Source organism: Pseudomonas sp. S2_F07, assembly GCF_054668325.1.
The window spans coordinates 5642798-5698025 of the sequence record NZ_CP162758.1; the positions used below are offsets into that span (position 1 = coordinate 5642798).

A 55228-nucleotide genomic window follows, 5' to 3' on the forward strand; every position below is an offset into this window, starting at 1 on the left:
AGGGGGAGCGGTCAGCAGTTAATCGAGCAACGAAATCGCAGTCGGTGCGTCGTCGCCGACCAGCGCCAGGTCTTCGAATTCGTTGACGGCGTTGATCTCGGTACCCATGGAAATGTTGGTCACGCGCTCCAGGATGATCTCGACGATCACCGGAACCTTGAACTCTTCGATCAGCTCCTGGGCCTTGCGCAGGGCAGGCTGGATCTGGGACGGTTCGAATACGCGCAGGGCCTTGCAGCCGAGGCCTTCGGCAACTGCGACGTGGTCGACACCGTAGCCGTTGAGTTCCGGCGCGTTCAGGTTGTCGAAGGACAGCTGCACGCAGTAGTCCATGTCGAAACCGCGCTGCGCCTGACGGATCAGGCCCAGGTACGAGTTGTTCACCACAACATGGATGTACGGCAGCTTGAACTGCGCGCCCACCGCCAATTCCTCGATCATGAACTGGAAGTCATAGTCCCCCGACAGGGCCACGACTTTACGGTTCGGATCGGCCTTGACCACGCCCAGCGCTGCCGGAATGGTCCAGCCCAACGGGCCTGCCTGGCCGCAGTTGATCCAGTGGCGCGGCTTGTAGACGTGCAGGAACTGCGCGCCGGCAATCTGCGACAGACCGATGGTGCTGACGTAGCAGGTGTCTTTGCCGAACACCTGGTTCATTTCTTCGTAGACGCGTTGCGGCTTGACCGGAACGTTGTCGAAGTGAGTCTTGCGCTGCAGGCTGGCTTTACGCTGCTGGCAGTCTTGCAGCCAGGCGCTGCGGTTCTTCAGCTTGCCGGCGGCTTGCCATTCGCGAGCGACTTCGATGAACACGGTCAGCGCGGCAGCGGCGTCGGAAACGATGCCCAGGTCCGGGGTGAACACGCGGCCGATCTGGGTCGGTTCGATATCAACGTGAATGAACTTGCGGCCTTCGGTGTAGACGTCGACGGAACCGGTGTGACGGTTGGCCCAACGGTTACCCACGCCCAGAACCACGTCGGATTTCAGCATGGTTGCGTTGCCGTAGCGGTGCGAGGTCTGCAGACCCACCATGCCCACCATCAGCGGGTGATCGTCCGGGATGGCGCCCCAGCCCATCAAGGTCGGGATAACCGGAATACCGGTCAGCTCGGCGAACTCCACCAGCAGGTCGGCGGCGTCGGCGTTGATGATACCGCCACCGGCCACCAGCAATGGACGCTCGGCCTGATCCAGCATCGCCAAGGCTTTTTCCACCTGAACGCGGGTAGCGCTCGGCTTGGCCAATGGCAGTGGCTGGTAGGCGTCGATGTCGAATTCGATTTCGGCCATCTGCACGTCGAACGGCAGGTCGATCAGCACTGGGCCAGGACGGCCGGAGCGCATTTCATAGAAAGCCTTCTGGAACGCATAAGGCACCTGGCCCGGTTCCATGACGGTGGTCGACCACTTGGTGACTGGCTTGACGATGGTGGTGATATCGACAGCCTGGAAGTCTTCCTTGTGCATACGGGCGCGGGGTGCCTGGCCGGTAATGCAGAGGATTGGAATCGAGTCGGCCGAGGCGCTGTAGAGCCCGGTGACCATGTCGGTGCCGGCAGGGCCGGAAGTACCGATGCACACGCCGATGTTGCCGGCCTTGGTGCGGGTGTAGCCCTCGGCCATGTGCGAGGCGCCTTCAACGTGGCGAGCGAGTACGTGATCGATGCCGCCGACCTTTTGCAGGGCGGAGTACAGCGGGTTGATGGCGGCACCCGGGATGCCAAAAGCGGTATCGACCCCTTCACGGCGCATCACCAGAACGGCGGCTTCGATTGCTCTCATTTTGCTCATGGTTTTGTGCCTCTTTACGTTTTGTAATTGTATACAAGTGGCTTTGCGCAGAGTGTATTCACGGCGGACGGCGCAGGTCAATCCATTTTCTCAAGCGCTTGTTTCATTCGTCGGAAGCCCGTTCTACTGTGGCTTTTCGTCGCATGTGGCGCCTTTCGAGAATTATTGTATACAAAAAAATAATTCATTGTGTTCTATTTGTTGCATCGGGCTGCGACGCAAGCGCGCGCACTTGTGCCGCAGCCCACCGACTTTCCGAAAAACAAAATGAGGACGGCACCATGAGCGCTTTAACCTTGAAAGTCGCAGTCAACCTGGTCAACGAGGCCATCACTGCAGGGCGTGCAATCGCTGCGGCACCCTTGACCATTGCGGTACTGGATGCCGGCGGGCATCTGATCGCCCTGCAACGCGAAGACGGCGCCAGCCTGCTGCGCCCGCACGTCGCCATCGGCAAGGCCTGGGGCGCCATCGCGCTGGGCAAGGGTTCGCGCCTGCTGGCGCTGGACGCCCAGCAACGCCCGGCGTTTATCGCCGCGTTGAACAGCCTGGGGCAGGGCAGCGTCGTGCCGGCACCGGGTGGTGTGCTGGTTCGCGATCAGGACGGGAACGTGCTGGGGGCGGTGGGGATCAGCGGCGATCTGTCGGATGTCGACGAGCAGTGCGCGATCAATGCCATCGAGGCGTTGGGGTTGGTGGCGGATGCGGGGGTGGCGGCTTGATCTTCGCTGACTGAACTACCGCTTTCGCGAGCAAGCCCGCTCCTACCATGATCGAAGGTGCTCACATATTTTATGTACACCATCAGACCCTGTGGGAGCGGGCTTGCCCGCGATGGCTATCGACAGGACACATCCAGCTAAAAGTCTGCACGACCATCCAGTATTTCCGGGGCTAGCCTTCTCATGACTTCATCATGAGAGTGGCAAAGGAATGTCCGATTCACCTGCTTCACATCGCCTGCGTACGGGTCGCTATGCCGAACCCAATCGAATCTATTTACTGACGACCAATACGCTTGGCCGTGAGCCGGTTTTTGCCGATTACGCTTTGGGCAGATTGGTGGTGCATCAGTTTCGGCAGGCACAAAGCCTGGGATTGGCAAATTCATTGGCTTGGGTTGTCATGCCTGACCATTTCCACTGGTTGGTGGAATTGGAGAAATGCTCACTCAGTAGTTTGATGCGGCAAACCAAGTCACTGACAACGCGGGAGGTGAACCTTTCCAGTGCCAGGCACGGGCCACTCTGGCAACAGGGATATCACGACCGAGCACTGAGGCGAGATGAGGATTTGGTGAAGATGGCGCGATATGTTGTGGCCAACCCGTTGCGGGCTGGGCTTGTAGAGCGTCTTGGCAACTATCCGTTGTGGGATGCGATTTGGGTCTGATCCACTCCCGAGTTGCCGCCATCGCGGGCAAGCCCGCTCCCACAGGGATATGTGTCGTTCACAGAATTTGAATTCAACACTGAAAATTGTTGGAGCGAGCCTGCTCGCGAATGGCCTTGATACGGTCTACCGCTCAGGCTCACATCCCTTCAACACCAACCGGATAATCGTCTGCGCCGCCGCTTCATAATCTTCTTCATCCAGCCGTGCCTTGCCGGTGATGGCGGTGATTTGCCAGTCGAAGTCGGCGTAGGTCTGGGTCGCGGCCCAGATGCTGAACATCAGGTGGTTGGGGTCGATGGGGGCGATTTGCCCGCGGTCGATCCAGGTCTGGATGCACTCGATGTTGTGTTTGGCCTGGCCATTGAGCTGTTCGACCAGATCGCTGCTCAGGTGGGGGGCGCCGTGCATGATTTCGCTGGCGAACACCTTGGAGGCGAATGGCAGGTCACGAGAGATGCGGATCTTCGAGCGAATGTAGCCGCTGAGCACTTCACCGGGCTCGCCGTCCGGATTGAATGGTGTCGAGGCCTGCAGGATGGGCTCGATGATGCTTTCCAGAACCTCACGGTAGAGGTTTTCCTTGGACTTGAAGTAGTAATAGACGTTGGGCTTGGGCAATCCCGCCTTGGCTGCGATGTCGCTGGTTTTGGTCGCAGCGAAGCCTTTGTCGGCGAATTCCTCACTGGCGGCACGCAGGATCAGTTGTTTGTTGCGCTCGCGGATAGTGCTCATAAACCGGGTGATTCCTTGCCTGTTCTGGCGGTTGCGCATGGTATCACCGGCCTCGCGCGGCGCTCAAGAATGCACCGTAGGCTCTTATGTCGCGCTATGCTGCTGCGCATTCATTGCAGAAGGAAACCCGATTCATGGCAGGAAGCAGTTTGCTGGTGCTGATTGACGACATCGCGACCGTGCTGGACGACGTGTCTTTGATGACCCAAATGGCCGCCAAGAAAACGGCCGGTGTACTCGGTGACGATCTGGCACTCAATGCCCAGCAAGTCAGTGGCGTGCGTGCCGAGCGGGAAATCCCGGTGGTCTGGGCGGTCGCCAAGGGGTCGTTCATCAATAAACTGATCCTGGTGCCATCGGCGCTGGCCATCAGTGCGTTCATTCCGTGGCTGGTCACACCGCTGTTGATGGTCGGTGGCGCCTATCTGTGCTTCGAAGGTTTCGAAAAACTTGCCCACAAGTTCCTGCACAGCAAGGCTGAAGATGTCGCCGAGCATGCGCAGTTGGTCGAGGCGGTGGCCGATCCTGCCATCGACCTGGTGGCGTTCGAGAAGGACAAGATCAAAGGCGCGATCCGCACCGATTTCATTCTTTCGGCGGAAATCATCGCCATCACCCTCGGCACCGTGGCCGGCGCGCCATTGACCCAGCAAATCATCGTGCTGTCGGGCATTGCCATTGTCATGACTGTCGGCGTGTACGGATTGGTGGCGGGTATCGTCAAGCTTGACGACCTCGGCCTGTGGTTGACTCAGAAACCCGGACAGGTGGCGAAAAGCATCGGCGGCGGGATTTTGCGTGCGGCACCGTACATGATGAAGAGCCTGTCGGTGATCGGCACGGCGGCGATGTTTCTGGTGGGCGGCGGGATCCTCACGCACGGTGTGCCGGTGGTGCATCACTGGATCGAAAGTGTCGGTGCGGCGGCGGGTGGCGGCGGATTTATCGTGCCGGTGTTGCTCAATGGCGTGGCGGGGATTGTCGCAGGGGCGGTGGTGTTGGTTGGCGTGATGGCCGTCAGCAGGATCTGGAAAGCCCTGAAAGGCTGAAGACAGCACATAACAAATGTGGGAGCGGCGGTGCGGCGATCCGACTTGCTCGCGAAGAGGTCGTGTCAGTCACCAAATAGGTTGTCTGACACACCGCTTTCGTCGGAACGCCGCCCGGAGCAAGCCCGCTCCCACAGTGTTTTTCGGCTGCCTTGTTTACTCGGCGATCTGCAACTTGCGCGCTTCGGTGTACACGTAACGCACTTTATCGTACTCGAATGGCGAGTTCATCTGGCCATAGCGGAAGCTGGTCTGGTGGCGCTTGTCGATGCCGCGCAGGATCCAGACTTCCGGATGATTGGAGCTGACTTCGGCGACGTTGAGGAAGTTGATCGCATTCTCGGCCGAGTAATCCACCAGCAGGCCGCCGGTATCACGCAGGTTCGACGGACCGAGGATCGGCAGGACGAAATAAGCGCCGCCCGGCACGCCGTAGAAGCCTAAAGTCTGGCCGAAGTCTTCGCTCTGGCGGGGCAGGCCCATTGCGGTGGCCGGGTCCCACAGGCCGGCGATGCCGATGGTGGTGTTGAGCAGCAGTCTCCCGGTAATTTCCAGCGAACGCTGGCCCTTGAGTTGCAGCAGGCTGTTCATCAGGTTCGGCACGTCGCCGAGGTTGTTGAAGAAGTTGCTGACGCCGGTACGCAGGAAGCTCGGGGTGACGTAGCGGTAACCATTGACCACCGGCAGGAACACCCATTGGTCGAAGCGGTAGTTGAAGTGATAGACGCGCCGATTCCACTCTTCCAACGGATCGTAGACGGCCAGCGCGTTGAGCGTCGAACGTTCGAACTCGCGCTGATCCAGGCCCGGGTTGAATTTGAGTTTGCTCAGCGGCTCCTTGAAGCCGTCGCTGTCGACGACCAGGGGGGCGTTGGCTTTGCTGTTGTCGGCATTGGCGACGCTTGCACAGAGTAACGCTGCGAAAAGCAGGAGATATTTAGCCACGGAAAAACTCCAGCATGGCGTCGCTGTTGACGCGGTAGTTAATGTTGCCGCAGTGGCCGCCATACGGGTAAACGGTCAGGCGATCACCGAAAGTCTTGCGCAGGAAGCCCAGGTCGCCAGGGCCGAGGATCACGTCATCGGCGTTGTGCATCACTGCGATTTTCGGGCTTTCGTGCAGATAGTCCTTCAGCGCATACAGGCTCACCTGGTCAATCAGTTGCAGCAGGCTGCCGCCGTCGGTGCGGGCGCGCCACATCGGGATCACCTGTTCGGTGATGTAGCAGTCGAAGTCGCATTGCAGCGCTCGCTTGAGGAATGGCGTGAGGCTGGTGCCCTCGGTGATCGGGAACTTGGGTGGGGTGATCAGGCCGCGACGGTTGACCAGGTCCGAAGTGAAGGCAATGTCGGCCGCCGAAAAGCGGAACGAGGTGCCGATCAGCATGGCCATCTGCTCATTGGACAGGTGCTGCTTGGACTGCTGGAAGTCGTAGAGCAGGGCGTCATTGAGGTCGATGTAGCCCTTCTGCTGGAAGTAGCGGGTCAGCTTGTCCAGTACCAGTTCATAGAACGTGGTGCTGGTGTTGATGCCCTTGACCTCGGTCTGGACCAGCTTGTCGAGGTTGGTGATCGAGGTGTAGAGGTTGACCGGCGGGTTGAGCAGCAGGACTTTCTTGAAGTTGAAGCTGCGGCGGGTTTCGTCCAGGTGCGCGACGAAAGCGGCATCCAGGGCACCCAGGCTGTACCCGGTCAGGTAGTAATCGGTAACCGGCATTTTCGGGTTCTGTGCCCGCACGGCCTGCATCACCCGGTACAGATCTTCGGCGTCTTCCTTGGAAACGCCCGGGGTGGCGAAGCGTGATGCCGCGCTCATGAAGTCATAGCTGGTGGGCGACGACAACTGAACCACGTGGTAGCCGGCTTTGTAATAGAGCTTCTTCAGGTATTCGTTCAGGGTGCTGTCATAGCGCGCGCCGGTGCCGGCGATCAGGAAAATCAGCGGCGCGGCGTGATCCTGCGTGGCAATGCGGTAGTCGAGTTTCTTGACCGCCCAGAAATTGTCCGGCAACTCGAATGCCCGTTCCGGACGCAAGGTAACGCTGCGCACTTCCTGATCGATATCGTCGTCCAGGGGTAACTCCGGACGCAGGTCCGGCGGCGTGGTCGCGATGGTCGCCTCGAACGGGTTGGTCAGGGGGTAGCCGTAACTGGCGGCGTCAATGTCGACCGCCAGTGCGGACGCACTCAATATAAGGCCGCCAAACAGGGCAGCGAAGCGCAAGGAACGGAGCATGACTAAATCCCTTAGAAGAAGGTGCCGAATGAATTTCGCAGGCTATGACCACCGGATTTGCGCCAAAGTGCCAAGCCTCGGCACCAAACAGGCTTAATTTCGAAGTAATAGTAGCTGGACGATACACTTTGCAGCGATTGAATGACCAGTTATCAGTTGTTATCGCTTGCGAAACCCTTGGGGGCGATTAAGCTGGCCGCCGTTTTTCGCCAATTGGAGTGTTTCATGTCCCGCCGCCTGCCCGTTATTCTGCTGCTAGTTTTGCTGCCTGTCTGGCTGGCCGCCAGTTATGGCGCGCGTTATGGCTTCATGGAGGATGCGCAGTGGGTCGGCATTTGCGTGGATGAAGCGAGTCGTTGGGAATGCCAGGTGCGTTCAAACCTGGGGCTGATGATTCACTTCGGGGTGCTGGGGTGGGGCGCCTTGGCTGCTGCGATCGTCGGCTTCGTTGTGCCGGGGCGGGCAGGGTGGTGGCTGGCGGTGCTGGCGCTGGTGTTCGGGTTGCCGGCACTGGCGTTGTACAACACGACGCTGGCGGTGTTTGCGGTGGTGATTGCGGGGTTGCGGTTGGTCAGGGCTTCTCGTAGCGCCTGATAGTCCGTCATCGCGAGCAAGCTCGCTCCCACAGTAGATCTTCAGTGAACACAAAATTTGTGTGCGACAAAGATCAATTGTGGGAGCGAGCTTGCTCGCGATGAGGTCAGTCAGGTCGCTAAAGAGTTAAACCTTGCGAACCCGCAAACAGCGCCACAACGCCGCCACCATCAACACACTCACCAGCGCCCAGCCCCAGGCCTGCTGGTTCTGCAAGCCTTCGCGGAACAGCTGCGGCGCAATGCAGGCACCGATGATGAAGGTCAGCAACGCAATTTCGCGGCGCGGCACGTTCACCGGGCGGCACAGATATACCAACGCCGGCACGATGAACGCGACGCTCGGGAAGCTGCGATAACGGGGGTCGAGCACCAGTTCCAGCATCATCACGGCTGCCGCGAAACCTGTTGTTGCAACCAGCCAGCCAGCACGACGCTCGAACAAGTCGAAAGCCCGCCCGCGCCATCCGCTGCGAGGGCTCAATGCCAGCGCGGCATGGGCCAGCACCAGCAGATTCAGAGCGGTCAGCAATCCGACCCATAGCCATTCACTGGTAAAGCGCGTGGTCACCCGTGCCAGGTCACCCCAGGCGCCGATCGAACACGCCGCCAAGGCACCAAGCAGCGGCAGCACCAGTGCCGAGCGGGTCGTGCGGACCCGACCACCAAGCAGCAACGTGCCGATGAAGATCAAGCCACCCACCGCCAGCCACTGCGTCCAGTACGGGACGTTTGTCACTGGCCCGGCCAGCACGCCCTTGTCCTGGCGATCGGCATCGAATAGCCCCCAGTAACCGCCGACCGCACCTTCACTGGCGCGTTTCCAGGGCTGGTCGAAGGCTTCGATCAGGTTGTAATGCCAACCCTGTTGCTCGGCCATGGCAACAAAACCGCGAATGAATTTTGCTTCGTTGACGCGGCTCGGCAGGGCCGTTTCGCGCTGGCGACCTTCGCTAGGCCAGCCAGTTTCGCCGATCAGCACATCCTTGGGCGCGAACTTGTTGCCGAATACCTGGCGTATGTCGGCCACATGTTGCAGGGCAGCGTCGATGTTCGACGGATCGTCTTCCCAGTACGGCAGCAAGTGAATGGTCAGGAAGTCCACGGCGGGGGCGATTTCCGGATGCTTGAGCCAGAACTCCCAGACGTCGGCGTAGGTGACCGGCTGTTTGACCTGGCTCTTGACCTTGTTGATCAGCTTCGCCAGTTGCGCGCCGGTGACTTCCTTGCGCAGCAGGGTTTCGTTACCGACGATTACCGCACTGACCACATCCGGGTTGGCGTTGGCCGAGGCGATCAGCAGGTCGACTTCTTTCTCGGTGTCCACCGGGTTGCTGTTGACCCAGGCGCCGATCATCAGCTTCAAGCCATGCTTGCGTGCCAGGTCCGGCAGGGCTTCCAGGCCGGTCATGGAATAGGTGCGGATGCATTCGAAGCTTTTGGACAGTAGCGCGAGGTCGGCATCCATGCGCTCGGGGCGCAAGTTGAATGGCACGTCGAACGGCGATTGATCCTTGTCGAACGGGGTGTAGGAGGCGCATTGCAGCTTGTGCGTCGCGCTGGCCACGTCCGGCAAAATTACCGGTTTGCCGAGGCCGTACCAGAAGCCGCCCAGGGCAAACAGCCCGAGCAGGCAAGCGAATAGATAAGCAGCAAAAGGGAAGCGGGAGGTCTCGGACATGGTCAGGCCGTGTGGGAACAAAGCGGCGCATGTTACCTGCATTTAAAGCGTGTCTGGTGGGCCTGCATGATTTTGACATGCAAAGTCCGGGCGGATTGGCGGGGGGGGGGGGGCTGTCGCGCAGAGGGTTAATGGCTTTCTGATGTCGTTTCTCGATGCCTTGAGGTCGCTGGCAGAGCAGGTCGCCATGAGCGTCAGGTTGATTATCGCAAGTGTCAGTACTCCGCTGATGTTCGAACGAGTTTGCGGTGGGCGTGATGGGGGCGCTGTGCACCATAACAATACGTTTAAGCGACTCGGCAACCGTCGAGCGCAGCACTTTCGGGGAAGTAACGATGAAGATGCGACGACTCTTGGGCGCAGGTGCGGCTTTGGTGCTGGCGATCAGTTCGACCGTGGCAAGCGCCGCTGGCAAGGACGTGACGCTTGGTTATGTCGATGGCTGGTCGGACAGTGTCGCCACGACCAACGTGGCGGCTGAAGTGATCAGGCAGAAACTCGGTTATGACGTGAAGCTGCAAGCCGTCGCTACCGGGATCATGTGGCAGGGCGTGGCCACCGGAAAACTCGACGCCATGTTGTCGGCCTGGCTGCCGGTGACCCACGGTGAGTACTGGGCGAAGAACAAGGATCAGGTCGTCGACTACGGCCCGAACTTCAAGGACGCGAAAATCGGCCTGATCGTGCCGGAGTACGTCAAGGCCAAGTCCATTGAGGACCTCAAGACCGACGACACCTTCAAGAACCGCATCGTCGGCATCGACGCCGGTTCAGGCGTGATGCTCAAGACCGACCAGGCGATCAAGGACTACGACCTGACCGGCTATCAACTCAAGGCCAGTTCCGGCGCCGGCATGATCGCCGAGCTGACCCGTGCCGAGAAGAAGAACGAATCCATCGCAGTGACCGGTTGGGTGCCGCACTGGATGTTTGCCAAGTGGAAACTGCGCTTCCTCGAAGACCCGAAAGGCGTGTACGGCGCGGCTGAAACCGTGAACAGCATCGGCAGCAAGGGCCTGGAAGCCAAGGCGCCGGAAGTGGCCAAGTTCCTGAAGAACTTCCAGTGGGCCTCCAAGGACGAAATCGGTCAGGTCATGCTGGCGATTCAGGACGGTGCCAAGCCTGAAGCCGCGGCGAAGGATTGGATCGCCAAGCACCCTGAGCGTGTGGCTGACTGGGTCAAGTAACAGTCGCCTCGCTTTTACCCGTGGGAGCGGGCTTGCTCGCGAATGCTGTCTGTCAGTTGACTGACATGACGCCTTCGCGAGCAAGCCCGCTCCCACATTTATTTTGTTCATGCTTGAAATTGGCGAATCCGTCATGGGGTTCTAAGACTAAGGTCGTCTGGAACCTGCCCCGCAGCCGCATAGAGTGGAGACCGTTCCAACTAAATCTGTGCTGCGAGGATAAAAACAATGAACGACAGCATTTACCTCTCGATTCAAAACAGCCCGCGCTTCAAGGAGCTGGTTAGCAAGAGGGAACGATTCGCCTGGATCCTTTCGGCGATCATGCTAGGGCTTTACTCCGGATTCATCCTTTTGATTGCTTATGGGCCGCATGTACTGGGGGCGAAAATCAGCCCTGAGTCATCGATCACCTGGGGCATTCCGATCGGTGTCGGTCTGATTCTCTCGGCCTTCATCCTGACCGGTATCTACGTACGGCGCGCCAACGGCGAGTTCGACGACCTGAACAATGCGATTCTCAAGGAGGCTCAGCAATGATCCGGCGTCTAATGGCTCTGTTGAGCATCGCAGCGTTCGCACCTGGCGCTTGGGCCGCTGATGCCCTGACCGGCGCGGTGCAGAAACAACCCCTTAACGTGTCCGCGATTCTGATGTTCATCGCATTCGTTGGCGCGACCCTGTGCATCACCTATTGGGCGTCCAAGAAAAACAAGTCGGCTTCCGACTACTACGCGGCGGGCGGCAAGATCACCGGTTTCCAGAACGGCCTGGCGATTGCCGGTGACTACATGTCGGCGGCGTCCTTCCTGGGTATTTCCGCGCTGGTGTTCACTTCCGGCTACGACGGCCTGATCTACTCGATCGGGTTCCTGGTGGGCTGGCCGATCATCCTGTTCCTGATCGCTGAGCGCCTGCGTAACCTGGGTAAATACACCTTTGCCGACGTGGCGTCCTATCGCCTTGGGCAAACCCAGATCCGCTCGCTGTCCGCTTGCGGTTCGCTGGTGGTGGTTGCGTTCTACCTGATCGCGCAAATGGTCGGCGCCGGCAAGCTGATCCAGCTGCTGTTCGGTCTCGATTATCACGTTGCGGTGATCCTGGTTGGTATCCTGATGTGCATGTACGTGCTGTTCGGCGGCATGCTGGCGACCACCTGGGTGCAGATCATCAAGGCAGTTTTGCTGCTGTCCGGCGCCTCCTTCATGGCGCTGATGGTGATGAAGCACGTCAACTTCGACTTCAACATGCTGTTCTCCGAGGCAATCAAGGTTCACCCGAAAGCTGAAGCGATCATGAGCCCGGGCGGCCTTGTGAAAGATCCGATCTCGGCGTTCTCCCTCGGTCTGGCGCTGATGTTCGGTACTGCTGGTCTGCCACACATCCTGATGCGCTTCTTCACCGTGAGTGACGCAAAAGAAGCTCGCAAGAGCGTGTTGTACGCAACCGGCTTCATTGGCTACTTCTACATCCTGACCTTCATCATCGGCTTCGGCGCGATCCTGCTGGTCAGTACCAACCCTGCCTTCAAAGACGCTGCTGGCGCCTTGCTGGGTGGTAACAACATGGCGGCGGTGCACCTGGCCAACGCGGTGGGTGGCAGCATTTTCCTGGGCTTCATCTCGGCGGTGGCGTTCGCGACCATTCTGGCAGTGGTTGCCGGTCTGACCCTGGCCGGTGCTTCGGCGGTGTCCCACGACCTGTATGCCAGCGTGATCAAGAAGGGCAAGGCCAACGAGAAGGACGAGATTCGCGTTTCGAAAATCACCACCATCGCCTTGGCGGTGCTGGCCATTGGTCTGGGTATCCTGTTCGAGAGCCAGAACATTGCGTTCATGGTGGGCCTGGCGTTCTCCATCGCGGCGAGCTGCAACTTCCCGGTGCTGCTGCTTTCCATGTACTGGAAAAAGCTGACCACTCGCGGTGCGATGATCGGCGGCTGGATGGGCCTGATCAGTGCCGTGGGCCTGATGGTGCTTGGTCCGACCATCTGGGTGCAGATCCTGCATCACGAGAAGGCCATCTTCCCGTATGAGTACCCGGCGCTGTTCTCGATGATGATTGCCTTTGTCGGGATCTGGTTCTTCTCGGTTACCGACAAGTCCACTGCGGCTGACAATGAGCGGGCGCTGTTCTTCCCGCAGTTTGTTCGTTCGCAGACTGGCCTGGGTGCAAGTGGTGCTGTTTCGCACTAAGGCATTAAAGCTTTATATATAAATTGCACTAACGCGTAATGCCCCGGTCGAGAGATCGGGGTTTTTTTTATTGGGCGGTAATCGACCCGAATTTCGTGGATGTACCCGATTTACTGTGGGAGCGGGCTTGCTCGCGAAGGCTTTGTGTCAGGCGGAGTGCTTTTTGATGGTGTACATATCCATTCCTTCGGTAGCGGCGACTTATGGTTTCGCCCTTACGGCGAGTCACTTTTTTTACAAGCGCCTAAAAAAAGTAACCAAAAAAACGCTCGCCCCGAACGTACGGCCCCTCGCTAAGGCTCGGGGTTCCTTCGCTGCGGTATTCATCCGGGGGCATTACCCTCCGGTCGGCTTCGCTTCGACCTACATGCAATGAGTTCGACTGCGTCGAACGGCGCTGCGCGCCAATCCCCGGATGAACACCTCCACTCAGCCTGCCGAGGGGGCGGGTGGATCAAGATCAAAAGCTGCAGGCGAGCTAACGCTCGGCCTGTTGAGTGGTGAAGCGCAGAGGGTGTACGCCGCTTTTGCTTTTGCTTTTGCTTTTGCTTTTGCTTTTGATCTTCTTGCCCCCTCGAGAGGCCGAGTGGAGGTTCTGCGCAGTGGGCAACCCGGCATGGATGCCGGGTTAGCCGCCGCCGGCCATGGATGGCCGATGGCGGCGGGCCCACGGAGCAGGACCGGAGCGAGGGAATGCCGAGCCTTGGCGAGGCACCGAACGTAAGGGGCAAGAGCCCTTTGGTTACTTTGGGGCTTTTCCAAAGTAACCCGCTGTAAAAGCGGAACCGTAAGTCGCCGCTACCTAAATAACGGAAATGTACACAATTAAAAGAGGCAAACAAAAACGGCCCCTATATAAATAGAGGCCGTCTCCGGTACAACTCAACACGCTACAGCATGAATCTTACTTGCGGTCTTCCAGCTTGGTGATATCACGCGACTCGTAGCCGGTGTACAACTGGCGCGGACGGCCGATCTTGTACGGGCTGGAGAGCATTTCCTTCCAGTGGGAGATCCAGCCGACGGTCCGCGCCAGGGCGAAGATCACGGTGAACATGCTGGTTGGAATGCCGATCGCCTTGAGGATGATCCCCGAGTAGAAGTCGACGTTCGGGTACAGCGAGCGCTCGATGAAGTACGGGTCGGTCAGGGCGATCTCTTCCAGGCGCATGGCCAGTTCGAGTTGCGGATCGTTCTGGATGCCCAGTTCCTTCAACACTTCGTCGCAGGTCTGCTTCATTACCGTGGCGCGCGGGTCGCGGTTTTTGTAAACGCGGTGACCGAAGCCCATCAGTTTGAACGGATCGTTCTTGTCCTTGGCCTTGGCGATGTACTTGTCGATGTTCGAGACATCGCCAATTTCATCGAGCATGGTCAGAACGGCTTCGTTCGCACCGCCATGGGCAGGGCCCCACAGTGCGGCGATACCGGCGGCGATACAGGCGAACGGGTTGGCACCCGAAGAGCCGGCCAGGCGCACGGTGGAAGTCGATGCGTTCTGCTCGTGGTCGGCGTGGAGGATGAAGATCCGGTCCATGGCCTTGGCGAGTACCGGGCTGATCGGTTTGATCTCGCACGGGGTGTTGAACATCATGTGCAGGAAGTTTTCCGCGTACGACAGGTCGTTGCGCGGGTACATCATGGGTTGGCCCATGGAGTACTTGTAAACCATCGCTGCCAGGGTCGGCATCTTGGCAACCAGGCGGATCGCGGAGATTTCGCGATGCTGCGGGTTATTGATGTCCAGGGAGTCGTGGTAGAACGCCGAGAGGGCGCCGACTACGCCGCACATGACGGCCATTGGGTGGGCGTCGCGACGGAAGCCGTTGAAGAAGGTCTTCAGCTGCTCGTGAACCATGGTGTGGTTCTTCACGGTGCTGACGAACTGGGCCTTCTGTTCTGCGGTCGGCAGTTCGCCGTTGAGCAGCAGATAGCAGGTTTCCAGGTAGTCCGACTTTTCAGCCAGCTGTTCGATCGGGTAGCCGCGGTGCAGCAGAATGCCGTTGTCGCCGTCGATATAGGTGATCTTCGACTCGCACGAGGCGGTCGACATGAAGCCTGGGTCAAAGGTGAAACGGCCCGTGGCCGTCAGGCCCCGAACATCGATAACATCGGGACCAACGGTGCCGGTTAAAATGGGCAGCTCGACGGGGGCTGCGCCCTCGATGATCAACTGCGCTTTTTTGTCAGCCATGTGGCCTCCTATTTATGCTTGAAATCATCAGACAGACCCCCCACGCAGGGCCCGCACCACTATAGTGAGATAAATTCGAATGTCAATTTGCCTAAAGTCTTGCTCCAGAAGGCTTTAACCGGACTTTTTTCTCGAAATTGGCTGCCATTTACGCCTTTTATGCCGGTTGCGCAATCAGCTGTTTGGGTTAGGTGTTTGCGTTGTCATTAGTAGCCTAACTGTCTATACTCGGCCACCGACCGCCAAGGGCTTTTGGGCTTGCTTTCATTGGGGGTCGCATCCCTGGGTGGTGGTTACCTGACCAGTGCACTCCCCAACAACTTTGCCCTGATTGTTAGGGGCTCTTCAGTGTGAAAAAAAAGCCGTGAAAAGCCAACGACCTGTAAACCTAGACCTAAGGACCATCAAACTCCCAGTCACTGCTTACACGTCCATCCTTCACCGAATTTCCGGTGTCATCCTCTTCGTGTGCCTTGCCATCATGCTTTACGCATTGGACAAGTCGCTGAGTTCCGAGGAAGGCTTCGGTCAGGTGAAAGCGTGTCTGACCAGTCCGCTAGCCAAGCTAGTGACATGGGGCATCCTGTCCGCTCTGCTTTATCACCTGGTAGCCGGTGTGCGCCATTTGATCATGGACATGGGCATCGGTGAGACGCTGGAAGGCGGCAAGCTGGGCTCGAAAATCGTTATCGCCGTTTCCGTGGTGGTAATCGTTCTGGCAGGAGTTTGGATATGGTAACTAACGTCACGAACCTGTCGCGTTCGGGCCTCTATGACTGGATGGCGCAACGTGTGTCTGCGGTCGTTCTCGCGGCTTACTTCATCTTCCTGATCGGATACATCGTGGCCAACCCTGGCCTCGATTACGCCCAGTGGCATGAACTGTTCGCCCACAACGGAATGCGTATCTTCAGCCTCCTGGCCCTCGTTGCCCTCGGCGCTCACGCCTGGGTCGGCATGTGGACCATCGCGACCGACTACCTGACGCCAATGGCGTTCGGCAAGTCCGCGACGGCTATACGTTTCCTTTTCCAGGCAGTCTGCGGCGTTGCGATGTTCGCTTACTTCGTCTGGGGCGTGCAGATTCTCTGGGGTATCTGAGTCATGGCTAACATTCCAACGATTTCTTTCGACGCCATCATTATTGGTGGTGGCGGTGCCGGCATGCGCGCAGCGCTGCAACTGGCACAGGGCGGTCACAAGACTGCCGTGATCACCAAGGTTTTCCCGACCCGTTCGCACACTGTATCCGCCCAGGGCGGCATCACCTGCGCCATCGCGTCCGCTGACCCGAACGATGACTGGCGCTGGCACATGTACGATACCGTCAAGGGTTCCGACTACATCGGTGACCAGGACGCTATCGAGTACATGTGTCAGGAAGGCCCGGCTGCCGTTTACGAGCTGGACCACATGGGTATGCCGTTCTCGCGTACCGAGCAAGGTCGTATCTACCAGCGCCCATTCGGCGGTCAGTCCAAGGACTACGGTAAAGGCGGCCAGGCTGCGCGTACTTGCGCTGCGTCCGACCGTACCGGTCACGCACTGCTGCACACCCTTTATCAGGGCAACCTGAAAGCCGGTACCGTGTTCCTGAACGAGTACTACGCTGTCGATCTGGTGAAGAACGGCGAAGGCGAGTTCGTCGGCGTGATTGCCATCTGCATCGAAACCGGCGAAACCACCTACATCCGTGCCAAGGCCACCGTACTGGCTACCGGCGGTGCAGGTCGTATCTACGCTTCGACCACCAACGCCCTGATCAACACCGGTGACGGCGTTGGCATGGCGCTGCGTGCCGGTGTACCGGTACAAGACATCGAAATGTGGCAGTTCCACCCGACCGGCATCGCCGGCGCCGGTGTACTGGTTACCGAAGGTTGCCGTGGTGAAGGTGGATACCTGATCAACAAGCACGGCGAGCGTTTCATGGAGCGTTATGCTCCGAACGCCAAAGACCTTGCCGGTCGTGACGTGGTTGCCCGTTCGATGGTTAAAGAGATCATCGCCGGCAATGGTTGCGGTCCGAATGGCGACCACGTGATGCTCAAGCTCGACCACCTGGGCGAGGAAGTGCTGCACAGTCGTCTGCCAGGTATCTGTGAACTGTCGAAGACTTTTGCCCACGTTGACCCGGTTGTTGCTCCGGTTCCGGTTGTTCCGACCTGCCACTATATGATGGGCGGCGTTGCCACCAACATTCATGGCCAGGCGATCACCCAGAACGGCGAAGGCGTCGACGAAATCATCCCTGGCCTGTTCGCAGTGGGTGAAGTGGCTTGCGTATCGGTTCACGGTGCCAACCGTCTGGGCGGCAACTCGCTGCTCGACCTGGTGGTATTCGGTCGCGCTGCCGGCCTGCACCTGGAAAAAGCACTGACCGACGGCATCGAATACGACGACGCTACCGAAGCCGATATCGAAGCTGCCCTGTCGCGCCTGAACGCTCTGAACAGCCGTACCGAAGGCGAAGACGTGGCTACCCTGCGTCGCGAGCTGCAGAACTGCATGCAGAACTACTTCGGTGTATTCCGTACCGGCGAATACATGCAGAAGGGTATTGCCCAGCTGGCTGACCTGCGCAAGCGCATCGCCAACGTGAAGATCAACGATAAGTCGCAGGCGTTCAACACTGCACGTATCGAAGCTCTGGAGCTGCAGAACCTGCTGGAAGTGGCCGAAGCCACCGCCATCGCCGCAGAAGTACGTAAGGAGTCCCGTGGTGCTCACGCCCGTGAAGACTTCGAAGATCGTGACGACGAAAACTGGCTGTGCCACACCCTGTACTTCCCGGGTGACAAGCGCGTGACCAAGCGTGCCGTGAACTTCTCGCCGAAGACTGTTCCGACTTTTGAACCTAAGATTCGGACTTATTAAGGGTGGCCGCCATGTTGCAAGTCAGCGTTTATCGTTACAACCCTGATCAGGACGCCGCGCCGTTCATGCAGGAATTCCAGGTTGATACCGGTGGTAAAGACCTGATGGTGCTGGACGTGCTGGCCCTGATCAAAGAGCAGGACGAGGGTTTCTCCTATCGTCGCTCTTGCCGTGAAGGTGTTTGCGGTTCCGACGGCATGAACATCAACGGCAAAAACGGCCTGGCATGCGTCACGCCGCTGTCCGCTGTCGTAAAAGGTAACAAGTTGATCGTTCGTCCTCTGCCAGGTTTGCCGGTTATCCGTGACCTGGTCGTCGATATGAGCATCTTCTACAAGCAATACGAAAAGGTTAAGCCATACCTGCAGAACGACACGCCGGCTCCGGCCATCGAGCGTCTGCAGTCCCCTGAAGAGCGTGAAAAGCTGGACGGTCTGTACGAGTGCATCCTGTGCGCTTGCTGCTCGACTTCCTGCCCGTCCTTCTGGTGGAACCCGGACAAGTTCCTGGGTCCGGCTGCCCTGCTGCAAGCGTACCGCTTCCTGGCAGACAGCCGTGATACCAAGACGTCCGAGCGTCTGGCTTCGCTGGATGACCCGTTCAGCGTATTCCGCTGCCGCGGGATCATGAACTGCGTCAACGTATGTCCGAAAGGCCTGAACCCGACTAAGGCCATCGGTCACATCCGTAACATGTTGCTCTCAAGCGGCGTGTGATTCAGCTGCTGTACCCGTTGTACCCGTAGATGCTGCGGCGCAGGCTTCAACCGGCGCCGTAGTTTTAACCTGAGCAGCAGCCTAAAAGGCTGCGGCTCTTATTTTGAAGAAATGAGACAAGCAGGGGCATCCGGGCTGGTACCCGGACTATCAGTGTGATCCTAGTGGCTTGTTTTGGTCGCTGCATTCGGACTTCTGCAAGTTTGCTCGGTGTCGACACCGATGGTGTTCCCCTAACCGAGGGTGACCAAGCATGCAAGAAAGCGTGATGCAGCGCATGTGGAACAGTGCCTACCTATCCGGTAGTAACGCTGCCTATGTGGAAGAGCTTTACGAGCTCTACCTGCACGACCCTAACGCTGTGCCAGAAGAGTGGCGCACCTACTTCCAGAAGTTGCCTGCTGACGGCAACTCTGCCACCGATGTTTCGCACTCCACAATTCGCGATCATTTCGTCTTGCTGGCAAAGAACCAGCGCCGCGCCCAACCGGTTTCCGCCGGCAGCGTGAGCAGTGAGCACGAGAAGAAGCAAGTTGAAGTGCTGCGATTGATCCAGGCCTACCGTATGCGTGGCCACCAGGCAGCCCAGCTTGACCCGCTGGGACTGTGGCAGCGTCCTGCACCTGCAGACCTGTCGATCAATCATTACGGCTTGACCAATGCCGATCTTGATACGACCTTCCGTGCCGGCGACCTGTTCATCGGCAAAGAGGAAGCGAGCCTACGCGAAATTCACGAAGCGTTGCAGCAGACATATTGCCGCACCATCGGCGCTGAGTTCACGCACATCACCGATTCCGAGCAGCGCCAGTGGTTCCAGCAGCGTCTGGAAAGCGTGCGCGGTCGTCCGACGTACTCCGCCGACATCAAGAGCCACCTGCTTGAGCGCGTGACCGCCGGTGAAGGCCTGGAAAAATACCTGGGCACCAAATACCCGGGTACCAAGCGTTTCGGTCTGGAAGGCGGCGAAAGCCTGATTCCGATGCTCGACGAGCTGATCCAGCGTTCCGGTTCCTACGGCACCAAGGAAATCGTCATCGGCATGGCCCACCGTGGCCGTCTGAACGTGCTGGTCAACACCTTCGGCAAGAACCCGCGTGAGCTGTTCGACGAGTTCGAAGGCAAGAAGAAGGTCGAGCTGGGTTCCGGTGACGTGAAATACCACCAGGGCTTCTCGTCCAACGTAATGACCTCCGGCGGTGAAGTTCACCTGGCCATGGCGTTCAACCCGTCCCACCTGGAAATTGTTTCCCCGGTGGTCGAGGGTTCGGTTCGCGCCCGTCAGGATCGTCGTAACGACCCGACCGGTGAGAAGGTTCTGCCGATCTCCATCCACGGTGACGCTGCTTTCGCAGGTCAGGGCGTGGTCATGGAAACCTTCCAGATGTCGCAGACCCGCGGTTTCAAGACCGGCGGTACCGTGCACATCGTGATCAACAACCAGGTCGGTTTCACCATCAGCAACCCGCTGGACTCGCGTTCCACCGAGTACGCGACCGACGTTGCGAAAATGATCCAGGCGCCGATCCTCCATGTGAATGGTGATGATCCGGAAGCCGTATTGTTCGTGACCCAGCTGGCCATCGACTACCGCATGCAGTTCAAGCGTGACGTGGTGATCGACCTGGTCTGCTACCGTCGTCGCGGCCACAACGAGGCCGACGAGCCAAGCGGCACCCAGCCGATCATGTATCAGCAGATCACCAAGCAGCGCACCACCCGTGAGCTGTATGCCGATCGTCTGACCCAGGGCGGTGTGCTCGACGCAGAGCGTGTTCAGGCGAAAGTCGACGAATACCGCAATGCGCTGGACAACGGTCTGCACGTAGTGAAAAGCCTGGTCAAAGAGCCGAACAAAGAGCTGTTCGTGGACTGGCGTCCGTATCTGGGCCACGCCTGGACCGCGCGTCACGACACTCGCTTCGACCTCAAGACCTTGCAGGAACTGTCCGCCAAGCTGCTGGAAATCCCGGAAGGCTTCGTGGTCCAGCGCCAGGTTGCCAAGATCTACGAAGACCGCCAGAAGATGCAAGCCGGCGGCCTGCCGATCAACTGGGGTTACGCCGAAACCATGGCGTACGCGACCCTGGCGTTCGAAGGTCACCCGATTCGCATGACTGGCCAGGACATCGGTCGCGGTACGTTCTCGCACCGTCATGCTGTCCTGCACAACCAGAAAGACGCGGGCACCTACATCCCGTTGCAGAACCTGTACGACGGCCAGCCACGTTTCGACCTGTACGATTCGTTCCTGTCCGAAGAGGCCGTACTGGCGTTCGAATATGGTTACTCGACCACCACGCCTGATGCGCTGGTGATCTGGGAAGCCCAGTTCGGCGACTTCGCCAACGGTGCCCAGGTAGTTATCGACCAGTTCATCACCAGTGGCGAGCACAAGTGGGGCCGTCTGTGCGGTCTGACCATGTTGCTGCCGCACGGTTACGAAGGTCAGGGGCCGGAGCACTCCTCGGCGCGTCTGGAACGTTACCTGCAGCTGTGCGCCGAGCACAACATTCAGGTAGCCGTGCCGACTACGCCGGCACAGATCTATCATTTGCTGCGTCGCCAGGTGATTCGCCCGCTGCGCAAGCCTTTGATCGTTCTGACTCCGAAGTCGCTGTTGCGCCACAAGCTGGCCATCTCGACGCTGGAGGATCTGGCCGAAGGTTCGTTCCAGACCGTCATCCCGGAAATCGATGCCCAAGACCCGAAAAAGGTCGAGCGCGTTGTTCTGTGTAGCGGCAAGGTCTACTACGACCTGCTGGAAAAACGCCGTGCCGAAGGTCGTGACGACATCGCTGTCGTGCGTATCGAGCAGCTGTACCCATTCCCTGAGGACGACTTGAAAGAAGTCCTGGCGCCTTACACCAACGTCAAAGCTGCCGTCTGGTGTCAGGAAGAGCCGATGAACCAGGGTGCGTGGTACTGCAGCCAACACCACATGCGTCGCAGTATCAGCAACCTCAACAAGTCTCTCGTACTCGAGTACGCGGGCCGCGAGGCTTCTGCTGCACCAGCATGCGGTTACGCATCGATGCACGCCGAACAGCAGGAAAAACTGCTGCAAGACGCCTTTACTGTTTAACGCCTTCGCGCACCTGAAACCGAATTTAAGGAACCACAGACAATGGCTATCGAGATCAAAGCCCCCACTTTCCCGGAATCGGTTGCCGATGGCACCGTTGCCACCTGGCACAAGCAACCGGGCGACGCGGTCAAGCGCGACGAACTGATTGTCGACATCGAAACCGACAAAGTCGTGCTGGAAGTGCTGGCTACCGCTGACGGCGTGCTGGGCGCTATCGTCAAGAACGAAGGCGAAACCGTTCTGTCCGACGAAGTCCTGGGCTCCATCGTTGAAGGCGGCGCTGCTGCTGCCGCTCCGGCTGCCGCTGCTGCTCCGGCCGCTGCTGCCGCTGCTCCAGCTGCCGGCGCTGACGAAGACGCTATCGCAGCTCCAGCTGCTCGCAAGCTGGCCGAAGAAAACGGCATCAACCTGGCTTCCGTCAAAGGCACCGGCAAAGATGGTCGTGTAACCAAGGAAGACGTGGTTGCCGCTGTCGAAGCCAAGAAAGCTGCTCCTGCTGCCGCACCTGCCAAGGCTGCTGCTCCGGCTGCCGCTGCTCCTGTGTTTGCCGCTGGCGATCGCATCGAGAAGCGCGTACCGATGACCCGCGTTCGTGCCACCGTGGCCAAGCGTCTGGTTGAAGCTCAATCGAACATGGCGATGCTGACCACTTTCAACGAAGTCGACATGACTGAAGTCATGGCACTGCGTTCGAAGTACAAGGACCTGTTCGAGAAGTCCCACAACGGCGTGCGCCTGGGCTTCATGTCGTTCTTCGTGAAAGCGGCCACCGAAGCGCTGAAACGCTTCCCGGCTGTCAACGCCTCGATCGACGGTGGCGACATCGTTTACCACGGCTACGCTGACGTCGGCGTTGCAGTTTCCAGCGATCGCGGCCTGGTTGTACCGGTTCTGCGTAACGCCGAACTGATGAGCCTGGCTGAAATCGAAGGCGGCATCGCCACCTTCGGCAAGAAAGCCCGCGACGGCAAACTGTCGATGGACGAAATGACCGGTGGTACTTTCACCATCACCAACGGTGGTACTTTCGGTTCGATGATGTCGACCCCGATCGTCAACCCGCCACAAGCCGCCATCCTGGGCATGCACAACATTATCCAGCGTCCGATGGCCATCAACGGTCAGGTCGTTATCCGTCCGATGATGTACCTGGCACTGTCCTACGATCACCGTCTGATCGATGGCAAAGAAGCTGTGACCTTCCTGGTGACCATCAAGAACCTGCTGGAAGATCCGGCTCGTCTGTTGCTGGATATCTGATAGAAGCAGCCATGAGCTGCAAGCCCGTGCTGTCGGAAAACCCGCAGCCTGGCTTGCCGCTCGCGGCTTGAAGCTTTTCGCTAAAGAGGATTTTTTGAATGTCGCAGAAATTTGACGTAGTAGTGATCGGCGCGGGCCCTGGCGGTTACGTGGCTGCCATCAAGGCCGCTCAGCTGGGCCTCAGCACTGCCTGCATCGAGAAGTACACCGACAAGGAAGGCAAACTGGCTCTGGGCGGTACTTGCCTGAACGTCGGCTGCATTCCATCCAAGGCCCTGCTGGACAGCTCGTGGAAATTCCACGAAGCCCAGGACGGTTTCGCGATCCACGGTATCAATCACGCTGGCGTGACCATGGACGTGCCAGCGATGGTTGGCCGCAAGGCCAACATCGTCAAAGGCCTGACCTCCGGCGTTGCGACCCTGTTCAAAGCCAACGGTGTGACCTCTATCCAGGGTCACGGCAAGCTGCTGGCCGGCAAGAAAGTCGAAGTCACCAAGCCTGATGGCTCGGTAGAAATCATCGAAGCCGAAAACGTCATCCTGGCTCCAGGTTCGCGTCCGATCGACATTCCGCCAGCTCCGGTTGACCAGAATGTGATCGTCGATTCGACTGGCGCCCTGGAATTCCAGTCCGTGCCTAAGCGTCTGGGCGTGATCGGCGCTGGCGTGATCGGTCTGGAACTGGGTTCGGTCTGGTCGCGTCTGGGCGCGGAAGTGACTGTCCTGGAAGCCCTGGACACCTTCCTGATGGCAGCGGACACCGCTGTTTCCAAGGAAGCGCTGAAAACCCTGACCAAGCAGGGTCTGGACATCAAGCTGGGCGCTCGCGTAACCGGTTCCAAAGTGAACGGCGACGAAGTCGTGGTGAACTACACCGATGCCAAGGGCGAACAGAACATCACTTTCGACAAGCTGATCGTAGCCGTTGGTCGCCGTCCGGTGACCACTGATCTGCTGGCAGCCGACTGCGGCGTGACCCTGGACGAGCGCGGTTTCGTGCACGTTGACGACCACTGCGCCACCACCGTACCGGGCGTCTACGCCATCGGCGACGTGGTTCGCGGCATGATGCTGGCGCACAAGGCCTCGGAAGAGGGCATCATGGTTGTCGAGCGCATCAAGGGCCACAAGGCCCAGATGAACTATGACCTGATCCCTTCGGTTATTTATACTCACCCGGAAATCGCGTGGGTCGGTAAAACCGAGCAGGCCTTGAAAGCTGAAGGCGTTGAAGTTAACGTCGGCACCTTCCCGTTCGCCGCCTCCGGCCGTGCCATGGCTGCCAACGACACCGGTGGTTTCGTCAAGGTCATCGCAGATGCCAAGACAGACCGCGTACTGGGCGTCCACGTGATTGGCCCAAGCGCTGCAGAACTGGTTCAGCAGGGCGCGATCGGTATGGAATTCGGCACCAGCGCTGAAGACCTGGGCATGATGGTTTTCTCCCATCCGACCCTGTCTGAAGCCTTGCACGAAGCTGCTTTGGCAGTGAATGGCGGCGCTATTCACATCGCCAACCGCAAGAAGCGTTAAGACATAATAAGAAACCACGGCGGTTTGGCCCGTCGTGAGCCTTGCATGCAAGACTCACCGCGGAATATCCGCTGGACGCAGTCTTGCATAGCTGCACCGGGTACCCGGAAAGGCTATGCAAGCAGCAGTCACAGGTGGTGCGGCACTTGAATGAGTGCAGCACCGAATGCGCAGTACCTAACGAAGACGGTAAAAAGCATGAATCTTCACGAGTATCAGGGTAAGCAGCTGTTCGCTGAATACGGCCTGCCAGTTTCCACTGGTTATGCAGTAGACACCCCGGAAGCAGCAGCAGAAGCTTGCGACAAAATCGGCGGCAGCGAGTGGGTTGTCAAAGCCCAGGTCCACGCCGGTGGTCGCGGTAAAGCGGGCGGCGTAAAGCTGGTTCGCAGCAAAGAAGACGCCAAAGCCTTCGCACAGCAGTGGCTGGGCAAGCGTCTGGTGACTTACCAGACTGACGCCAATGGCCAGCCAGTCACCAAGATCCTGGTTGAATCGTGCACTGATATCGCTAAAGAGCTGTACCTGGGCGCTGTCGTTGACCGTTCGAGCCGTCGCATCGTGTTCATGGCTTCCACCGAAGGTGGCGTGGACATCGAGAAAATCGCTCACGACACTCCAGAAAAAATTCTGAAAGCCACTATCGATCCACTGGTTGGCGCTCAGCCATTCCAGGGTCGCGAGCTGGCATTCCAGCTGGGTCTGGAAGGCAAGCAAGTTGCCCAGTTCGCCAAGATCTTCGTAGGTCTGGCCAAACTGTTCAAGGATCACGACCTGGCCCTGCTGGAAGTGAACCCGCTGGTGATCAAGGCTGACGGCGATCTGCATTGCCTGGACGCCAAGATCAACATCGACGCCAACGCCATGTACCGTCAGCCTAAGCTGAAGACTTTCCACGATCCGTCGCAGGACGATCCGCGCGAAGCGCACGCTGCCAAGTTCGAACTGAACTACGTAGCGCTGGAAGGCAACATCGGTTGCATGGTCAACGGTGCTGGCCTGGCCATGGGTACCATGGACATCGTCAACCTGCATGGCGGCAAGCCAGCCAACTTCCTCGACGTGGGCGGCGGTGCTACCAAGGAACGCGTTACCGAAGCGTTCAAGATCATCCTGTCCGACACTAACGTCGCTGCAGTACTGGTCAACATCTTCGGCGGCATCGTTCGTTGCGACATGATTGCCGAAGGCATCATCGGCGCTGTGAAAGAAGTCGGCGTGAAAATCCCGGTTGTTGTTCGCCTTGAAGGCAACAACGCTGAGCTGGGCGCTAAAGTACTGGCAGAAAGCGGTTTGAACATCATCGCTGCTACCAGCCTGACCGACGCTGCTCAACAAGTTGTCAAAGCTGCGGAGGGCAAATAATGAGCGTCCTGATCAATAAAGACACCAAAGTTATCTGCCAGGGTATTACCGGTTCGCAAGGTAGTTTCCACACCCAGCAAGCCATCGAGTACGGCACCAAGATGGTTGGTGGTGTAACTCCAGGCAAAGGCGGCACCGAGCACCTGGGCCTGCCAGTGTTCAACACCGTGAAAGACGCTGTAGCTGCCACTGGCGCCACCGCCAGCGTGATCTACGTTCCGGCTCCTTTCTGCAAGGACTCGATCCTGGAAGCTGCCTTCGGCGGCATCAAGCTGATCGTGTGCATCACCGAAGGCATTCCTACCCTGGACATGCTGGACGCCAAAGTTAAGTGCGACGAGCTGGGCGTAGTCCTGATCGGCCCTAACTGCCCAGGCGTGATCACCCCAGGCGAATGCAAGATCGGCATCATGCCAGGTCACATTCACTTGCCAGGCAAGGTCGGTATCGTTTCCCGTTCCGGCACCCTGACCTACGAAGCTGTGAAGCAGACTACTGACGCCGGTTTCGGTCAGTCGACTTGCGTCGGCATCGGTGGTGACCCGATCCCGGGTTCGAACTTCATCGACATCCTGAAGCTGTTCCAGGAAGACCCGAAGACCGAAGCGATCGTAATGATCGGTGAGATCGGCGGTTCGGCTGAAGAAGAAGCGGCTGCCTACATCAAGGCACACGTGACCAAGCCGGTTGTTTCCTACATCGCTGGTGTGACTGCTCCTCCGGGCAAGCGCATGGGCCATGCTGGCGCAATCATCTCTGGCGGCAAAGGCACTGCAGACGAGAAATTCGCTGCTCTGCAAGACGCAGGCGTTAAAACCGTGCGTTCGCTGGCAGACATCGGCAAGGCCCTGGCCGAGCTGACCGGTTGGGCTGTCAAGTAAGCCTCGCGCTTAGCTTGCAACTCTGCTGACAAAGGCCACCTTCGGGTGGCCTTTGTCGTTTCCGGCATTTGTGTTGGCTGTGCTGGCCTCTTCGCGGGCAAGCCCGCTCCCACAGGGCGACGCATTCCAATGTGGGAGCGAGCTTGCTCGCGATGACGGACTTACAGACACCAACCATTTACATGCATAAACGCGACACGAAAATGTCGTAGATCGGAATGTTCGCCCTCTAACAGTGCGTTTCTGGTCCAAATTCGTTAGGCTACGCGCCATTTTTGCGTCTGCGGCCCACAAGGCGGCAACGCGCTAAAAGGGTCGGTCTTATACGGACTGACAGCATTTCCCTCACCCATAGGGAAATCCCTCTCTAAATTCCGATTCAGTAGTGTGGTATTTCCTTAATGAAAGTGTTGAAAGGCCAGGACATCCTGGCACTTGGTTTTATGACGTTTGCCCTGTTCGTCGGGGCTGGCAACATCATCTTCCCGCCTATCGTCGGTTTGCAGTCCGGGCCCAATGTCTGGATGGCGGCGCTGGGTTTCCTGGTCACGGCGGTCGGTCTGCCGGTGATCACCGTTGTGGCGCTGGCCAAGGTCGGCGGTGCAATGGATGCCTTGAGCAGCCCGATCGGTAAAGTCGCCGGTGGCCTGCTGGCAGCGGCTTGTTACCTCGCTGTTGGCCCGCTGTTCGCGACGCCACGTACCGCGACGGTATCCTTCGAAGTGGGCCTGGCGCCGCTGACCGGCGAGAGCCCGCTGGCGCTGTTCCTGTACAGCTCGGTGTACTTCCTGCTGGTGTTCTTCATCTCGCTGTATCCGGGCCGTTTGCTCGATACCGTAGGGCGCTTCCTCGCGCCGCTGAAGATCATCGCCCTGGCCGTGCTGGGCATTGCAGCTTTCGCCTTGCCGGCCGGTGACATTGGCCAGGCCACGCCTGAATACGTGGCGGCGCCGTTCTCCCAAGGCTTCATCAATGGTTACCTGACCATGGATACCCTGGGCGCGCTGGTGTTCGGCATCGTTATCGTCAACGCCATCCGTTCCCGCGGCGTCGAGTCGCCAGCACTGATCACCCGTTATGCGATCATCGCCGGTTTGATCGCCGGCGTGGGCCTGGCACTGGTGTATGTCAGTCTGTTCCGTCTCGGTTCGGGCAGCCATGAAGTGGCCGCTGGCGCTACCAATGGCGCGGCGGTATTGCATGCTTACGTGCAGCACACCTTCGGTTCGCTGGGCAGCGGCTTCCTGGCCGTGCTGATCTCCCTGGCGTGCCTGGTGACCGCGGTCGGCCTGACCTGTGCTTGCGCCGAGTACTTCAGCCGTGTGGTGCCGCTGTCCTACAAGACGCTGGTGATCATCCTCGCCGCGTTCTCGCTGCTGGTGTCCAACCTGGGCCTGACCAAGCTGATTGCGTTCTCGATCCCGGTGCTGACCGCGATCTACCCGCCGTGCATCGTTCTGGTGGCATTGAGCTTCTGCAAGGACTTCTGGCATGAGCAGGGTCGTATCCTCGGCCCGGTGATGCTGGTGTCGTTCATCTTCGGCCTGATCGATGCCCTCAAGGGTGCAGGCCTGGCGGACTGGATGCCGACGCAAATGGCCCACCTGCCGCTGAGCGAGCAGGGCCTGGCCTGGCTGGTGCCGTCGGTGATGACACTGGTGGTCGCGGTGGTCTGCGATCGCCTGCTGGGCAAGCGCGCCGAAGCCTTGGCTTAAGTCGCTTCACGACCCGCCACAAGCGGGTCTTGAGCAAAAACAGAAATGCCCCGTATCAATCGATACGGGGCATTTTTTTTGTGAGGGATGCGGTGTCTTTTCCGTTGAGCTAACGTCGAAGCACTGCAACACCCTTTGTGGGAACTCGCTCCCACAGGGTCTGTGTAATCCGCATTTACTTCACAAGGACCTGCATGTCGTTCATCCAAGCCAACCTGATCCACCTTCTTGCCGCCGTCTGGTTCGTTATCTGCTGGGGCGGGTACACCCGCTATGCCACATGGAAAGGCCGTGACACCGCGTGCCTGGCCAGTGTGCTGCACCTGTATCGAGAAGACTGGATGCGCCGCATGCTGCTGCGCGACAACCGAATCGCCGATGCCAGCGTGATCGGCAATCTGGAACGCAATGCTTCGTTCTTTGCCTCCAGTACGTTGATTATCCTGGCCGGTATTCTCACGGTATTGGGGGCTTCGGAACGGGCGGTATCGTTGCTGGCGGATATCCCGATGGTGCAACAGGCGTCTCAGGGCATGTCGGAAATCAAGTTGCTGTGCCTGGCGCTGGTGTTTGTCTATGCGTTCTTCACCTTCAGTTGGTGCATGCGCCAGTACAACTTTGCCGCGGTACTGGTGGGTTCGGCGCCGATGGTCGGCGAGCGCCATGTGTCGGAGCAGGAACGCAAGGCATTCGCTTCCCGCGCCGCCCGCGTCATCTCCATGGCCGCCAACCAGTTCAACTTCGGATTGCGTTCCTACTACTTCGGCATGACCATGCTGGCCTGGTTCGTCAGCCCGTGGCTGTTCATGTTGATGAGTGCCGGCGTCGTATTCGTGTTGTACCACCGCGAGTTTCATTCCGACGTACTCGACGTGATGGTCTATACCCCTACAGAGGCGCCGTTGCCGGAGGTAATCAAAGAGGCTGCTTGATGAGTATTCCATTCTGGTGCGTGTTTATCAGTGCAGTGTTGATTTATCTGGCGCGAATGCCCGTGACCAGGGCCATGAAAGAGCAGGGTGGTTACGATAACCACCTGCCGCGCCAACAGCAGATGCAACTCACGGGGCTGGGTGCCCGGGCGGTGGCAGCGCATCAGAACAGTTTCGAAGCCTTCATGTTGTTTGCGGTGGGTGTGTTGATGGCGCATACCACGCAGACGGCGGGCTGGCTGATCGACTGTCTGGCGATCATCTTCGTGATCACGCGGGTTATTTATCTGGTGTGTTACTGGAAGGACCTGGCCTGGCAGCGCAGTCTGGTTTGGCTACTGGGATTAATCTGTTCGCTGTTGTTGATGATTAGTCCGACTTTTCGAACGTTTTTGCTCTAACCACTTTTTTCAAGGCAAAAGAAAACCCGCACTTGGCGGGTTTTCTTTTGCCACGCTAAAAACCGTATTAGTTCTTAGGTGCTTCCGGAGCGGCTGGAGTGGCTGGAGCAGCCGGAGCAGCCTCTTTTGCCGCTTCAGCGTTCGATTCAGCCTGATCTTTGGCGGCTTCGGCGTTTTCTTTCGCAGCGTCGTTCACTTTATCCTGAGCTTTGCTCATGTCTTGCTGAGCTTGCTCAGCATGTTTGGCAGCATCTTGAGCTTTGTCCTCGGATTTTTTATCGCAGGCCGCGAGACCGAGGGAAGCGGTCAACATCAAGGCAATAGCTAAAGTCTTACGCATGGGGTGTTTCTCCTGATGAAAAGCATCTACTGGCATTAAGAGCCCACGCATCAGGGTTAAGTTCCATAATTCTTTCAGATATATAAGTTTGCTCTAGCGCGGAACTTTTATCCGGGCCGCCACCGCACTGTACGGACATAAACAAGGGCTTTATCAAATGGCTGAAAACCCCGTTTTTGAGCGTGCGAAGCGCTTTTTGTCAGCGCTGCGACATTGCCAGGTACTTGGACTAAGCGTTCACAGCGCCAGCAACGAAGGGCTGACGATTGTACTGCCTTACAGCCCGCAGATCGTCGGCAATCCCGAAACCGGCGTGATTCATGGCGGAGCGCTGACCTCGTTGATGGATACCGCCTGTGGCATGGCGACCCTCTGCGTGCTCCCGGAATTCGAAGTCTGCCCGACCCTCGACCTGCGCATCGACTACATGCACGCCGCCGAGCCGCATAAGGATGTCTATGGCTTTGCCCAGTGCTATCGGGTCACCACCGACGTGATTTTTGCCCGTGGCTTCGCCTATCAGGATGACCCCGGGCAACCCATTGCCCATGTGATGGGCACTTTCATGCGCATGGGCAAGCACATCAAGGGCACCAAGGGCTTTGGTGGCGCGGTTACCGGAGGTGCGCAATGAACGAGTCGATCAAGGATCAATTGCAAAAGGCCCACGAGCAGGGCGATTACGCCGCGCTGCTGGATTTGATTCCCTATGCTCGGCTGATCGGCGTCGAATGTTCGCGGGTGGGGGATGAGTTGCTGTTCAAGCTGCCTGCGAACAAGGACAACATTGGCAACCCTTTGTTGCCGGCGATTCATGGCGGTGTGATCGCCGGTTTCATGGAATTGGCCGCGGCGCTGCACCTGTTGGTGTTTACCGGATCGCCCGGGGTACCGAAGATCATCGACTTCTCCCTGGATTACCTGCGAGCCGGGCAATTTCGCGATACCTGGGCCCGATGCCAGGTCTGGCGCCAGGGACGCCGGGTCGCCAATGTGGCGATTACCGCCTGGCAAAGCACCGAAGCCGAACCCATTGCCACGGCCCGTGCACATTTCAAACTCGAAGAGCCCTTGAAATCCTGAACTCAGCCCCAAACTCTGAGGACAACCCGCCGTCGACCCTCATGGTCGCGGCTTATGCCATCTGATTGGAGTTTGATGACCATGAGTGTGGAAACTCAAAAGGAAACCCTGGGCTTCCAGACCGAGGTGAAGCAACTGCTGCATCTCATGATCCATTCGCTGTATTCCAACAAGGAAATTTTCCTTCGCGAATTGATCTCGAACGCCTCTGACGCTGTCGACAAATTACGTTTCGAAGCCCTGGCCAAGCCAGAGTTGCTGGAAGGCGGCACCGAACTGAAAATCCGTGTGAGCTTCGACAAGGACGCTAAAACCGTCACCCTCGAAGACAACGGTATCGGCATGAGCCGCGAAGACGCGATCACCCACCTGGGTACCATCGCCAAGTCCGGCACCGCCGATTTCATGAAGCACCTGAGCGGCGACCAGAAGAAAGACTCGCACCTGATCGGCCAGTTCGGTGTCGGTTTCTACTCCGCATTCATCGTTGCTGACAAAGTCGATGTGTACAGCCGTCGTGCCGGCAGCGCTGCCAGCGAAGGTGTGCACTGGTCGTCCGAGGGCGAAGGTGACTTCGAAGTGGCGACCATCGACAAGGCCGAACGCGGAACTCGCATCGTCCTGCACCTGAAATCCGGTGAAGACGAGTTCGCCGATGGCTGGCGCCTGCGCAACATCATCAAGAAGTACTCCGACCACATCGCCTTGCCGATCGAGCTGCCGAAAGAAGTGGCCGCTGCCGAAGGCGAAGAGCAGCCGGCCGTTGAGTGGGAAACCGTCAACCGCGCCAGCGCCCTGTGGACCCGTCCGCGTACCGAGATCAAGGACGAGGAATACCAGGAGTTCTACAAGCACATCGCTCACGATTTCGAAAACCCGCTGAGCTGGAGCCACAACAAGGTCGAAGGCAAGCTCGAATACAGCTCGCTGTTGTACGTGCCGACCCGTGCGCCGTTCGACCTGTACCAGCGTGAAGCGCCGAAAGGCCTGAAGCTGTACGTGCAGCGCGTGTTCGTCATGGATCAGGCCGAGTCCTTCCTGCCACTGTACCTGCGCTTCATCAAGGGTGTGGTCGACTCCAACGACCTGTCGCTGAACGTGTCGCGGGAAATCCTGCAGAAAGACCCGATCATCGACTCGATGAAGTCGGCGCTGACCAAGCGCGTCCTGGACATGCTGGAAAAACTGGCGAAGAACGAGCCTGAGCAATACAAGGGCTTCTGGAAAAACTTCGGTCAGGTCATGAAAGAAGGCCCGGCAGAAGATTTCGCCAACAAGGAAAAAATCGCCGGCCTGCTGCGTTTCGCGTCGACCAATGGCGACGATGGCGAACAGGTTGTCGGCCTGGCCGAGTACCTGGCGCGCGCCAAGGAAGGTCAGGACAAGATCTACTACCTGACCGGCGAAACCTACGCGCAAGTCAAAAACAGCCCGCACCTGGAAGTCTTCCGCAAGAAAGGCATCGAAGTGCTGCTGTTGACCGACCGCATCGACGAGTGGTTGATGAGCTACCTCAGCGATTTCGACAGCAAGAGCTTTGTCGACGTGGCACGCGGTGACCTGGACCTGGGCAACCTGGACTCGGAAGAGGACAAGAAGGCCGCGGAAGAAGTCGCCAAGGCCAAAGAAGGTCTGGTCGAGCGTCTGAAAGCTGCGCTGGGCGAATCCGTTGCTGACGTTCGGGTTTCCCATCGTCTGACCGACTCCCCGGCGATTCTGGCCATCGGCGAGCAGGACCTGGGTTTGCAGATGCGTCAGATCCTCGAAGCCAGCGGTCAGAAGGTTCCGGATTCGAAGCCGATCTTCGAATTCAACCCGACTCACCCGCTGATCGAGAAGCTCGACAACGAGCAGAGCGAGGAGCGCTTCCGTGAGTTGGCGCACATCCTCTTCGATCAGGCGGCCCTGGCGGCCGGCGACAGCTTGAAAGACCCGGCGGCCTATGTGCGCCGTCTGAACAAGCTGCTGGTCGAACTATCGGCCTGACCGTGTTGCAGAAAAACCCGCTTCGGCGGGTTTTTTCATTCTGGTGTTCAATAATCAGGAGTCAGAAATGAGCCAAATCACTGTACGTTCCGTTGCCTATCAGATTGACGGCCAGGCTTACGAAAGCCGTCTGGCCTTTGATGCCGACCATAAAGGCCCGCGCCCGGGGTTGTTGATGGCGCCGAACTGGATGGGTGTCAGCGCCGGTGCCGAAGAGATCGCCAAAGCAGTGGCATCCAAGGGTTATGTGGTGTTGATCGCTGACCTTTACGGTCAATCGGTTCGTCCGACGAACAATGACGAGGCCGGCGCGGCCATGATGCCGTTGAAGAATGACCGCCCATTGCTGCGCAAGCGCATGCAAGTGGCGTTCGAGCAGCTGCAGGGGCAGGGCGAGGTGGCTGTCGATACTTCGAAACTGGCCACTTTCGGTTTCTGCTTCGGCGGCTGCTGCGCCCTGGAATTCGCCCGTACCGGCGCGCCGGTGAAGGCCGCGGTGTCGTTCCACGGCACGCTGGACACGCCGAACCCTGCTGATGCGAATAACATCAAGGGTAAGGTCCTGGTGCTGCACGGTGCCTCCGATCCGCTGGTGCCGAAGGAGCAGTTGCCGGCGTTCGAAGATGAAATGAACGCGGCGGGTGTGGATTGGCAGTTGCTGAGCTACGGCGGTGCGTTCCACTCGTTCACCGACCCGCACGCCAACGTGCCGGGGATGATGATGTATGACGCCAAGGTGGCTGCCCGGGCGTTCACGTCGATGCACAATCTGCTGGATGAAGTGTTCAAGGGCTGATCTGTTGCCTGACACCGACTTTGTCAGAGCCTGAACCGGCCCCTTCGCGAGCAAGTCGAATCGTCGCACCGCCGCTCCCACATTTAACCGCGTTCCAATGTGGGAGCGGGCTTGCTCGCGAAGGCGGTTCCACAGGCAACTAAAATCTCAGGGCAATTCGATCCTCTCAACTTCCCCCGGCACCGTCGGCCAGTCCCCGGCCGCCCAGCGCCGGCGTGCTTCATCAATCGCCGCCGGATCGCTCGCGACAAAATTCCAGTTGATCCGTCGTGACCCGTCCAGCGGAGCACCGCCGAACAACATGGCGTGACTGTCGCTTTCAGCAAACAGAGTCATCTCCTCCCCCGCAGGCAGTACCACCAGCGAGTACGGCTCTATCGACTCGCCATCGAGTTGCACCTCACCGCTCAACACATACAGCGCGCGTTCTTCATGCTCGGTGGGAATCAGCAATGTGGTCGCCGTTTGCAGGTGCAGTTCCGCATACAGCGTAGGAGAAAGCACCGGCACGGGCGATTCCAGGCAAAAGCCTGACCCGGCAATCATGCGAATCTTCACTCCCAGGTTTTCGCTGACCGGCAATGTGGACGCCGGATGGTGGCTGTAATGCCCCGGACCTTGCTCTTTGTCCTTGGGTGAAGCCAGCCAGATCTGCAGGCCGTGCATCGTGAAACCGCTTTCTTTCAGAGCCTCGGGGGTGCGTTCGACGTGGGCGATGGCACTGCCGGCCGTCATCCAGCTGACGTCGCCAGTCCCGACCACTTGATCGGAACCGAGACTGTCCTTGTGCTGGATCTGCCCCTGGAACAAGTAGGTGAGGGTGGACAGGCCAATGTGCGGATGCTGGCGGATGTTCATGCCTTTGCCCGGTGGATAACGGGTTTCCAGCATGTGATCGAAAAACACGAATGGCCCGACGCTGCGGCACTTGGCTGATGGCAGCGGGCGAAGAATCGGCTGGCCTTCGACATCTTCGGTGCGGGGGCGGATCACTAGCGGAGTGTTCATGGTGCGTTCCAGGCTGAGCGGGTAATGCGTTCGAGCATAACCCGCTTGGGCAGCCCTTGCCGCTATTGGCTGAACGCGCCTTCGGACAAGTGCGTTTCGATGCTGACTTCAGAGGTGGTCATCAGCTTGTGGATCGGGCAGCGATCGGCCACGCGGTGCAGTTCATCGCGCTGGGCGTCGGTGAGTACGCCCTTGAGGGTCAGTTTGACGTGCAGCGCGTACTGGCCTTTCTGTTCCAGGCTGTTGTCGCGCTTGACCTCGACGCCGACACCGGTCAGCGGGATGTCTTTCTTCCTGGCATACAGCTTCAGGGTGAGGGCTTTGCAGGCACCCAGCGCGGCATCGAAATAATCGTGCGGTTCCGGAGCCGAGCCCTCTCCGCCAGCCGTGACGGGCGCGTCGGCGAAGAGTTCGTGGTCATCGATCTGGACGCTGTGGCGCAAACCTTCGGCGGAGACGGTGTTGACGGTAACGGTCATGGCAAACCTCGCAGGCGACAGGAAAACTCATTCGATCAAAAAAGACCTTGAAGGTATAGAGCCATCGCGCTTGTCGGGTGTTCCAATTTTCAGAACCCACAAAAAAGCCCCGCGACTGCGGGGCTTTTTGTATCGATCCGGATCAGCTGCCTTTGACCGGCTTGCCGTTGACCGTACCGTCCAGGAGCATGATGTTGTATTCCTTGCCGTCGGTTTCGACTTGTTGCAGGCGGACCAGCAGGTAATCCCAATCCTTGGCGAACCACATCACGGTGATGCGTTTGTTTTGTGTCGGGTCGCGTACACGTTCAACCTTGATTGCATCGATCTTGCCGGCCTTGGTGTCGACCTTTTCAGCGCCCAGCACGCGGAAGTCATAGGTATCGACTTCACCGCCGTCGACCACCTGATAACTCATGCTTTTTTTGCCGGCGGCGACGTCGTGCTGCAGAGCCAGTTGGTAGCTGGATTTGTCGAGCATGCCGCGGTTCAGCGGAACCTTGACCGCGTCGCCGCGATCGGTACCGGTGACCATCTTGGTGTTCCAGTCGAAATCCAGATCCGCTTTCTTGGCCTTGCCCAAGCCGCCACGTTCAAAGTGATACGACTCTGGAAGAAGCGTGTCCTTGTCCATGGTGAGGGTACTTTCCTCGGACAGGCTGGCGATCATCATCGATGCCTTGAAACTCAGTTTCCATTTGCCATCGCTGGTTTTTTCGAGGTTGCGCTCGGCAGTGCCACTCATGGGCAGCTGTTTCCAGTCGGCGGTGTAGCTGGCGGAGAAAGGTTGAAGGTCTGCCGCCTGGGTCAAGGGCAAGGCGAGCAGAGCGCAAGCGAAGAGCAGGGCGCGACGCATAAAATCTCCTAGTTTCGAATCAAGTGGCCGCTGGCCGCGAGTAGCTGTCCATCCAGTAAAGCACCTTGCTCGCCGAGGGCCAGACGACCTTCGGCGAACCAGCGTACGGCCATCGGGTAGATCAGGTGTTCCTGAACATGGACCCGCTGCGCCAGACTCTGCGGCGAATCCTGTAACTCTACCGGTATTACAGCCTGTACGACCAGTGGTCCGCCATCGAGTTCCTCGGTGACGAAGTGCACGGAGCAGCCGTGCTCGGTGTCGCCGGCCTCCAGCGCGCGCTCATGAGTGTGTAACCCTTTGTATTTGGGTAGCAGCGACGGATGGATATTGAGCAGGCGACCCTGATAATGGCGTACGAAACCAGCGCTGAGAATGCGCATGAATCCGGCCAGAACCACGAGTTTGGGGTTGAAGGCGTCGATCAGTTCGATCAGCGCGGCGTCGAAGGCCTCGCGACCTTCGAAAGCCTTGTGATCCAGGGCGCGGGTATCGATACCCGCGTCACTGGCGCGCTGCAGGCCGTAGGCGTCGGCGCGGTTGGAAATCACCGCAGCGATGCGGGCCGGGCTGTCGCCGGTCCGCGTGCTGTCGATCAAGGCCTGCAAGTTACTGCCGGTGCCGGACAACAGCACCACGACATCACAGGTCTTAGGCATCAGTGAGCCTTGAGGTTCTTCAGTTCAACCTGAGCCGCGCCTTCGGCAGCGGTGGAGATCTGGCCGATGACCCAAGGCTGTTCGCCCGCTTCGCGCAGAACGTTCAGGGCAGTTTCCACGTGCTCCTGAGCGACGCAGATGACCATGCCCACGCCGCAGTTCAGCACGCGGTGCATTTCGTTCTCGTCAACGTTGCCTTTCTCTTGCAGCCAGTCGAACACTGCAGGGCGGTTCCAGCTGGCCACGTCAACCACGGCCTGAGCGCCTTTTGGCAGAACGCGCGGGATGTTGTCCAGCAGGCCGCCACCGGTGATGTGGGCCATGGCTTTGACTGCGCCGGTTTCCTTGATCAGCTTGAGCAGTGGCTTCACGTAGATACGGGTCGGGGCCATCAGCAGGTCGGTCAGCGGCTTGCCGTCGAGCTGGGTGTTCTCGATGTCGGCACCGGACACTTCGATGATCTTGCGGATCAGCGAGTAGCCGTTGGAGTGCGGGCCGGAAGATGGCAGGGCGAGCAGGGCATCGCCGGCAGCGACCTTGGAGCCGTCGATAATTTCGGATTTTTCCACGACGCCGACGCAGAAACCGGCCAGGTCGTAGTCTTCACCTTCGTACATGCCCGGCATTTCAGCGGTTTCGCCGCCAACCAGCGAGCAGCCCGACAGTTCGCAGCCAGCGCCGATGCCAGTCACAACCTGGGCGGCGGTGTCGACGTTCAGTTTGCCGGTGGCGTAGTAGTCGAGGAAGAACAGCGGCTCGGCGCCGCACACCACCAGGTCGTTGACGCACATGGCAACCAGATCGATACCGATGCTGTCGTGTTTGTTCAGGTTCAGTGCCAGGCGCAGCTTGGTGCCGACGCCGTCAGTACCGGAAACCAGCACAGGCTGCTTGTAGCCGGCCGGGATTTCGCAGAGGGCGCCGAAACCGCCCAGGCCGCCCATGACTTCCGGGCGCGCAGTGCGCTTGGCGACGCTCTTGATGCGTTCGACCAATGCTTCACCGGCGTCGATGTCTACACCGGCGTCCTTGTAGCTCAGGGAGGGTTGCTTGCTCATGATCCAGGCCTTTAGGGGGGATTTCTGGGTAACGACCGAGTCCGTCGGGAGCGCCGAAACTGCGTAGGCGAGAACCATGCGCGCTATTCGGACACTACCCGGCTGTTGCCGGTCTGCGAAGGCGCGCGATTTTATCAGGCTTGAGGCGCAGCGGCCATCCTCAGGCCGACAGCAGGGCCATATCCGGTCAAAAAAAACCGTTGATGCGCGGTGTCGGTGGCATCCTGCATGGCTGTATAAGGTATCGCGATTAACCGTCTATCGTTATGACAGTGCGAAAACTTACCCGGAGCGTGTGAATGTTTTGCGTCGGGCAACGGTCACAGTCTTGCTCGATCGTCTTCATGCGGTCTGTTCCAGCCGCTCTTGTCATCAGGAATCTTCCATGCGTTTTTGTAAATTCTTGCTTGTGAGTTGTTTGTCAGTGGTCAGCCTGGTCAGTCAAGCCGAAACCGTCAAAGGCCTTTACCTGGTGCGCGAGCCGGTGAATGGCCAGTCGCCCGAGGAGCGCGACCAGGCGACCCAACGTGCGTTGGACACGCTCGTGTTGCGCCTGACCGGCGACCCCAAGGCCGCGCAAAGCCCGGGGCTGGCGGCAATTCGCAAAGACCCGCAACAGATCATCAGCCAATACGGTTTTGAGGCCGGGCCGCCGGAAGTCCTGAAGGTCGATTTCGACCCGGGCACCACCGAGCAGGCCTTGCGTCGTGCCGGCCTGGCCATGTGGGGCGCCAATCGACCGTCGATCCTCGGCTGGTGGTTGAATGATTCCACCGAGGGTTCAAGCCTGGTGGGCGACGGCCAGGCCAGCGCGATGCCGTTGCGTCGGGCTGCCCAGCACCGTGGCTTGCCATTGCGCTTGCCGTTGGCGGACCTGAACGAACAGATCGTCGCCACTGCGCCGAATCTGGAAGGCGCAGATCCCGCGCCTTTGCTTGCGGCATCGGAACGCTACAACGCCGACGCCCTGCTCGCGGTACACGCCAAGGAGGAGGGCGGGCAGTGGCAAGCCAAGTGGCAATTGTGGCTGGGGGATAAAAAAGAGGCGGGCAGCGTGCAAGGCGCCGATCAGGCCGCCGTGGCCGATGCGGTGATGCTGGCGGTCAACGAGCGCCTGGCGCCGCGGTTTGTCGCCAAACCCGGTGCTTCGAGCGAGCAACTGCTGGAAGTGCAAGGCATGAATCTTGAACACTACGCGTCTCTCGGGCGTTTGCTGGAACCGTTTGGCGGGCGTGTGCAAAGTGTCGAGGGCGACCGGATTCTCTATCGGGTCAACGGCAGCGTCGATCAACTGCGTGCGCAACTGTCGCTGGCGAGGCTGCAGGAAGCGCCGGCGGGTCAGGTCCCGGCCCCGGTAGCGCCCGTTCAGCCAGCCGCCGGCAGCCCGGCGCCAGCCGCCGCGCCGGCCCCGATCCCGCAACTGCGTTTTCGCTGGTAGTTTTTCTTTCTTTATATAGAAGCAATGGAGTGGTTCATGGCCGATACGCGGCGTTGGTTCTGGCTCGGTGGGGTGGTCCTGCTGTGTGTGTTTGTCTGGTTGTTGCATCCGATCCTCACGCCGTTCCTGGTGGCGCTGCTGTTGGCCTACCTGTTCGACCCGCTGGTGGATCGGCTGGAGAAGGCAGGCCTGTCCCGAACCTGGGGTGTCGTGGCGGTATTTACCCTGTTTACCTTGATCTTCACCGCGCTGTTGTTGGTGTTGGTGCCGTTGCTCGCCAGGCAGTTGTTTCGTTTATATGAACTGGCTCCGCAGATGCTCGACTGGCTGCAGCACACGGCGTTGCCCTGGGCGCAATCGAAGTTCGGCCTGTCGGACGGTTTCTGGAAGTTTGACAAGCTCAAGGCCGCCATCAGCGAGCATATGAGTCAGACCACTGATGTTGTCGGCGTAGTGTTGAGCCATGCCACGGCCTCGGGGCTGGCGTTGATTGGCTGGCTGGCGAACCTGGTGCTGATTCCGGTGGTGAGCTTCTACCTGCTGCGCGATTGGGACCTGATGATGGCCAAGGTCCGCAGCCTGTTGCCCCGTGATCGTGAGGCGCGCGCGGTGTCGCTGGCGGGTGAATGCCATGAAGTGCTCGGAGCGTTCGTGCGCGGGCAGTTGCTGGTGATGGTGGCCCTGGGTGTGATCTACGCAGCCGGCCTGATGCTGGTCGGGTTGGAGCTGGGCCTGCTGATCGGCCTGATTGCCGGCCTGGCGGCGATCGTGCCGTACATGGGGTTTATCATCGGCATTGGCGCGGCGCTGCTTGCTGGGTTGTTCCAGTTCGGTGGTGATCTTTACCCCATGCTCGGCATTGTCGCGGTGTTCATGGTCGGTCAGGCGCTGGAGGGCATGGTGCTGACCCCTTTGCTGGTCGGTGACCGGATTGGCCTGCACCCGGTGGCGGTGATTTTCTCGATCCTGGCCGGTGGTGAACTGTTTGGCTTTACCGGTGTGCTACTGGCATTGCCGGTCGCCGCGGTGATCATGGTGCTGGTGCGCCATGTGAATGATTTGTATAAGGATTCTGAGATCTATAGAAGAGGCGACGAGCCGCAGGTTTAAGGGGGGGCAATAGGCGATGGCGGGCTGCCCGGGTTCGTACCGGATCAGTCTGCTGGCTTCGCCCGACTGTCACATGCACCGCCAAAGAATCTGTCACAAAACCGGTGCATTAACGCAAACCTTTGATTTTGCTTGTGGTCTGTCGCATTGTGCGACCCGCTTCACGGGTATAAACTTCGCAAACTTTACATAGAGGCCACTAACGGTTCCTTTGGAACTGTTCAGTCAGCATGAAACCGATTCAGCTGCCCCTAGGTGTGCGTCTGCGTGACGACGCCACCTTTATCAACTACTACCCAGGCGCCAATGCCGCTGCACTCGGCTATGTCGAGCGGCTGTGCGAAGCCGACGCCGGCTGGACCGAAAGCCTGATCTATCTTTGGGGCAAGGACGGGGTAGGGCGTACGCACCTGTTGCAGGCCGCTTGCCTGCGCTTCGAGCAATTGGGCGAGCCGGCGGTGTACCTGCCGTTGGCCGAGTTGCTCGATCGCGGCATCGAAATCCTCGACAACCTGGAACAGTACGAACTGGTCTGCCTGGATGATTTGCAAGTGGTTGCCGGGCGAGCGGACTGGGAAGAGGCGCTGTTCCATCTGTTCAATCGCTTGCGTGACAGCGGTCGACGCTTGCTGATTGCCGCATCGACATCCCCGCGTGAGCTGCCGGTGAAGCTGGCGGATCTCAAATCCCGCCTGACCCTGGCCTTGATCTTCCAGATGCGTCCGCTGTCCGATGAGGACAAACTGCGTGCCCTGCAATTGCGCGCATCCCGTCGTGGCCTGCATCTGACCGATGAAGTCGGGCATTTCATTCTGACTCGCGGTACCCGCAGCATGAGTGCGCTGTTCGAGCTGCTCGAGCGTCTCGACCAGGCCTCCCTCCAGGCTCAGCGCAAGCTGACAATCCCGTTTTTGAAAGAAACCCTCGGTTGGTAAACCCGCTGAAACCGGAGCTTTTAGGCGGTTAGGCATCTTTCAGGCGCCAGATATCCCGCTTTCCTGCCAGGTTGCAGGCCGCGTGCATGTTTAAAATGGGCTTAAGCGCTTAGATGTAAACGAGAAACGGATAAGTCACAAAAAGATCGATTGAATTTGCAAATGAGGCTGATAGCGGGCATAGTCTCGGCTTCTTTACAACTATCAGCCACGGTCGTGCCCATGCTAAATCGCTTCGCACCCCTCGTGCCTCTCGCACTCGTCACCCTGTTGTTCGGTTGCGCGGCCCACACTCCAGTGGCCCAGCAAGCTCCGCAACAGCAGGTTCAACACTCGGCCACTGCCCAGTCTTCCGCTCTCTTTCAGGAAGAGCTGGCTACCGAAAAAGAACTCGCAGACTTCGCTGGCGGCAAGTCCTACCAGCTTCCAGTCCTGGCCGACAGCATCCTCGAACGTGGCATGTCCCTGATCGGTACCCGTTACCGTTTCGGCGGTACTTCTGAAGCCGGCTTCGATTGCAGTGGTTTCATCGGTTACCTGTTCCGCGAAGAAGCGGGCATGAACCTGCCACGCTCCACCCGCGAAATGATCAACGTGGACGCTCCGCTGGTCTCGCGCAGCAAGCTTGAACCGGGCGACCTGCTGTTCTTCGCAACCAACGGTCGTCGTGGTCGCGTCAGTCACGCCGGGATCTACCTGGGCGACAACCAGTTCATCCACTCCAGCAGCCGCCGCAGCGGTGGTGTGCGTATCGATAGCCTGGGCGACAGCTACTGGAGCAAGACCTTCATCGAAGCCAAGCGCGCCCTGGCAATGGCACCTAACGCATCGCCAATCGTCACTGCACGCAAATAAGCGGACAATTTGTAAGGCGAACTTAAAGTCTTACTTGAAGTTTGTCGTGTAGCCGCTAGAATCTTGATCTACAAATGATGGCAAACCGCCTGCGTCCAACGCAGGCGGTTTTCTTTTCTGCGCTCTCCGCAGAAAAAGCCGCAGCCAGATCAGGATGTTCTGCTTATGACGACGTCGGCCCGCCTCGCAATCATGTTCTTCGCAGCGCTGCTCAGTGCCTGCGCCAGTCGCACACCGCCTCCTGCGCCGGTGGTTCGTGCTCCCATCGTATTTGGCTCGTCACAAGCGTTTTCGCCCGAAGCGGAAGACGTGCTGTTTCGCGCCCTTGGGCTGGTGGGCACGCCTTATCGCTGGGGTGGCAACACACCGGATTCCGGGTTTGATTGCAGCGGCCTGATCGCTTACGTGTACCGCGATGTCGCCGGCATTGCCTTGCCGCGCACCACGCGCGAGATGATCTCCATGCAAGCGGCGAATGTGGGCAAGGAAGGCTTGCAGACCGGCGACCTGCTGTTCTTCGCCACCAATGGCGGTTCCCAGGTCAGTCATGCCGGCATCTACGTGGGAGAAGGGCGTTTCGTCCACGCGCCGGCCACCGGTGGCACCGTGAAGCTCGACAGCCTGTCCAAGGCGTATTGGCAAAAGGCTTACCTGAGCGCCAAGCGTGTGCTGCAGCCTGAACATTTGGCGCGCAATCCATAACTTCCGGAGCTGGTGGTCATGACTGCTCGCACGCTCAATCTCGACGACGATCTGTACCAATACCTGCTCGATGTTTCCCTGCGCGAAACGCCGCTGCTCAAGCGCTTGCGCGATGAGACCCAGGCGCTGCCGATGGCACGCTGGCAGGTGGCACCCGAGCAGGGGCAGTTTCTAGCTTTGCTGGTAAAGCTGACGGGGGCCAGGCGCTTGCTCGAAGTCGGCACTTTTACCGGCTACAGCGCACTGTGCATGGCGGCGGCATTGCCTGCTGACGGTTCGCTGATTTGCTGTGACATCCCTGGCAACTACAACGCCATTGCACGGCGCTATTGGCAGGAAGCGGGGCTAGCCGAACGGATTGACCTGCGACTGGCCCCGGCGCTGGACACCCTCACCGAACTTGAGCGGCAAGGGCAGGGCGGGCAGTACGACCTGGTGTTCATCGATGCCGACAAGGCCAACTATCCGGCTTATCTGGAACACGCCCTGGGATTGCTACGAGCTGGCGGGCTGGTGGTGTTCGATAACACCCTGTGGAGCGGGCGCGTGCTTGAGGCCAATCCCGAGAGCGCGGACACCCGGGCGATCCAGGCGCTCAACCGGGCGTTGAAGGAGGATGCGCGGGTGGATCTGTCGTTGTTGCCGATTGGTGATGGTTTGACCCTTTGCCGCAAAAGGTAAGCACTGACTCCAATCCAATGTGGGAGCGAGCTTGCTCGCGATGGCGGTGGGTCAGGCAACATCAAAGTTGAATGTGCCGGCCTCATCGTCGGATCGCCGCCCGGAGACAAGCTCGCTCCCACAGGTTCTGAGTTCATCCGGGATGGTGTTACCTGGCAGCCGAAACCCGCCACACCTTGTTCCCCACATCGTCAGCCACCAACAGGTCACCCTGTCGGTCGATCACCACGCCCACCGGGCGGCCCATGGCTTGGTCCTTGTCGTTGAGAAAACCTGTGAGCACTTCAACGGGCTTTCCGGCAGGTTTGCCAGCGCTGAACGGCACGAAAATCACTTTGTAGCCGCTGTGGGGGTTGCGGTTCCATGAGCCGTGCTGCCCGATGAATGCCCCTTGGGTGAAGGGCGGTGGCAGCTTGCTGTTTTCGGCGAAGGTCAGGCCCAGTGATGCCGTGTGCGGGCCGACGGCGTAGTCCGGGGCGATCGCCTTGGCCACCAGGTCGGGGTTTTGCGGCTCAACGCGAATATCGACATGCTGGCCGTAGTAGCTGTACGGCCAGCCATAGAATGCGCCGTCTTTCACCGAAGTGATGTAGTCCGGAACCAGGTCGCTGCCGATTTCATCCCGTTCGTTGACCGCGGTCCACAGCGCGCCACTGAGCGGTTCCCAGGCCATGCCGTTGGGGTTGCGCAGACCGGAGGCGAAGATCCGCTGCTGGCCGGTGGCGCGATCCACTTCCCAGATCGCCGCGCGACCTTCTTCCTTGTCCATACCGTTTTCGGCGACGTTGCTGTTGGAGCCCACGGTGACGTACAACTTGCTGCCATCCATGCTGGCGATGACGTTTTTCGTCCAGTGGTGGTTCAGCGGGCCACCCGGCAGGTCGACCACCTTGATCGGCGGCGACTTGATCTGCGTATCGCCATTTTCATAGTGAAAGCGCAGCAGGCGATCAGTGTCGGCCACATACAGGTCATTACCGACCAGGGTCATGCCGAAGGGCGAGTTGAGGTTCTGCAGAAACACCGTGCGGGTTTCCGCGACGCCATCGTGGTCCTTGTCGCGCAGCAAGGTGATGCGGTTGGCGCTGGGCACCCTGGCCCCGGCGCGGCCCATGACTTTCTTCATGACCCAGCCGCGAATGCCTTTGCCGTCTTCGGGTTTGGGTGGTGCATTGGTTTCCGCCACCAGCACATCGCCATTGGGCAGCACATAAAGCCAGCGGGGGTGATCCAGGTCCTCGGCAAAAGCGGTCACTTGCGTGCCCGTGGCGGCGATGGGTTTCGCACCCTGTGGCCAGCCGATGGCCGGGGCGATGTTCACGGTCGGAACCAGTGTCTTGTTGGGTTCTGGTAGTCGGGGTGATGGGCCGGTGCCATCGGAGACTTGCAGGCGGGAGGTCTCGCCACAAGCGGCGAGCCCTCCGCAGAGCGCGATAACGAGAGCGAGCGGGGGCGTGCGCATGCTGGTCTTCCCTATGAATGCCTTGTTCTAATCATAGAGAAGCATTGTTGTGCGATGGTTCAACCCTCAGCCGCGAGCCTCCTTGAACAGCACCGCAATGCCGGGGTGATAGTTGCCGGCTTCGTTGCGCAACTTGCGATAGGCATAAGGGAAATACCAGGCGACAGCGCAGCTGTGTTCCTTTTGCAGGTCGTCGACCATGTCCTGGAGTTCTTCCGGCGTGGCGCCCTGCTGGGCTTTTTGCGGGGCGACGAACAGGCAGCCGAGTTTCAGGTCGCTGGCGTGGCTCAGGCGCTTCGCATCGCTGGCGATATCGAGCAGGGCCTGGGACAGGTTGAGGCTGTTGACCCGTGGCCAGCGCTGGCTGGTCTGGATGTAGGCGCGGGTTTCGGAGGAGGCCAGGAGCAGGTCGGCGCGGCTGTTGCGTTCGCCTTCTTCTGTCTGCTTGCGGGTGGGCGTCTGTTGCAGCGTGACCATCTCGGCCATCCAGGCGGCGGCGGACAGCAGTCCGAGATTGGCCTTTTCGTCGTGCCAGTACGGTGTGTCGCCATCGCCGCGGACGGCGTTGTAACGGTCGATGCATTCGAACCAGTGTTCGAGCACCGGACGCAGGAATTCCAGCTTTGGATTACTGATGATCATGCCTTGCATGGGCTCACCCTTGTTGTTGTGTTGTGAGGTTGTGGCTCTTTGATATCACTGCTGGGAGCGTGGCACAAGATTGACGTCAGTTTATTGATTGATGGCAGTTATTCGGCCGATGGCCTCCCGGCTTTAATTGACGCTCCACCCCCAACCCTCTAACCTTCGCGGCTTGTTTCAGGTGCTCTGTGGCTTGGGTCGACAGAGTGAAACAGGGAAGCCGGTGAGTGGGTCCTTCTGTTGGTCGAAGGCCCGCAATTCCGGCGCTGCCCCCGCAACGGTAAATGAGTGAAAACTGTGTGTGATGCCACTGTGTCGAATCGATGCGGGAAGGCGCACAGTCCGGCCCCGCGCCACTCATGAGCCCGGAGACCGGCCTGATTCATCCAGCGGCATCACGGTGGGCGATGCCAGGCTTTGTTGCCTTCTATTCTTGTGCCTGCCCGCCGTTATTCCTGCCTCAACGGAGAGCTCCCCCATGACTGATACCCCCGATCGTGACGAACGCCACCTGGCGCGCATGCAGCGCAAAAAAGCCGTGATCGACGAGCGCATCGCCAATTCCCCGAACGAGTGTGGCCTGCTGCTGGTGCTGACCGGCAACGGCAAGGGCAAGAGCAGTTCGGCTTTCGGCATGCTTGCCCGCGCCATGGGGCACGGCATGCAATGCGGCGTGGTGCAATTCATCAAGGGCCGCAACAGCACGGGCGAAGAGTTGTTCTTCCGGCGCTTTCCCGAGCAGGTGCGCTTTCATGTGATGGGCGAAGGCTTTACCTGGGAAACCCAGGATCGCCAGCGCGACATCGCCGCCGCCGAAGCCGCCTGGTCGGTGTCGCAGCAATTGCTGCGCGATCCGTCCATCGGCCTGGTGGTGCTCGATGAGCTGAACATCGCCCTCAAGCACGGCTACCTCGATCTCGATCAAGTGCTCAGTGATTTGCAGGCCCGACCACCGATGCAACACGTGGTGGTCACCGGTCGCGCCGCGAAGCCGGAAATGATCGAAATGGCCGACACCGTCACCGAAATGGGCGTGATCAAGCACGCCTTTCAGGCCGGGATCAAAGCGCAGAAAGGCGTCGAGTTGTGAGTCAGCCTCGACACTGTCCGGCAGTACTGATTGCCGCGCCGGCCTCTGGCCAGGGCAAGACCACCGTCACCGCGGCACTGGCCCGATTGCATCGCAATCAGGGGCGCAAGGTCCGTGTGTTCAAGTGCGGCCCCGACTTTCTCGATCCGATGATCCTCGAACGCGCCAGCGGTGCGCCGGTGTATCAGCTGGACATGTGGATGGTCGGCGAGCAGGAGAGTCGCCGGTTGCTGTGGGAAGCCGCCGCTGAAGCCGACCTGATCCTGATCGAAGGCGTCATGGGGCTGTTCGACGGTACGCCGTCGAGCGCCGACCTGGCGCGGCATTTCGGTGTGCCGGTGCTGGGGGTGATCGATGGCACCGCCATGGCCCAGACCTTTGGCGCATTGGCCCTGGGGCTGGCGCGTTATCAGCCGGACTTGCCGTTCGCCGGCGTGCTGGCCAATCGTGTCGGCACGCTGCGCCACGCGCAACTGCTCGAAGGTAGCCTGACTGAAGGTTTGCGCTGGTACGGCGCGCTGTCCCGGGAAACCGGGATCGAATTGCCGAGCCGGCACCTGGGGCTGGTGCAGGCCAGTGAGCTGAACGATCTTGATCTGCGTCTGGATGCGGCCGCCGATGCCCTGGCCAGCAGTTGCGAGGTCGCGCTGCCGCCGGCGGTCGAGTTCGCTGCTCCTGATGTCATTGCGGCCGAACCGCTGCTCGCTGGTGTGCGCATTGCCGTCGCCCGGGATGAAGCCTTTGCGTTCACCTACGGCGCGAGCCTGGATCTGCTGCGGGCGATGGGCGCCGAGTTGTCGTTCTTCTCGCCGATCCGCGACCGAGTGTTGCCGGAGGCGGACAGCCTGTATCTGCCGGGTGGTTACCCGGAACTGCACCATGTTGCGCTGGCGCAAAACACCGCGATGCTCGACGCGATCCGCGCCCATCACCGAGCTGGCAAGCCTTTGCTCGCCGAGTGTGGCGGCATGCTGTACCTGCTCGATTCCCTGACCGATGTCGAGGGCACTCGCGCCGAACTGGTTGGCTTGCTGGCCGGTGATGCGGTCATGCAAAAGCGTCTGGCGGCGCTGGCGTTGCAGGCGGTGGAATTGCCGGAGGGTTCGCTGCGCGGGCACACCTATCACCATTCGCTGACCACCACTGAACTGACGCCGATTGCCCGTGGCTTGAGCCCTAACGGCGGGCGCGGAGCGGAGGCGGTCTACCGTGAAGGGCGGATGACAGCCTCTTATGTGCATTTTTATTTTCCGTCCAATCCCTCGGCGATTGCCGCGTTGTTTGCGCCGGACCTTGAAGCTGCCTTCGCGAGCAAGTCGAATCGTCGCACCGCCGCTCCCACAGGGGATTGCGTTTCTTCAGGCCGGTCACCTTCAAATGTGGGAGCGGGCTTGCTCGCGAAGAGGCCATGAGCGACAACGCATTCTCTGAAGCCGAACGCGCGGCGGTCTATCGTGCCATCGCCGAGCGCCGCGACATGCGCCACTTCAGCGGCGGCACCGTCGAGCCCGAATTGCTGCGGCACCTGCTCGAGGCCGCACACCAGGCACCCAGTGTCGGCCTGATGCAGCCCTGGCGTTTCATTCGCATCAGCAATCGTGCCTTGCGCGGGCAAATCCAGGCCCTGGTGGAAGAAGAGCGCATCCGCACCGCCGAAGCCCTCGGCGAGCGCAGCGATGAGTTCATGAAGCTCAAGGTCGAAGGCATCAACGATTGCGCCGAGGTACTGGTCGCCGCACTGATGGACGACCGTGAGCAGCATATCTTCGGCCGCCGCACGCTACCGGAAATGGACATGGCTTCGTTGTCCTGCGCGATCCAGAACCTGTGGTTGGCGTCCCGCGCCGAAGGGCTGGGCATGGGCTGGGTGTCGCTGTTCGAACCCCGGGCGCTGGCGGACCTGTTGAGGTTGCCTCCTGGTGCCAAGCCGCTGGCGGTGCTGTGCCTGGGACCGGTGAAGGAGTTTTACCCGGCGCCGATGCTGGTGCTCGAAGGCTGGGCACAGGCGCGTCCGCTACATGAATTGCTGTACGAAAATTATTGGGGAGTGAGTCAATGAGTGTGGCGTTGTTGAGCGTCGCCGCGGTTGCGCTGGATGCGCTGCTGGGTGAACCCAAACGCTGGCATCCGCTGGTGGCGTTCGGCCGTTTTGCCGAGCGCATCGAGCAACGTTTCAACGGTGGCGGTCGCGGCTGGCGCAGTCATGGCGTCACCGCGTGGGTGATCGCCGTGGTGCCGCTGACGCTGTTGGCCACGGCCTTTTCCTGGGCGCCTTATGTCGGCTGGATCGTCGAGATTCTCGCGCTCTATTGCGCCCTCGGCATGCGCAGCCTCGGTGAGCACGTCGAGCCTGTGGCCGGGGCCCTGCGTGGCGGTGATCTTGATGAAGCACGCAAGCGCGTGAGTTATCTGGTCAGCCGTAAAACCAGTGATCTGGATGAAACCGAAGTCGCCCGTGCCGCTACCGAGTCGGTGCTGGAGAACGGTAGCGATGCGGTATTCGCGGCGTTGTTCTGGTTTGCCGTGGCGGGTGCGCCGGGCGTGGTGCTCTACCGCCTGAGTAATACGCTGGATGCGATGTGGGGTTATCGCAATGAGCGCTTCGAACGCTTCGGCTGGGCGGCGGCGAAGGTCGACGACCTGCTCAATTACATTCCTGCGCGCCTGGTGGCGCTGACTTACGCGCTGCTGGGCAAAACCCGGCTGGCGTTGAAATGCTGGCGCAGCCAGGGCCCGACCTGGGACAGCCCGAACGCCGGCCCGGTGATGGCGGCAGGGGCGGGTGCCCTTGGCGTCGAGTTGGGTGGGGCGGCGATTTATCACGGCGAACTGCATCAGCGTCCGCAGTTGGGCGAAGGTGTGCCGGCGGATGCCGACTCCATCGACCGGGGCTGGCAATTGGTCCAGCGCGGGGTATGGTTGTGGCTGCTGATTCTCTGCCTGGGGGCCGAATTTTATGCTTGAGCACGGTGGGCGACTGCGCAAGGCGGCGCTCGAATACGGCATAGATGAAGCCGACTGGCTGGACCTGTCCACGGGCCTTGCGCCCTGGTCGTTCCCGGTGCCGGATATTCCGCTGCGAGCCTGGGCCCGTTTGCCGGAGGCGGACGATGGCCTGGAGCAGGCCGCCTGTGATTACTACGGCACCTTGCAGGCATTGCCGGTGGCCGGCTCGCAAATGGCGATTCAACTGCTGCCGCGCTTGCGTCGGGCGGGCAAGGTCGGCGTGTTGTCGCCGTGTTACGCCGAGCACGCCGAAGCGTGGCGTCGCAACGGCTACATCGTGCGTGAAGTGCTGGAGCAGGAAGTCGACTTCTTTATCGACAGTTTCGACGTGCTGGTGGTGGTCAATCCGAATAACCCCACGGGCCTGAGCCTCACCCCCAGTCGCCTGCTCGACTGGCACACGCGACTGGCCCAGCGCGGTGGCTGGCTGGTGGTGGACGAAGCGTTCATGGATAACACGCCGCAACTGAGCCTGGCGCCGTTTGCCCATCAAGTCGGGCTGGTTGTCTTGCGTTCCTTTGGCAAGTTTTTCGGCCTGGCCGGTGTGCGCCTGGGGTTTGTGCTGGCCGAGCGCAAGTTGCTCAAGTTGCTGGCAGAACAAGTGGGACCCTGGGCCGTGAGCGGGGCAACCCGGGTCGTGGGCCAGGCCTGCCTGCGCGATACCGAGGCGCAAACGGCGCAACGGCTGCGCACCGAAGAGGCCAGCGAGCGCCTTGCGTCGTTGCTGGCGCAACACGACTTGGAGCCCCAGGGTGGTTGCGCGCTGTTCCAGTGGCTGATCACCGAGCGCGCCGAAGCACTGCATGAGTTCATGGCCCGGCGCGGCATTCTCCTGCGGTTGTTCACGCACAACAGCAGCCTGCGATTCGGCTTGCCCGGTGACGAGATCGCCTGGGTACGACTGGCGCAGGCGTTCGACGATTTTGCCAAGGAAAACCAATGACCACGCTGATGGTGCAGGGCACCACATCGGATGCCGGTAAAAGCACGCTGGTGACCGCGCTGTGCCGTTGGGCCACGCGCCAGGGCGTCAGGGTGGTGCCGTTCAAGCCGCAGAACATGGCCCTCAACAGTGCGGTGACCGCCGACGGTGGCGAGATCGGCCGGGCCCAGGCGGTCCAGGCCCAGGCCGCGAACCTTGAACCGCACACCGACATGAACCCGGTGTTGCTCAAGCCCAACAGTGACACCGGTGCTCAAGTGATCATCCATGGCCGTGCCGTCACGACCATGAATGCCGTCGCCTATCACGACTACAAAACCATCGCCATGCAAGCGGTGCTGGCCTCCCACGAGCGCTTGAGCGCGGCGTATCCGCTGGTGATGGTCGAGGGCGCGGGCTCGCCTGCGGAAATCAATCTGCGGGCCGGCGATATTGCCAACATGGGTTTTGCCGAAGCGGTGGATTGCCCGGTGCTGCTGATCGCCGATATCAATCGCGGCGGGGTTTTCGCCCACCTGGTAGGCACCCTCGAATTGCTGTCACCGAGCGAACAGGCGCGGGTCAAAGGCTTCGTCATCAATCGTTTCCGAGGCGACATCGCGTTGCTGCAACCCGGTCTCGACTGGCTCGAAGAGCGCACCGGCAAACCGGTGGTCGGCGTGTTGCCGTACGTGATGGATCTGCACCTGGAGGCCGAGGATGGCATCGATCAACGCCAGGCCGATAAAGCCGAGCAGGTGCTGAAGGTGGTGGTACCGGTGCTGCCGCGCATCAGCAATCACACCGATTTCGATCCGCTGCGCCTGCATCCGCAAGTGGACCTGCAATTCATCGGCCCCGGCCAGGCGATTCCTCCCGCCGACCTGATCATTCTTCCCGGCTCGAAAAGTGTGCGCAGCGACCTCGCGTACCTGCGAGCCAACGGTTGGGACGCCGCCATCGCCCGGCATCTGCGTTACGGCGGGAAACTGCTGGGGATCTGTGGCGGCCTGCAGATGCTCGGTGAGCAGGTGCATGATCCGCTGGGGCTGGAAGGTGCGCCGGGTTCCAGTGCTGGTTTGGGACTGTTGGCATTCCAGACCCGGCTCGAACAAGAGAAGCAGTTGCGCAATGTGCGTGGTCGCCTGGCGCTGGAAGACGCGCCGGTGGCGGGTTATGAAATTCATGCCGGCGTGACCACCGGACCTGCTCTGGAAAACGCTGCCGTGCAGTTGGATGACGGCCGCTGTGATGGTGCGCAAAGTGCTGACGGACAGATTTTCGGCACCTACCTGCACGGGCTGTTCGAATCGCCGGCGGCATGCAGTGCACTGCTGCGCTGGGCCGGGTTGCAGGAAGTGCAGGAAGTGGATTACCACGCGTTGCGCGAGCGCGATATCGAGCGGCTGGCGGATCTGGTGGAGAAGCATCTGGATACCGGGCTGTTGCGGCAGCTCTGTGGAATCTGAGGTGAAAGCTCTGGCCTCTTCGCGAGCAAGCCCGCTCCCACATTAGAACGCGGTCAACTGTGGGAGCGGCGGTGCGGCGATCCGACTTGCTCGCGAAGACTGAAGTGGCCACACCGCCCATTTGAAAGGATGTAACCATGCTCCAACTGATCCTCGGCGGCGCCCGCTCCGGCAAGAGTCGCCTGGCTGAAAAACTCGCCCTCGACAGCGCCCTGGCCGTGACCTATATCGCCACCAGCCAGCCACTGGACGGAGAAATGAACGAGCGGGTCGCTCATCACCGCGCCCGTCGCCCTGCTGAATGGGCACTGATCGAAGAACCACTGGAACTGGCCCGCGTACTGCGTGAAAACTCCCGTGTCGACCACTGTCTGCTGGTGGATTGCCTGACCCTGTGGCTGACCAATCTGCTGATGCTCGACGATGCCGAGCGCTTGAAAGCCGAGCGTGATGCCTTGCTGGACTGCCTGGCATCGCTGCCGGGTGAAATCATTTTTGTCAGCAACGAGACCGGAATGGGTGTCGTGCCGCTGGGCGAATTGACTCGCCGCTATGTCGATGAAGCCGGTTGGCTGCATCAAGCTCTGGCTGAGCGTTGTCAGCGTGTCGTCCTGACCGTCGCCGGCCTGCCCCTGACTTTGAAAGGAACTGCGTTATGACTCAATCCTGGTGGCTGAACCCGTGCAAGCCGGTCGATACCCAAGTAGTCGAACAGGCCCGGGCGCGGCAACAGCAACTGACCAAGCCGGCCGGCTCCCTCGGCCAGCTGGAAGCGTTGGCGGTGCAGTTGGCGGGTTTGCAAGGGCGGGTCAAACCGAGCCTGGAGCAGGTTTGGATCGCGATTTTTGCCGGTGACCACGGCGTCGTCGCCGAGGGCGTGTCGGCGTTTCCCCAGGAAGTGACCGGGCAGATGCTGCTCAATTTCGTCAGCGGTGGTGCGGCGATCAGCGTATTGGCGCGGCAACTGGGCGCTTCCCTCGAGGTGGTTGACCTTGGCACGGTCACGCCGTCGCTGGACCTGCCGGGGGTGCGCCACCTGAACGTCGGCCCGGGCACGGCAAATTTTGTACAGGGACCGGCCATGACCCAGGCCCAGGGGCAACTCGCCTTGCAGGCCGGCCGTGACAGCGTGCAGCGGGCAATCGCCAGCGGTGCGCAGTTGTTTATCGGTGGCGAGATGGGCATCGGTAACACCACCGCCGCCAGCGCCCTGGCGTGCGCGCTGCTCGATTGCCCGGTGGTGCATTTGACCGGGCCTGGTACCGGGCTCAATGCTGAAGGTGTCAGCCACAAGGCCCAGGTCATCGGGCGCGCCCTGGCAATGCATGGCGCGCAGCGTGGCGATGCCTTGCAGACCCTGTTCAACCTCGGCGGTTTTGAGATCGCCGCGCTGGTCGGTGCCTATCTCGCCTGTGCCCAGGACGGTGTCGCGGTGTTGGTGGATGGCTTCATTTGCAGTGTCGCGGCGCTGGTTGCTGTGCGTTTGAATCCTGATTGCCGTCAGTGGTTGTTGTTCGGCCATCGCGGCGCCGAGCCGGGGCATCGTCATGTGCTGGAAACCCTGGACGCTCAACCCTTGCTCGATCTCGGCCTGCGGCTGGGCGAAGGCAGTGGCGCGGCGTTGGCAGTGCCGCTGCTGCGCCTGGCGTGCGACCTGCACGGGCAGATGGCGACCTTCGCCGAAGCCGCCGTGGCAGATCGTCCGGCATGACCTTGCGCGTGGATCTGTTGCGTCACGGTGAAACCGAACTCGGCGGCGGCTTGCGCGGCAGCATCGATGATGCGTTGACCGACACGGGCTGGGCGCAGATGCGCGCCGCCGTGATCGGGCAAGGGCCGTGGGATCGGCTGGTCAGTTCGCCGTTGCAGCGTTGTGCGCTGTTTGCCGAGGAACTCGCTGCGCAACTGGGTGTGCCGGTGCAGTTGGACAAGAACCTGCAAGAGTTGCATTTCGGCGCCTGGGAAGGGCAGAGCGCGGCGGCGTTGATGGAAACCGACGCGCAGGCCCTGGGTCTGTTCTGGGCCGATCCCTATTCGTTCACGCCGCCTCAGGGGGAGCCGGTTGCAGAGTTTTCGGCTCGGGTGCTGGCCGCGCTGGAGCGTTTACACGCGAACTGTGCCGATGAGCGCATTCTGCTGATCAGTCATGGCGGTGTGATGCGTCTGTTGCTGGCACAAGCGCGCGGGCTGCCGCGGGAACAACTGCTCAACGTTGAGGTCGGGCATGGTGCGCTGTTTTCGCTGACGGTGGAGCCTGCGGGCGTGTTGAAGGAAGTGCTCTGACCATGCTGCCATTCTGGATCGCCCTGCAATTTCTCAGCAGCCTGCCGATTCGCCTGCCCGGCATGCCAGAGTCCCGGGATCTGGGGCGGTCGCTGCTGTTTTATCCGCTGGTGGGATTGCTCTTTGGCGCCATTCTGTGGGCAGTCAACTGGCTGTTGCTCGGCACGCCGACGTTGCTGCACGCGGCGTTGTTGCTGAGCCTTTGGGTGCTGCTCAGCGGCGGCCTGCACCTGGATGGCCTGGCGGACAGCGCCGACGCCTGGCTCGGTGGTTTTGGCGATCGTGAGCGCACGTTGACCATCATGAAAGACCCGCGCAGCGGGCCGATCGCCGTGGTGACGCTGGTGCTGGTGTTGCTGCTCAAATTCACCGCACTGCTGGCGCTGATCGAACAGCCGCATTCACTGGCATTGATCATTGTGCCGTTGATCGGTCGCAGTGCATTGCTCGGCTTGTTCCTGACCACGCCGTACGTGCGTGCCGGTGGCCTGGGCCAGGCATTGTCCGATCATCTTCCGCGTTCGGCGGGCAAGCAGGTGCTG

Annotated in this window: 53 protein-coding genes and 1 riboswitch (1 of these 54 only partly in view); of the genes, 39 read left to right on the forward strand and 14 right to left on the reverse strand. The window is 59.9% G+C overall.

Features of this window, described 5'->3' with window-relative positions; all coding sequences use genetic code 11:
* Positions 1-18: 18 nt before the first annotated feature.
* On the reverse strand, positions 19-1794 hold the full coding sequence (gene gcl / locus AB4O40_RS25615) for a glyoxylate carboligase (protein ID WP_056721656.1): 1776 nt from the start codon (positions 1792-1794) through the stop codon (positions 19-21).
* 281 nt (positions 1795-2075) lie between these two features.
* Here gcl and AB4O40_RS25620 point away from each other — a divergent pair, with 281 nt between their 5' ends.
* Entirely contained in the window at positions 2076-2516 is a 441-nt protein-coding gene (locus AB4O40_RS25620) for a GlcG/HbpS family heme-binding protein (protein WP_056721658.1), read from the forward strand.
* Positions 2517-2727: 211 nt separating this feature from the next.
* Entirely contained in the window at positions 2728-3186 is a 459-nt protein-coding gene (locus AB4O40_RS25625) for an REP-associated tyrosine transposase (RefSeq protein WP_082562889.1), read from the forward strand.
* Between the two features lie 126 nt (positions 3187-3312).
* Here the strand turns inward: AB4O40_RS25625 and AB4O40_RS25630 are convergent, their stop codons facing one another.
* Positions 3313-3921, reverse strand: a complete 609-nt coding sequence (locus tag AB4O40_RS25630) for a TetR/AcrR family transcriptional regulator (RefSeq protein WP_015096199.1) — start codon at positions 3919-3921, stop codon at positions 3313-3315.
* Between the two features lie 134 nt (positions 3922-4055).
* On the opposite strand from AB4O40_RS25630, the gene AB4O40_RS25635 reads away from it, so the two are divergent.
* Positions 4056-4970 carry a DUF808 domain-containing protein gene (locus AB4O40_RS25635; protein ID WP_056721659.1) on the forward strand — a complete coding sequence of 305 codons (915 nt, stop codon included), beginning with the start codon at positions 4056-4058 and terminating at the stop codon, positions 4968-4970.
* 156 nt (positions 4971-5126) lie between these two features.
* Here AB4O40_RS25635 and AB4O40_RS25640 read toward each other — a convergent pair whose 3' ends face one another.
* Complete coding sequence (locus AB4O40_RS25640) at positions 5127-5915, reverse strand: MlaA family lipoprotein (protein WP_056721662.1); 789 nt, start codon at positions 5913-5915, stop codon at positions 5127-5129.
* The gene (locus AB4O40_RS25645) at positions 5908-7206 is read right to left on the reverse strand and encodes a serine/threonine protein kinase (RefSeq protein WP_056721664.1); all 1299 of its coding nucleotides are present in this window, start codon (positions 7204-7206) and stop codon (positions 5908-5910) included. The genes AB4O40_RS25640 and AB4O40_RS25645 overlap by 8 nt, the downstream gene beginning before the upstream one ends.
* 225 nt (positions 7207-7431) lie before the next feature.
* On the opposite strand from AB4O40_RS25645, the gene AB4O40_RS25650 reads away from it, so the two are divergent.
* A complete protein-coding gene (locus tag AB4O40_RS25650) occupies positions 7432-7800 on the forward strand; it encodes a hypothetical protein (RefSeq protein ID WP_056721666.1) in 369 nt (122 codons plus the stop codon).
* A 126-nt stretch (positions 7801-7926) separates the two neighbouring features.
* On the opposite strand, the gene AB4O40_RS25655 is transcribed toward AB4O40_RS25650, so the two are convergent.
* Positions 7927-9522, reverse strand: coding sequence for a glycoside hydrolase family 17 protein (locus tag AB4O40_RS25655; protein ID WP_056721668.1), 1596 nt, complete (start codon positions 9520-9522; stop codon positions 7927-7929).
* A 293-nt stretch (positions 9523-9815) separates the two neighbouring features.
* Between AB4O40_RS25655 and AB4O40_RS25660 the strand changes: the two genes are divergently transcribed.
* The 3 genes from AB4O40_RS25660 (at position 9816) to AB4O40_RS25670 (ending at position 12862) form a co-directional block, all read left to right on the forward strand.
* Entirely contained in the window at positions 9816-10667 is an 852-nt protein-coding gene (locus AB4O40_RS25660; RefSeq protein WP_056721670.1) for a glycine betaine ABC transporter substrate-binding protein, read from the forward strand.
* A 228-nt stretch (positions 10668-10895) separates the two neighbouring features.
* Positions 10896-11207 (forward strand): DUF485 domain-containing protein, encoded by a 312-nt coding sequence (locus AB4O40_RS25665; RefSeq protein ID WP_056721673.1) that lies wholly within the window; start codon positions 10896-10898, stop codon positions 11205-11207.
* Positions 11204-12862 (forward strand): cation acetate symporter, encoded by a 1659-nt coding sequence (locus AB4O40_RS25670; protein WP_056721675.1) that lies wholly within the window; start codon positions 11204-11206, stop codon positions 12860-12862. Before AB4O40_RS25665 ends, AB4O40_RS25670 begins: the two co-directional genes overlap by 4 nt.
* Before the next feature lie 904 nt (positions 12863-13766).
* Here the strand turns inward: AB4O40_RS25670 and gltA are convergent.
* Complete coding sequence (gene gltA, locus AB4O40_RS25675) at positions 13767-15056, reverse strand: citrate synthase (RefSeq protein ID WP_056721677.1); 1290 nt, start codon at positions 15054-15056, stop codon at positions 13767-13769.
* 364 nt (positions 15057-15420) lie between these two features.
* On the opposite strand from gltA, the gene sdhC reads away from it, so the two are divergent.
* The 12 genes from sdhC (at position 15421) to AB4O40_RS25735 (ending at position 29826) form a co-directional block, all read left to right on the forward strand.
* Positions 15421-15795 (forward strand): succinate dehydrogenase, cytochrome b556 subunit, encoded by a 375-nt coding sequence (sdhC, locus tag AB4O40_RS25680; RefSeq protein ID WP_032829628.1) that lies wholly within the window; start codon positions 15421-15423, stop codon positions 15793-15795.
* A complete protein-coding gene (gene sdhD / locus AB4O40_RS25685) occupies positions 15789-16157 on the forward strand; it encodes a succinate dehydrogenase, hydrophobic membrane anchor protein (protein WP_056721678.1) in 369 nt (122 codons plus the stop codon). Before sdhC ends, sdhD begins: the two co-directional genes overlap by 7 nt.
* Positions 16158-16160: 3 nt before the next feature.
* Positions 16161-17933, forward strand: a complete 1773-nt coding sequence (gene sdhA / locus AB4O40_RS25690) for a succinate dehydrogenase flavoprotein subunit (RefSeq protein ID WP_056721681.1) — start codon at positions 16161-16163, stop codon at positions 17931-17933.
* 11 nt (positions 17934-17944) lie between these two features.
* Complete coding sequence (locus AB4O40_RS25695) at positions 17945-18649, forward strand: succinate dehydrogenase iron-sulfur subunit (protein ID WP_008063297.1); 705 nt, start codon at positions 17945-17947, stop codon at positions 18647-18649.
* Between the two features lie 253 nt (positions 18650-18902).
* Positions 18903-21734, forward strand: a complete 2832-nt coding sequence (locus tag AB4O40_RS25700; protein WP_223542121.1) for a 2-oxoglutarate dehydrogenase E1 component — start codon at positions 18903-18905, stop codon at positions 21732-21734.
* Between the two features lie 42 nt (positions 21735-21776).
* Entirely contained in the window at positions 21777-22997 is a 1221-nt protein-coding gene (gene odhB / locus AB4O40_RS25705) for a 2-oxoglutarate dehydrogenase complex dihydrolipoyllysine-residue succinyltransferase (protein WP_056721685.1), read from the forward strand.
* A gap of 98 nt (positions 22998-23095) precedes the next feature.
* Positions 23096-24532 carry a dihydrolipoyl dehydrogenase gene (lpdA, locus tag AB4O40_RS25710; RefSeq protein ID WP_007998079.1) on the forward strand — a complete coding sequence of 479 codons (1437 nt, stop codon included), beginning with the start codon at positions 23096-23098 and terminating at the stop codon, positions 24530-24532.
* A gap of 198 nt (positions 24533-24730) precedes the next feature.
* Positions 24731-25897 (forward strand): ADP-forming succinate--CoA ligase subunit beta, encoded by a 1167-nt coding sequence (sucC, locus tag AB4O40_RS25715; RefSeq protein WP_007919879.1) that lies wholly within the window; start codon positions 24731-24733, stop codon positions 25895-25897.
* A complete protein-coding gene (sucD, locus tag AB4O40_RS25720; RefSeq protein ID WP_007919877.1) occupies positions 25897-26778 on the forward strand; it encodes a succinate--CoA ligase subunit alpha in 882 nt (293 codons plus the stop codon). Before sucC ends, sucD begins: the two co-directional genes overlap by 1 nt.
* Before the next feature lie 401 nt (positions 26779-27179).
* Complete coding sequence (gene brnQ, locus AB4O40_RS25725; RefSeq protein WP_056721686.1) at positions 27180-28493, forward strand: branched-chain amino acid transport system II carrier protein; 1314 nt, start codon at positions 27180-27182, stop codon at positions 28491-28493.
* A 194-nt stretch (positions 28494-28687) separates the two neighbouring features.
* On the forward strand, positions 28688-29425 hold the full coding sequence (locus tag AB4O40_RS25730; protein ID WP_056721688.1) for a DUF599 domain-containing protein: 738 nt from the start codon (positions 28688-28690) through the stop codon (positions 29423-29425).
* Positions 29425-29826, forward strand: a complete 402-nt coding sequence (locus tag AB4O40_RS25735; protein WP_056721690.1) for an MAPEG family protein — start codon at positions 29425-29427, stop codon at positions 29824-29826. The genes AB4O40_RS25730 and AB4O40_RS25735 overlap by 1 nt, the downstream gene beginning before the upstream one ends.
* Before the next feature lie 67 nt (positions 29827-29893).
* On the opposite strand, the gene AB4O40_RS25740 is transcribed toward AB4O40_RS25735, so the two are convergent.
* Positions 29894-30166: a hypothetical protein gene (locus tag AB4O40_RS25740; protein WP_056722291.1), complete on the reverse strand. Its 273-nt coding sequence runs from the start codon at positions 30164-30166 to the stop codon at positions 29894-29896.
* Between the two features lie 157 nt (positions 30167-30323).
* On the opposite strand from AB4O40_RS25740, the gene AB4O40_RS25745 reads away from it, so the two are divergent.
* The 4 genes from AB4O40_RS25745 (at position 30324) to AB4O40_RS25760 (ending at position 34031) form a co-directional block, all read left to right on the forward strand.
* Positions 30324-30800 carry a PaaI family thioesterase gene (locus AB4O40_RS25745; protein ID WP_056721692.1) on the forward strand — a complete coding sequence of 159 codons (477 nt, stop codon included), beginning with the start codon at positions 30324-30326 and terminating at the stop codon, positions 30798-30800.
* Complete coding sequence (locus tag AB4O40_RS25750) at positions 30797-31249, forward strand: PaaI family thioesterase (protein ID WP_056721694.1); 453 nt, start codon at positions 30797-30799, stop codon at positions 31247-31249. The genes AB4O40_RS25745 and AB4O40_RS25750 overlap by 4 nt, the downstream gene beginning before the upstream one ends.
* Before the next feature lie 81 nt (positions 31250-31330).
* Positions 31331-33235 (forward strand): molecular chaperone HtpG, encoded by a 1905-nt coding sequence (htpG, locus tag AB4O40_RS25755; RefSeq protein WP_460154615.1) that lies wholly within the window; start codon positions 31331-31333, stop codon positions 33233-33235.
* A gap of 67 nt (positions 33236-33302) precedes the next feature.
* The gene (locus AB4O40_RS25760) at positions 33303-34031 is read left to right on the forward strand and encodes a dienelactone hydrolase family protein (RefSeq protein WP_056721697.1); all 729 of its coding nucleotides are present in this window, start codon (positions 33303-33305) and stop codon (positions 34029-34031) included.
* Between the two features lie 147 nt (positions 34032-34178).
* On the opposite strand, the gene AB4O40_RS25765 is transcribed toward AB4O40_RS25760, so the two are convergent.
* The 5 genes from AB4O40_RS25765 to purM form a co-directional block, all read right to left on the reverse strand.
* Positions 34179-35039: a pirin family protein gene (locus AB4O40_RS25765; protein WP_056721699.1), complete on the reverse strand. Its 861-nt coding sequence runs from the start codon at positions 35037-35039 to the stop codon at positions 34179-34181.
* A gap of 62 nt (positions 35040-35101) precedes the next feature.
* Positions 35102-35518 (reverse strand): OsmC family protein, encoded by a 417-nt coding sequence (locus AB4O40_RS25770; RefSeq protein ID WP_046037641.1) that lies wholly within the window; start codon positions 35516-35518, stop codon positions 35102-35104.
* A gap of 142 nt (positions 35519-35660) precedes the next feature.
* Complete coding sequence (locus AB4O40_RS25775) at positions 35661-36374, reverse strand: DUF3108 domain-containing protein (RefSeq protein ID WP_056721701.1); 714 nt, start codon at positions 36372-36374, stop codon at positions 35661-35663.
* An 8-nt stretch (positions 36375-36382) separates the two neighbouring features.
* Positions 36383-37033 carry a phosphoribosylglycinamide formyltransferase gene (gene purN, locus AB4O40_RS25780; RefSeq protein WP_056721703.1) on the reverse strand — a complete coding sequence of 217 codons (651 nt, stop codon included), beginning with the start codon at positions 37031-37033 and terminating at the stop codon, positions 36383-36385.
* Positions 37033-38091, reverse strand: coding sequence for a phosphoribosylformylglycinamidine cyclo-ligase (gene purM / locus AB4O40_RS25785; protein WP_007984558.1), 1059 nt, complete (start codon positions 38089-38091; stop codon positions 37033-37035). The genes purN and purM overlap by 1 nt, the downstream gene beginning before the upstream one ends.
* 385 nt (positions 38092-38476) lie before the next feature.
* Here purM and AB4O40_RS25790 point away from each other — a divergent pair, with 385 nt between their 5' ends.
* From AB4O40_RS25790 to AB4O40_RS25815, 6 genes are all read left to right on the forward strand, one after another.
* Entirely contained in the window at positions 38477-39529 is a 1053-nt protein-coding gene (locus AB4O40_RS25790) for a DUF2066 domain-containing protein (protein WP_056721705.1), read from the forward strand.
* A 36-nt stretch (positions 39530-39565) separates the two neighbouring features.
* Positions 39566-40639: an AI-2E family transporter gene (locus AB4O40_RS25795; RefSeq protein ID WP_056721707.1), complete on the forward strand. Its 1074-nt coding sequence runs from the start codon at positions 39566-39568 to the stop codon at positions 40637-40639.
* 230 nt (positions 40640-40869) lie between these two features.
* On the forward strand, positions 40870-41574 hold the full coding sequence (hda, locus tag AB4O40_RS25800; protein ID WP_007984552.1) for a DnaA regulatory inactivator Hda: 705 nt from the start codon (positions 40870-40872) through the stop codon (positions 41572-41574).
* A gap of 222 nt (positions 41575-41796) precedes the next feature.
* Positions 41797-42429: a C40 family peptidase gene (locus AB4O40_RS25805; protein WP_056721709.1), complete on the forward strand. Its 633-nt coding sequence runs from the start codon at positions 41797-41799 to the stop codon at positions 42427-42429.
* A 165-nt stretch (positions 42430-42594) separates the two neighbouring features.
* Positions 42595-43131 carry a C40 family peptidase gene (locus AB4O40_RS25810; RefSeq protein ID WP_008049713.1) on the forward strand — a complete coding sequence of 179 codons (537 nt, stop codon included), beginning with the start codon at positions 42595-42597 and terminating at the stop codon, positions 43129-43131.
* Between the two features lie 18 nt (positions 43132-43149).
* Entirely contained in the window at positions 43150-43812 is a 663-nt protein-coding gene (locus AB4O40_RS25815) for a class I SAM-dependent methyltransferase (RefSeq protein WP_056721712.1), read from the forward strand.
* Between the two features lie 148 nt (positions 43813-43960).
* Here AB4O40_RS25815 and AB4O40_RS25820 read toward each other — a convergent pair whose 3' ends face one another.
* Both AB4O40_RS25820 and AB4O40_RS25825 read right to left on the reverse strand, forming a co-directional pair.
* The gene (locus tag AB4O40_RS25820) at positions 43961-45274 is read right to left on the reverse strand and encodes a PQQ-dependent sugar dehydrogenase (RefSeq protein WP_056721714.1); all 1314 of its coding nucleotides are present in this window, start codon (positions 45272-45274) and stop codon (positions 43961-43963) included.
* 66 nt (positions 45275-45340) lie between these two features.
* Positions 45341-45925, reverse strand: coding sequence for a hypothetical protein (locus AB4O40_RS25825; protein WP_056721715.1), 585 nt, complete (start codon positions 45923-45925; stop codon positions 45341-45343).
* A gap of 153 nt (positions 45926-46078) precedes the next feature.
* Positions 46079-46311: riboswitch (cobalamin riboswitch) on the forward strand.
* An 83-nt stretch (positions 46312-46394) separates the two neighbouring features.
* Between AB4O40_RS25825 and cobO the strand changes: the two genes are divergently transcribed.
* From cobO to AB4O40_RS25875, 10 genes are all read left to right on the forward strand, one after another.
* Positions 46395-47006, forward strand: a complete 612-nt coding sequence (gene cobO / locus AB4O40_RS25830) for a cob(I)yrinic acid a,c-diamide adenosyltransferase (protein WP_056721717.1) — start codon at positions 46395-46397, stop codon at positions 47004-47006.
* Entirely contained in the window at positions 47003-48418 is a 1416-nt protein-coding gene (locus tag AB4O40_RS25835) for a cobyrinate a,c-diamide synthase (RefSeq protein ID WP_056721719.1), read from the forward strand. The genes cobO and AB4O40_RS25835 overlap by 4 nt, the downstream gene beginning before the upstream one ends.
* Positions 48415-49065, forward strand: a complete 651-nt coding sequence (gene bluB, locus AB4O40_RS25840; protein ID WP_056721721.1) for a 5,6-dimethylbenzimidazole synthase — start codon at positions 48415-48417, stop codon at positions 49063-49065. Before AB4O40_RS25835 ends, bluB begins: the two co-directional genes overlap by 4 nt.
* Entirely contained in the window at positions 49062-49970 is a 909-nt protein-coding gene (gene cbiB, locus AB4O40_RS25845) for an adenosylcobinamide-phosphate synthase CbiB (RefSeq protein ID WP_460057405.1), read from the forward strand. The genes bluB and cbiB overlap by 4 nt, the downstream gene beginning before the upstream one ends.
* The gene (gene cobD, locus AB4O40_RS25850; RefSeq protein ID WP_056721724.1) at positions 49963-50955 is read left to right on the forward strand and encodes a threonine-phosphate decarboxylase CobD; all 993 of its coding nucleotides are present in this window, start codon (positions 49963-49965) and stop codon (positions 50953-50955) included. The genes cbiB and cobD overlap by 8 nt, the downstream gene beginning before the upstream one ends.
* Positions 50952-52403: a cobyric acid synthase gene (locus AB4O40_RS25855; RefSeq protein ID WP_056721726.1), complete on the forward strand. Its 1452-nt coding sequence runs from the start codon at positions 50952-50954 to the stop codon at positions 52401-52403. The genes cobD and AB4O40_RS25855 overlap by 4 nt, the downstream gene beginning before the upstream one ends.
* Positions 52404-52540: 137 nt before the next feature.
* Positions 52541-53062: a bifunctional adenosylcobinamide kinase/adenosylcobinamide-phosphate guanylyltransferase gene (gene cobU / locus AB4O40_RS25860; protein ID WP_056721728.1), complete on the forward strand. Its 522-nt coding sequence runs from the start codon at positions 52541-52543 to the stop codon at positions 53060-53062.
* Positions 53059-54114 (forward strand): nicotinate-nucleotide--dimethylbenzimidazole phosphoribosyltransferase, encoded by a 1056-nt coding sequence (gene cobT, locus AB4O40_RS25865; protein WP_056721730.1) that lies wholly within the window; start codon positions 53059-53061, stop codon positions 54112-54114. The genes cobU and cobT overlap by 4 nt, the downstream gene beginning before the upstream one ends.
* On the forward strand, positions 54111-54686 hold the full coding sequence (cobC, locus tag AB4O40_RS25870) for an alpha-ribazole phosphatase family protein (protein WP_056721732.1): 576 nt from the start codon (positions 54111-54113) through the stop codon (positions 54684-54686). Before cobT ends, cobC begins: the two co-directional genes overlap by 4 nt.
* A 2-nt stretch (positions 54687-54688) precedes the next feature.
* Positions 54689-55228 carry the 5' portion of an adenosylcobinamide-GDP ribazoletransferase gene (locus AB4O40_RS25875; RefSeq protein WP_056721734.1) on the forward strand. The gene runs 192 nt beyond the window's last position, so 540 of the gene's 732 nt are visible here — the first part of the coding sequence; its start codon is at positions 54689-54691; the stop codon falls past the right edge of the window.

What these genes read in the sequence shown, in the direction of transcription:
- gcl (WP_056721656.1), bottom strand. Translation starts at nt 1,794, where the DNA reads ATGAGCAAAATGAGAGCAATCGAAGCCGCCGTTCTGGTGATGCGCCGT.
- AB4O40_RS25620 (WP_056721658.1), top strand. Translation starts at nt 2,076, where the DNA reads ATGAGCGCTTTAACCTTGAAAGTCGCAGTCAACCTGGTCAACGAGGCC.
- AB4O40_RS25625 (WP_082562889.1), top strand. Translation starts at nt 2,728, where the DNA reads ATGTCCGATTCACCTGCTTCACATCGCCTGCGTACGGGTCGCTATGCC.
- AB4O40_RS25630 (WP_015096199.1), bottom strand. Translation starts at nt 3,921, where the DNA reads ATGAGCACTATCCGCGAGCGCAACAAACAACTGATCCTGCGTGCCGCC.
- AB4O40_RS25635 (WP_056721659.1), top strand. Translation starts at nt 4,056, where the DNA reads ATGGCAGGAAGCAGTTTGCTGGTGCTGATTGACGACATCGCGACCGTG.
- AB4O40_RS25645 (WP_056721664.1), bottom strand. Translation starts at nt 7,206, where the DNA reads ATGCTCCGTTCCTTGCGCTTCGCTGCCCTGTTTGGCGGCCTTATATTG.
- AB4O40_RS25650 (WP_056721666.1), top strand. Translation starts at nt 7,432, where the DNA reads ATGTCCCGCCGCCTGCCCGTTATTCTGCTGCTAGTTTTGCTGCCTGTC.
- AB4O40_RS25655 (WP_056721668.1), bottom strand. Translation starts at nt 9,522, where the DNA reads ATGCAGGTAACATGCGCCGCTTTGTTCCCACACGGCCTGACCATGTCC.
- AB4O40_RS25660 (WP_056721670.1), top strand. Translation starts at nt 9,816, where the DNA reads ATGAAGATGCGACGACTCTTGGGCGCAGGTGCGGCTTTGGTGCTGGCG.
- AB4O40_RS25665 (WP_056721673.1), top strand. Translation starts at nt 10,896, where the DNA reads ATGAACGACAGCATTTACCTCTCGATTCAAAACAGCCCGCGCTTCAAG.
- AB4O40_RS25670 (WP_056721675.1), top strand. Translation starts at nt 11,204, where the DNA reads ATGATCCGGCGTCTAATGGCTCTGTTGAGCATCGCAGCGTTCGCACCT.
- gltA (WP_056721677.1), bottom strand. Translation starts at nt 15,056, where the DNA reads ATGGCTGACAAAAAAGCGCAGTTGATCATCGAGGGCGCAGCCCCCGTC.
- sdhD (WP_056721678.1), top strand. Translation starts at nt 15,789, where the DNA reads ATGGTAACTAACGTCACGAACCTGTCGCGTTCGGGCCTCTATGACTGG.
- sdhA (WP_056721681.1), top strand. Translation starts at nt 16,161, where the DNA reads ATGGCTAACATTCCAACGATTTCTTTCGACGCCATCATTATTGGTGGT.
- AB4O40_RS25695 (WP_008063297.1), top strand. Translation starts at nt 17,945, where the DNA reads ATGTTGCAAGTCAGCGTTTATCGTTACAACCCTGATCAGGACGCCGCG.
- AB4O40_RS25700 (WP_223542121.1), top strand. Translation starts at nt 18,903, where the DNA reads ATGCAAGAAAGCGTGATGCAGCGCATGTGGAACAGTGCCTACCTATCC.
- odhB (WP_056721685.1), top strand. Translation starts at nt 21,777, where the DNA reads ATGGCTATCGAGATCAAAGCCCCCACTTTCCCGGAATCGGTTGCCGAT.
- lpdA (WP_007998079.1), top strand. Translation starts at nt 23,096, where the DNA reads ATGTCGCAGAAATTTGACGTAGTAGTGATCGGCGCGGGCCCTGGCGGT.
- sucC (WP_007919879.1), top strand. Translation starts at nt 24,731, where the DNA reads ATGAATCTTCACGAGTATCAGGGTAAGCAGCTGTTCGCTGAATACGGC.
- sucD (WP_007919877.1), top strand. Translation starts at nt 25,897, where the DNA reads ATGAGCGTCCTGATCAATAAAGACACCAAAGTTATCTGCCAGGGTATT.
- brnQ (WP_056721686.1), top strand. Translation starts at nt 27,180, where the DNA reads ATGAAAGTGTTGAAAGGCCAGGACATCCTGGCACTTGGTTTTATGACG.
- AB4O40_RS25730 (WP_056721688.1), top strand. Translation starts at nt 28,688, where the DNA reads ATGTCGTTCATCCAAGCCAACCTGATCCACCTTCTTGCCGCCGTCTGG.
- AB4O40_RS25735 (WP_056721690.1), top strand. Translation starts at nt 29,425, where the DNA reads ATGAGTATTCCATTCTGGTGCGTGTTTATCAGTGCAGTGTTGATTTAT.
- AB4O40_RS25740 (WP_056722291.1), bottom strand. Translation starts at nt 30,166, where the DNA reads ATGCGTAAGACTTTAGCTATTGCCTTGATGTTGACCGCTTCCCTCGGT.
- AB4O40_RS25745 (WP_056721692.1), top strand. Translation starts at nt 30,324, where the DNA reads ATGGCTGAAAACCCCGTTTTTGAGCGTGCGAAGCGCTTTTTGTCAGCG.
- AB4O40_RS25750 (WP_056721694.1), top strand. Translation starts at nt 30,797, where the DNA reads ATGAACGAGTCGATCAAGGATCAATTGCAAAAGGCCCACGAGCAGGGC.
- htpG (WP_460154615.1), top strand. Translation starts at nt 31,331, where the DNA reads ATGAGTGTGGAAACTCAAAAGGAAACCCTGGGCTTCCAGACCGAGGTG.
- AB4O40_RS25760 (WP_056721697.1), top strand. Translation starts at nt 33,303, where the DNA reads ATGAGCCAAATCACTGTACGTTCCGTTGCCTATCAGATTGACGGCCAG.
- AB4O40_RS25765 (WP_056721699.1), bottom strand. Translation starts at nt 35,039, where the DNA reads ATGAACACTCCGCTAGTGATCCGCCCCCGCACCGAAGATGTCGAAGGC.
- AB4O40_RS25770 (WP_046037641.1), bottom strand. Translation starts at nt 35,518, where the DNA reads ATGACCGTTACCGTCAACACCGTCTCCGCCGAAGGTTTGCGCCACAGC.
- AB4O40_RS25775 (WP_056721701.1), bottom strand. Translation starts at nt 36,374, where the DNA reads ATGCGTCGCGCCCTGCTCTTCGCTTGCGCTCTGCTCGCCTTGCCCTTG.
- purN (WP_056721703.1), bottom strand. Translation starts at nt 37,033, where the DNA reads ATGCCTAAGACCTGTGATGTCGTGGTGCTGTTGTCCGGCACCGGCAGT.
- purM (WP_007984558.1), bottom strand. Translation starts at nt 38,091, where the DNA reads ATGAGCAAGCAACCCTCCCTGAGCTACAAGGACGCCGGTGTAGACATC.
- AB4O40_RS25790 (WP_056721705.1), top strand. Translation starts at nt 38,477, where the DNA reads ATGCGTTTTTGTAAATTCTTGCTTGTGAGTTGTTTGTCAGTGGTCAGC.
- AB4O40_RS25795 (WP_056721707.1), top strand. Translation starts at nt 39,566, where the DNA reads ATGGCCGATACGCGGCGTTGGTTCTGGCTCGGTGGGGTGGTCCTGCTG.
- hda (WP_007984552.1), top strand. Translation starts at nt 40,870, where the DNA reads ATGAAACCGATTCAGCTGCCCCTAGGTGTGCGTCTGCGTGACGACGCC.
- AB4O40_RS25805 (WP_056721709.1), top strand. Translation starts at nt 41,797, where the DNA reads ATGCTAAATCGCTTCGCACCCCTCGTGCCTCTCGCACTCGTCACCCTG.
- AB4O40_RS25810 (WP_008049713.1), top strand. Translation starts at nt 42,595, where the DNA reads ATGACGACGTCGGCCCGCCTCGCAATCATGTTCTTCGCAGCGCTGCTC.
- AB4O40_RS25815 (WP_056721712.1), top strand. Translation starts at nt 43,150, where the DNA reads ATGACTGCTCGCACGCTCAATCTCGACGACGATCTGTACCAATACCTG.
- AB4O40_RS25820 (WP_056721714.1), bottom strand. Translation starts at nt 45,274, where the DNA reads ATGCGCACGCCCCCGCTCGCTCTCGTTATCGCGCTCTGCGGAGGGCTC.
- AB4O40_RS25825 (WP_056721715.1), bottom strand. Translation starts at nt 45,925, where the DNA reads ATGCAAGGCATGATCATCAGTAATCCAAAGCTGGAATTCCTGCGTCCG.
- cobO (WP_056721717.1), top strand. Translation starts at nt 46,395, where the DNA reads ATGACTGATACCCCCGATCGTGACGAACGCCACCTGGCGCGCATGCAG.
- bluB (WP_056721721.1), top strand. Translation starts at nt 48,415, where the DNA reads ATGAGCGACAACGCATTCTCTGAAGCCGAACGCGCGGCGGTCTATCGT.
- cbiB (WP_460057405.1), top strand. Translation starts at nt 49,062, where the DNA reads ATGAGTGTGGCGTTGTTGAGCGTCGCCGCGGTTGCGCTGGATGCGCTG.
- cobD (WP_056721724.1), top strand. Translation starts at nt 49,963, where the DNA reads ATGCTTGAGCACGGTGGGCGACTGCGCAAGGCGGCGCTCGAATACGGC.
- AB4O40_RS25855 (WP_056721726.1), top strand. Translation starts at nt 50,952, where the DNA reads ATGACCACGCTGATGGTGCAGGGCACCACATCGGATGCCGGTAAAAGC.
- cobU (WP_056721728.1), top strand. Translation starts at nt 52,541, where the DNA reads ATGCTCCAACTGATCCTCGGCGGCGCCCGCTCCGGCAAGAGTCGCCTG.
- cobT (WP_056721730.1), top strand. Translation starts at nt 53,059, where the DNA reads ATGACTCAATCCTGGTGGCTGAACCCGTGCAAGCCGGTCGATACCCAA.
- cobC (WP_056721732.1), top strand. Translation starts at nt 54,111, where the DNA reads ATGACCTTGCGCGTGGATCTGTTGCGTCACGGTGAAACCGAACTCGGC.